The 57,671-nt window shown below is 54.8% G+C and carries 36 protein-coding genes (2 of these 36 only partly in view); 24 read left to right on the top strand and 12 right to left on the bottom strand.

Annotated elements, in window-relative coordinates; genetic code table 11:
• A protein-coding gene (locus IP582_RS18315; RefSeq protein WP_039079754.1) for an ion channel protein crosses the window boundary here: on the bottom strand, positions 1 to 257 show its 5' portion. It extends 976 nt beyond the left edge of the window; only the first 257 of its 1,233 coding nucleotides appear in the window; its start codon is at positions 255 to 257; the stop codon falls past the left edge of the window.
• A 205-nt stretch (positions 258 to 462) separates the two neighbouring features.
• On the opposite strand from IP582_RS18315, the gene glk reads away from it, so the two are divergent.
• On the top strand, positions 463 to 1,428 hold the full coding sequence (gene glk / locus IP582_RS18310; RefSeq protein ID WP_039079755.1) for a glucokinase: 966 nt from the start codon (positions 463 to 465) through the stop codon (positions 1,426 to 1,428).
• Here glk and IP582_RS18305 read toward each other — a convergent pair.
• Positions 1,425 to 2,153: a LytTR family DNA-binding domain-containing protein gene (locus IP582_RS18305; RefSeq protein ID WP_039079756.1), complete on the bottom strand. Its 729-nt coding sequence runs from the start codon at positions 2,151 to 2,153 to the stop codon at positions 1,425 to 1,427. The genes glk and IP582_RS18305 overlap by 4 nt on opposite strands.
• Before the next feature lie 12 nt (positions 2,154 to 2,165).
• Positions 2,166 to 3,863, bottom strand: coding sequence for a sensor histidine kinase (locus tag IP582_RS18300; protein WP_193794036.1), 1,698 nt, complete (start codon positions 3,861 to 3,863; stop codon positions 2,166 to 2,168).
• Between the two features lie 389 nt (positions 3,864 to 4,252).
• Here IP582_RS18300 and alaC point away from each other — a divergent pair, with 389 nt between their 5' ends.
• Entirely contained in the window at positions 4,253 to 5,494 is a 1,242-nt protein-coding gene (alaC, locus tag IP582_RS18295; protein ID WP_039079758.1) for an alanine transaminase, read from the top strand.
• 80 nt (positions 5,495 to 5,574) lie between these two features.
• On the opposite strand, the gene ypdK is transcribed toward alaC, so the two are convergent.
• On the bottom strand, positions 5,575 to 5,646 hold the full coding sequence (gene ypdK / locus IP582_RS18290; protein ID WP_099458783.1) for a membrane protein YpdK: 72 nt from the start codon (positions 5,644 to 5,646) through the stop codon (positions 5,575 to 5,577).
• A gap of 808 nt (positions 5,647 to 6,454) precedes the next feature.
• On the opposite strand from ypdK, the gene IP582_RS18285 reads away from it, so the two are divergent.
• The 4 genes from IP582_RS18285 (at position 6,455) to IP582_RS18270 (ending at position 9,941) form a co-directional block, all read left to right on the top strand.
• A complete protein-coding gene (locus IP582_RS18285) occupies positions 6,455 to 7,681 on the top strand; it encodes an EAL and HDOD domain-containing protein (protein ID WP_039079759.1) in 1,227 nt (408 codons plus the stop codon).
• 192 nt (positions 7,682 to 7,873) lie between these two features.
• A complete protein-coding gene (locus tag IP582_RS18280) occupies positions 7,874 to 8,620 on the top strand; it encodes a cyclopropane-fatty-acyl-phospholipid synthase family protein (RefSeq protein ID WP_193794035.1) in 747 nt (248 codons plus the stop codon).
• 169 nt (positions 8,621 to 8,789) lie between these two features.
• A complete protein-coding gene (locus IP582_RS18275) occupies positions 8,790 to 9,419 on the top strand; it encodes a DNA-binding protein (RefSeq protein ID WP_193794034.1) in 630 nt (209 codons plus the stop codon).
• Positions 9,420 to 9,692: 273 nt separating this feature from the next.
• Complete coding sequence (locus IP582_RS18270; protein WP_039079762.1) at positions 9,693 to 9,941, top strand: hypothetical protein; 249 nt, start codon at positions 9,693 to 9,695, stop codon at positions 9,939 to 9,941.
• Between the two features lie 111 nt (positions 9,942 to 10,052).
• Here the strand turns inward: IP582_RS18270 and IP582_RS18265 are convergent, their stop codons facing one another.
• Positions 10,053 to 13,397 (bottom strand): CapA family protein, encoded by a 3,345-nt coding sequence (locus IP582_RS18265; RefSeq protein WP_193794033.1) that lies wholly within the window; start codon positions 13,395 to 13,397, stop codon positions 10,053 to 10,055.
• A 10-nt stretch (positions 13,398 to 13,407) separates the two neighbouring features.
• Positions 13,408 to 14,301, bottom strand: coding sequence for a S9 family peptidase (locus tag IP582_RS18260; protein WP_228007909.1), 894 nt, complete (start codon positions 14,299 to 14,301; stop codon positions 13,408 to 13,410).
• A gap of 119 nt (positions 14,302 to 14,420) precedes the next feature.
• Between IP582_RS18260 and IP582_RS18255 the strand changes: the two genes are divergently transcribed.
• The 14 genes from IP582_RS18255 (at position 14,421) to IP582_RS18190 (ending at position 46,490) form a co-directional block, all read left to right on the top strand.
• Positions 14,421 to 16,124, top strand: coding sequence for a Mur ligase (locus IP582_RS18255; RefSeq protein ID WP_193794032.1), 1,704 nt, complete (start codon positions 14,421 to 14,423; stop codon positions 16,122 to 16,124).
• A gap of 3 nt (positions 16,125 to 16,127) precedes the next feature.
• Positions 16,128 to 16,826: a cysteine protease LapG gene (gene lapG, locus IP582_RS18250; RefSeq protein WP_193794031.1), complete on the top strand. Its 699-nt coding sequence runs from the start codon at positions 16,128 to 16,130 to the stop codon at positions 16,824 to 16,826.
• Between the two features lie 9 nt (positions 16,827 to 16,835).
• Positions 16,836 to 18,782, top strand: coding sequence for a cyclic di-GMP receptor LapD (gene lapD / locus IP582_RS18245; RefSeq protein ID WP_193794030.1), 1,947 nt, complete (start codon positions 16,836 to 16,838; stop codon positions 18,780 to 18,782).
• Between the two features lie 26 nt (positions 18,783 to 18,808).
• Positions 18,809 to 19,153, top strand: coding sequence for a tryptophan synthase subunit beta (locus IP582_RS18240; protein WP_193794029.1), 345 nt, complete (start codon positions 18,809 to 18,811; stop codon positions 19,151 to 19,153).
• Between the two features lie 280 nt (positions 19,154 to 19,433).
• On the top strand, positions 19,434 to 23,270 hold the full coding sequence (locus IP582_RS18235; protein WP_193794028.1) for a retention module-containing protein: 3,837 nt from the start codon (positions 19,434 to 19,436) through the stop codon (positions 23,268 to 23,270).
• A 180-nt stretch (positions 23,271 to 23,450) separates the two neighbouring features.
• Entirely contained in the window at positions 23,451 to 24,800 is a 1,350-nt protein-coding gene (locus tag IP582_RS18230) for a TolC family outer membrane protein (protein WP_039079767.1), read from the top strand.
• Positions 24,801 to 24,901: 101 nt separating this feature from the next.
• Positions 24,902 to 27,088 carry a type I secretion system permease/ATPase gene (locus IP582_RS18225; protein WP_193794027.1) on the top strand — a complete coding sequence of 729 codons (2,187 nt, stop codon included), beginning with the start codon at positions 24,902 to 24,904 and terminating at the stop codon, positions 27,086 to 27,088.
• On the top strand, positions 27,075 to 28,439 hold the full coding sequence (locus IP582_RS18220; RefSeq protein ID WP_039079769.1) for an HlyD family type I secretion periplasmic adaptor subunit: 1,365 nt from the start codon (positions 27,075 to 27,077) through the stop codon (positions 28,437 to 28,439). Before IP582_RS18225 ends, IP582_RS18220 begins: the two co-directional genes overlap by 14 nt.
• 497 nt (positions 28,440 to 28,936) lie before the next feature.
• On the top strand, positions 28,937 to 29,446 hold the full coding sequence (locus tag IP582_RS18215) for a hypothetical protein (protein ID WP_193794026.1): 510 nt from the start codon (positions 28,937 to 28,939) through the stop codon (positions 29,444 to 29,446).
• Between the two features lie 644 nt (positions 29,447 to 30,090).
• Positions 30,091 to 31,449 carry a TolC family protein gene (locus IP582_RS18210; protein ID WP_193794025.1) on the top strand — a complete coding sequence of 453 codons (1,359 nt, stop codon included), beginning with the start codon at positions 30,091 to 30,093 and terminating at the stop codon, positions 31,447 to 31,449.
• Complete coding sequence (locus IP582_RS18205) at positions 31,449 to 33,674, top strand: ATP-binding cassette domain-containing protein (protein ID WP_071196170.1); 2,226 nt, start codon at positions 31,449 to 31,451, stop codon at positions 33,672 to 33,674. The genes IP582_RS18210 and IP582_RS18205 overlap by 1 nt, the downstream gene beginning before the upstream one ends.
• A complete protein-coding gene (locus IP582_RS18200; protein ID WP_193794024.1) occupies positions 33,664 to 34,914 on the top strand; it encodes an HlyD family efflux transporter periplasmic adaptor subunit in 1,251 nt (416 codons plus the stop codon). Before IP582_RS18205 ends, IP582_RS18200 begins: the two co-directional genes overlap by 11 nt.
• A 78-nt stretch (positions 34,915 to 34,992) precedes the next feature.
• The gene (locus IP582_RS18195; protein ID WP_193794023.1) at positions 34,993 to 43,803 is read left to right on the top strand and encodes a cadherin domain-containing protein; all 8,811 of its coding nucleotides are present in this window, start codon (positions 34,993 to 34,995) and stop codon (positions 43,801 to 43,803) included.
• Entirely contained in the window at positions 43,800 to 46,490 is a 2,691-nt protein-coding gene (locus IP582_RS18190; protein ID WP_193794022.1) for a tetratricopeptide repeat-containing sulfotransferase family protein, read from the top strand. Before IP582_RS18195 ends, IP582_RS18190 begins: the two co-directional genes overlap by 4 nt.
• Before the next feature lie 193 nt (positions 46,491 to 46,683).
• Here IP582_RS18190 and IP582_RS18185 read toward each other — a convergent pair whose 3' ends face one another.
• The 6 genes from IP582_RS18185 to IP582_RS18160 all read right to left on the bottom strand — a co-directional run bounded on the left by IP582_RS18185 (position 46,684) and on the right by IP582_RS18160 (position 51,407).
• A complete protein-coding gene (locus tag IP582_RS18185; RefSeq protein ID WP_193794021.1) occupies positions 46,684 to 47,346 on the bottom strand; it encodes a hypothetical protein in 663 nt (220 codons plus the stop codon).
• 54 nt (positions 47,347 to 47,400) lie between these two features.
• The gene (locus IP582_RS18180) at positions 47,401 to 48,369 is read right to left on the bottom strand and encodes a LacI family DNA-binding transcriptional regulator (protein ID WP_193794020.1); all 969 of its coding nucleotides are present in this window, start codon (positions 48,367 to 48,369) and stop codon (positions 47,401 to 47,403) included.
• A gap of 62 nt (positions 48,370 to 48,431) precedes the next feature.
• Positions 48,432 to 49,370, bottom strand: a complete 939-nt coding sequence (locus IP582_RS18175) for an ROK family protein (protein ID WP_193794019.1) — start codon at positions 49,368 to 49,370, stop codon at positions 48,432 to 48,434.
• A gap of 53 nt (positions 49,371 to 49,423) precedes the next feature.
• Complete coding sequence (gene chbA / locus IP582_RS18170) at positions 49,424 to 49,729, bottom strand: PTS N,N'-diacetylchitobiose transporter subunit IIA (protein WP_039079804.1); 306 nt, start codon at positions 49,727 to 49,729, stop codon at positions 49,424 to 49,426.
• 27 nt (positions 49,730 to 49,756) lie between these two features.
• The gene (locus IP582_RS18165; protein WP_039079805.1) at positions 49,757 to 51,082 is read right to left on the bottom strand and encodes a PTS sugar transporter subunit IIC; all 1,326 of its coding nucleotides are present in this window, start codon (positions 51,080 to 51,082) and stop codon (positions 49,757 to 49,759) included.
• 10 nt (positions 51,083 to 51,092) lie between these two features.
• Positions 51,093 to 51,407 (bottom strand): PTS sugar transporter subunit IIB, encoded by a 315-nt coding sequence (locus tag IP582_RS18160; RefSeq protein ID WP_039079806.1) that lies wholly within the window; start codon positions 51,405 to 51,407, stop codon positions 51,093 to 51,095.
• Positions 51,408 to 51,586: 179 nt separating this feature from the next.
• Between IP582_RS18160 and IP582_RS18155 the strand changes: the two genes are divergently transcribed.
• From IP582_RS18155 to IP582_RS18140, 4 genes are all read left to right on the top strand, one after another.
• Positions 51,587 to 52,861, top strand: a complete 1,275-nt coding sequence (locus IP582_RS18155; protein WP_079496212.1) for a PTS sugar transporter subunit IIC — start codon at positions 51,587 to 51,589, stop codon at positions 52,859 to 52,861.
• Between the two features lie 233 nt (positions 52,862 to 53,094).
• Positions 53,095 to 54,438 carry a carbohydrate porin gene (locus IP582_RS18150; protein WP_079496213.1) on the top strand — a complete coding sequence of 448 codons (1,344 nt, stop codon included), beginning with the start codon at positions 53,095 to 53,097 and terminating at the stop codon, positions 54,436 to 54,438.
• A gap of 12 nt (positions 54,439 to 54,450) precedes the next feature.
• On the top strand, positions 54,451 to 56,646 hold the full coding sequence (locus IP582_RS18145) for a CBM35 domain-containing protein (RefSeq protein ID WP_193794018.1): 2,196 nt from the start codon (positions 54,451 to 54,453) through the stop codon (positions 56,644 to 56,646).
• Positions 56,647 to 56,698: 52 nt separating this feature from the next.
• Positions 56,699 to 57,671: the 5' portion of a glycoside hydrolase family 1 protein gene (locus IP582_RS18140; RefSeq protein ID WP_193794017.1), read on the top strand. 428 nt of this gene lie beyond the right edge of the window; only the first 973 of its 1,401 coding nucleotides appear in the window; the start codon lies at positions 56,699 to 56,701; its stop codon lies off the right edge, out of view.

Here is a 57,671-nt window from a genome sequence, read left to right as displayed (position 1 = left end):
GCCGGATCCGGGCCGCCGTGTCCGGCGCTGTAACGAATCACCAGACCGACCGCCAGCCCGGTCAGGGTCAGCATCATAATCACCCAGAAAGGGGAGTCAGGGGTAAAACCCAGACGATAAGGCAGCCCATTCCACAGTATCAATTGCAGAACGGCAGCCACTTTCATGACCAGCAATAACACCAGACTGGATGCGACACCGATAATCAGCGCGGGAAGCGCCAGTAGCAGCATCGTTCGGGCTCGCGGATGGAGCATGTTCATTTCCTTTTAACTGAGCACAGAGGTCACAGCACGCTCGTGGAAAATATCCGGCGAGTGCAGACATTGCTGAAACCGTTACGTTAATTTGTGACGAAGATCGATAATCCCGGGGCACTCATGCTATGTTCGTTGTCGTTACAGCGCCTTGAATTTACAGTGTGCCAAAGATTTATTCTGACTTTAGCGGAGCCGTAAAAGAATGACAAAGTATGCTTTAGTAGGGGACGTGGGCGGCACGAACGCACGATTAGCGCTCTGCGATCTTAGTAGCGGGGCCATCTCCCAGGCCAAAACCTATTCCGGCCTTGATTATCCCAGCCTTGAGGCGGTGGTACGCGTGTACCTTGATGAGCATAAGGCAGAGGTAAAAGATGGCTGTATCGCCATCGCTTGCCCTATTACCGGTGACTGGGTGGCGATGACCAACCACACCTGGGCTTTCTCTATCGCAGAGATGAAAAAAAACCTTGGCTTCGCACATCTGGAAATCATTAACGATTTCACCGCTGTCTCTATGGCGGTGCCGATGCTGAAACCAGAGCACCTGACTCAGTTCGGTGGCGGTGAGCCGGTTGAAGGCAAGCCAATCGCGGTCTATGGTGCGGGCACAGGCCTTGGCGTATCACATCTGGTGCATGTCGATAAGCGCTGGGTCAGCCTGCCGGGTGAAGGCGGACACGTGGATTTTGCGCCGAACAGCGAAGAAGAGGGCATTATTCTGGAGGAGCTGCGCGCGGAGATCGGCCATGTGTCTGCCGAGCGTGTTCTGTCCGGTCCGGGGCTGGTCAATTTGTACCGCGCGATCGTGAAATCGGACGGACGGTTGCCGGAAAACCTGCAACCGAAAGATGTCACCGAACGTGCCCTGGCGGATAGCTGTATCGATTGTCGCCGCGCGCTGTCGCTGTTTTGCGTCATTATGGGACGTTTCGGCGGCAACCTGGCGCTCAATCTCGGTACGTTTGGCGGCGTCTATATCGCAGGCGGTATTGTGCCGCGCTTCCTGGATTTCTTTACCGCCTCCGGTTTCCGCGGTGGTTTTGAAGATAAAGGTCGCTTCAAATCCTACGTACAAGACATCCCGGTCTTCCTGATCACGCACGATAATCCAGGCCTGCTCGGCGCCGGCGCGCACCTGCGCCAGTCGCTGGGGTATTATCTCTAAAGATGCATTAACTGCCTGAATTCTTTTACCTTACTGCGGCTGACGGGTACCTGGAAATCCAAGTCTCTCAGCCGCACGATATAGGTGTTATTGAACCAGGGCTCAATTTCGCGAATTTTATCCAGATTGACGCAGTAGGAGCGATGGCAGCGGAAAAAGTGCGCCGCCGGGAGCTTGCTGCAAAACTCCGTAATATTCATTGGCATGACATAGGATTCACGTTTGGTGTAGACAAACGTCATCTTTTCGTGCGCTTCTGCGTAATAGATATCGTGAATACTGGTGACGATGATGCGCTCATCTTTCACCAGGTTGATTGTCGCATTCTCGCGTGGGGCAGGGCTGGCACTGGTGCCGGTTTGTTGCTGCCAGGCTGTTTCCAGCTTTTGCAACATGCTAATAATGCGCGATTCCTGATACGGTTTGAGAATATAGTCAAACGCTTCCAGTTCGAATGCTTCTACCGCATGCTCTTTCCAGGCGGTAATGAACACGATAAATGGTTTATGGGCGAACTGACTGATATTCTGCGCCAGCAGGACGCCGTCCAGGGACGGGATGTTGATATCAAGGAAAATGGCGTCCACTTTGTTGTGCTGCAAATATTTCAGCACGTCGAGACCGTCCTCAAATGTACCCACTATATCCATCTGGCTGTGCGTTTTGATAAGCCAGCTCAGCTCCTGTTGCGCCAGGAACTCATCTTCAACAATGATGACCTTCATTCACTTCTCCCGTTAAGGCAACAGCGTGGCCGGCGTGGTCACAGGCGTGGTGTGCAGGGGCACATAAAACGCAATCTCGGTACCCGGCGTCAGGCGGCGGATATGCAGCCCCTCGCCATACAGTAACTTCACGCGCTGGTGGACATTGAGCAAACCGATTTTATTACCCGGCATTTCGTCGGCTTCCACACGGGCGATCATCTCGGGCGCAATGCCGTTCCCCGTATCGCGTACGGCAATACGCACGCGGTTGCCGCACTCCGCCACGCTGATGGTCACTACCCCTTTTCCTTTGCAGGGCTGAATACCGTGGACGATGGCATTTTCGACCAGCGGCTGAATCAGCAGGCTGGGAATAACACAGCTCACCTCTTCATCAATGTCATAAATGACCGTCAACTTGTCGCCAAAACGGGCCTGTTCAATGGCGATATAGTCTTTGATTTGGTAGAGCTCTTTTTTGATATCAATCTGCTCATCGTCTTTTAATTCAATGTTATAGCGCAGGTAGCGCGACAGATTGAAAATCAACTGCCGGGCGGTGTCCGGATTAAGGCGGATAGAGGATGAAATCGCATTGAGGGCGTTAAAAAGAAAGTGCGGGTTAATTTTGCTTTGTAATGCGCGCAGTTCCGCTTTATTGGCCATCTCACGTAGCTGCTCGGCACGGGACACTTCCAGTTGCGTAGAGATAATTTGCGACAGACCAACCGCCATCTCCTGCAGCGAAGAGGTGATTTGATGCGCATGGCAATAATAGATTTTAAGCGTGCCGGTGACGATCCCCTTTTCCCATAGCGGGATCACCAGCATTGAGTGGATCTGCGGCGTTCTGTGGGCTTCATCATTGTTTTTAATGATGATCTCCCCGGTCTCAATCGCCTGGCGTGTTGTCGGACTGATGATATCGTCACTGTCCCGGTAGTTGTCTTCGCCCACGCCGACATACACCAGCACATGGTCGGCGTTGGTGATGGCCACGGCGTCGGCATTAATATCGCGGCGAATGATGTCGCATACCTGGCGCAGGGATTCGCTATTGACGTTGCGAAACAGTGGCAGGGTTTTATTGGCGATATCCAGCGCCAGTTTGGCCTGGCGTCCGGCGATGGCTTCTTTTTCACCTTCCACGCTTTGTACCAGCAGGACGATAAAGCCCACACAGATGCTGCCCAGAATCATCGGCACGCCAATTTTCGATACGATATCCAGGCCCAGTGCGGTCGACGGCGCCCAAAGTACCACCAGCGTCATGGTCAGGGTTTCGCACAACATCCCGGCGATGATGCCCACGCTCCAGTGCTTTTGCTTAGGGATTTTGCGATTTATCCAGCCAGAGAGAACACCGGCAATGATACTGGTAATCAGGCAGGGTACGGCTGTTACGCCGCCGATATCAATCAGATAGCGGTGTATCCCGGCGATAACGCCGGTAATAATGCCCACCCAGGGGCCAAATAAAATGCCGCCGGACATCACCGCAATAATGCGCACATTCACCAGCGAGCCTTCGACCGGTACACCGGACCAGGTGCTGAACAGCGCAAACATTGAGAAGATAGCCGTGACGGCGAGCAACTCTTTTGGCGTGTGCGCCGTTTTATGCAGTAACTCGCGGAACAGGCGGATACGGATCAGAAAGAAAAGGCAGATCAGCATCAGCGCCGCGCGATCAAATACCGCCAGCAGCATGTTGAATATTTCGTGCACGGGAAGGCTCATGTAAAAGGCGTGAAAAAGCTATGATAAAAAACATCGCCGCCAATGACCAGTCAGGTACGCGTATTTGGCAATGAGGAAAACCCCCTTCTTTAAAAGGGGATTGATACCGGTCGGAAGATGTTTCGCCACATGTGAAAAAATGCCTTATTAGAACGTAACTTCATTGATATCAGCTTGTTAAATTTGAGGGTGTATATTTTCTCTTGTTGCCAGGATTTTGTTTTGCGCATTTTTTTTGGCTTCCCCTTTTTTAGACGTAAAATTTTTTCACATTTCCTCTCGACAGCAGGTTTTTTTTCAGGCTATGTTCAGGAAACGCCACAACCGTGGCGGCGTCGCTCGGACGGTCCGGGCGCTAACGTTAATCTGAGGAAGTTATGGCTGAATTCAGTCCTGAACGCCGTTTTACGCGTATCGATCGTCTCCCCCCTTATGTTTTCAATATCACGGCTGAACTGAAAATGGCTGCGCGTCGGCGCGGCGAAGATATTATCGATTTCAGCATGGGTAATCCTGACGGTCCGACACCGGCCCATATCGTTGAAAAACTCTGTACTGTTGCCCAGCGCCCGGACACGCACGGTTATTCCACGTCGCGCGGCATTCCGCGTTTGCGCCGTGCCATTTCTCGCTGGTATCAGGATCGCTATCAGGTCGATATCGATCCGGAAAGCGAAGCGATCGTCACCATCGGTTCAAAAGAGGGGCTGGCGCATCTGATGCTGGCAACCCTTGATCATGGCGACACGGTTCTGGTGCCCAATCCTAGCTACCCAATTCACATTTACGGTGCGGTGATTGCCGGTGCCCAGGTGCGTTCTGTGCCGCTGGTGGAAGGCGTTGATTTCTTCAATGAGCTGGAGCGCGCGATTCGCGAAAGCTACCCTAAACCGAAGATGATGATTCTGGGCTTCCCCTCCAACCCTACCGCGCAGTGCGTCGAACTGGAGTTCTTTGAAAAAGTGGTCGCTCTGGCAAAACGCTACGATGTGCTGGTCGTTCACGACCTGGCCTATGCGGATATCGTCTATGACGGTTGGAAAGCGCCGTCGATCATGCAGGTTCCCGGTGCTCGCGACGTGGCGGTTGAGTTCTTTACGCTCTCAAAAAGCTACAACATGGCGGGATGGCGTATCGGCTTTATGGTCGGCAATAAAACGCTGGTGAATGCGCTCGCGCGTATTAAAAGCTACCACGACTACGGCACCTTTACACCGCTGCAGGTGGCAGCCATCGCCGCGCTCGAAGGCGACCAGCAGTGCGTGCACGATATTGCCGCACAGTATAAGCGCCGCCGCGATGTGCTGGTAAAAGGCCTGCATGAAGCCGGATGGATGGTCGAAATGCCAAAGGCGTCAATGTACGTCTGGGCGAAAATCCCTGAACCTTATGCCGCCATGGGTTCGCTGGAGTTTGCTAAGAAGCTGCTACAGGATGCCAAAGTTTGCGTGTCGCCTGGCATCGGGTTTGGTGATTATGGCGATACGCATGTGCGTTTTGCCCTGATTGAAAACCGCGATCGTATTCGCCAGGCGGTAAGGGGCATCAAAGCGATGTTCCGCGCCGATGGTCTGCTTCCCGCTACCACAAAATCCACGGCGGAAGACACAGAGCAGTAAGCCTGGGCACACAGGCCTTTTCACAAATGAAAACAGGAGCCAAATGGCTCCTGTTCTTCTTTTCGTTCTACGAACGTTGCTCAGATCATCAGGGCAAATGTACCGGCCCAAACAATGACCATCACCGAAATGCCCATAAAGAAATATTTCACGCTTCATCGCTCCGCATACACAAGTATGCATTCATGACCAGATCAGGACTGAGTATAGAGAGGTGAAACTACGCCAAATTGAAAATGGGAATTTTCTCCCTTTCGGCCACAGCTCCATCTCAGAATTCTTGATGCGTATCGCATCAGACGGGGCTAATGTACGCCTAAATTTTGCGCCTTACAAGAGGCATTTTTTTAAATACTTTCCGCAACTTACAGAGTGTCGGGCTTTGGCGACAGATTAATTTCTTTGCGGAATAAATGCCCGTTGAGCGACGCGTTGTCACAGGATTGAAACCTGTAATTTGACCGTTGAATTACAAGGTTATTTTGTGATCGGTCGCACGTTTTGTGCTCGCCACTGCGGATGGGCAGGCGAGTCGATACAGCATTGTGAGTGGGAGTGTCTTTTCAAAAGGTATGCATCACCGGTCTGAAAACAGTGCTTTTTACCGAACAGCAAACCTGTATTTGTGAGTTATGCCTTCATTGTTATCACTTCAAAAATTGCGATGTCTCTCATTTTTGCCATAAAACTGCGTATAACATCATTTATAAGTTTAACTGGCAGTGAATGAGATGATAATAATTTGCTATTAAAATGGATTTGCATCATTTTCATGGAATTTGGTTTGCAGGCTAATTGTATTCTCTGAAACTGAACGCCTGGGGGAAATTTACTTAGCCTGATCATGACTACGCGAGAATAAGTATCTTTCAAATAACTCAATTAAATAAATGAACAATCGGATTAAAGTTAAATTTAATTTCTGGTTCACTTAATCTAATGGATACTTAGGGGGAAGCTATGGACTCTTTCGTTGCCAGACAGCCGATATTCGATCGTGACTTGCATACCGTAGCCTATGAGCTCCTTTTTCGTTCTGGAATGAATAATTATTTTCCAAACGTACCGGCCGATTATGCGACCAGCCAGATGATCTCCGACCAGTTCCTGGGTATCCCAACCTTTCGCTTTGTAGGGGAGAATATCTCTTATATTAATTTCCCCTATCAAATGATTGTTCAGGGGATGGCTGACATCTTACCTCGCGAACGCGTCGTCATTGAAATATTGGAAGATGCTGTCCCTGATGATGCGCTGTTCGAGGCCGTGCGCTATCTCTTCGCCTCAGGCTATACGCTGGCATTAGATGATTTTGCGATGGACGAGGCGTGGGATCGTTTTTTACCCTATATAACTATCCTGAAATTTGACGTTAAGGCGAACTCGTTTGAAGAAATCAATGGATTTCTGAAACGTCATGCGTTGCAGTTAAAAACAAAAAATCTGCTGGCGGAAAAAATCGAAACATATGACGAGTTTAAACAATATAAAGACCAGGGCTTCCATTTGTTTCAAGGTTATTTTTACAGTAAGCCGGAAATTATTCAGAGCAAACGCCTGCCACACAAAGCTGCACACCTCTTCCAGTTGATGAGCGAAGTTAACGCGCCAGAGTTAGATTTTGATAAAATCGGGCGTATACTCGAACATGATTTATCGTTGACTTACAAGATCTTAAAATATGCCAAAAATATTGTGCATCGCGTTAGTGGCATAAGCGCTGTCGACAACTTAACGCTCAAAAAAATTGCTATCTATTTGGGGCGAAGTGAATTAACTCGCTTTGTTTCGCTGGTTTGCCTGGCCAATCTCTCTAATAAAGACACTAACGAGCTTTATCATCTTTCCCTGTCCAGGGCTAAATTCTGCGAAATCATTGTTGCGCGTACACATTCAACGTGTTGTGCGCAGGAGGCATTCTTATGCGGATTGTTTTCATTACTGGATGCCATGCTGGAGATCCCGCTTGAGGAAATTTTCGAGCAAATAACACTTCCTTTATCCGTTCGCAATGCGCTGGTGCACAAACAGGGTACGCTTTATGACCTGCTTAGCCTTGTACAAAGTTATGAGCGCCGTGAATGGGAAGCGGTACAGCAACAGGCAAAAAAACTGAATATTCCAGGCTGGGAGGCTGTTGATGCAATGGGGGAAGCTCTCGCCTGGGCGGATGCGACAGTCTCATGACACCGCTCCAAAGAGGGCATTTTTCACACGGCAGATTAATCATTTTGGCGTATGAATGCGGTCATTATCACGAAACATGCAGGCGATATTTCGTACTGTTGAGATAACGTTTAGGTTAAGGTGTTATATTTTTAATCACCACAACCTTTAAGGTTATTGGTCGTTACATCAACAGTAAAAGGAATTTCTGCATTGGATATCCCCCGTATTTTTACGATCACCGAAAGCGAACACCGCATTCATAACCCCTTTACGCCAGAAAAACTCGCGACACTCGGTGCGGTACTACGCCTGAAACCGGGTATGCGCATACTTGATCTTGGCAGCGGCTCGGGTGAAATGCTCTGTACCTGGGCACGCGATTATGCCATCACCGGCGTCGGCGTTGATATGAGCCAGCTTTTCAGCGAACAGGCGAAACAGCGTAGCGAAGAACTCGGCGTCAGCGAAAACGTGACATTTATTCATGGCGATGCGACAGGTTTTGTCACGGATGAAAAATGTGACGTGGCCGCCTGTGTGGGCGCAACCTGGATTGGTGGCGGGGTAGCAGGGGCTATCGCGCTGTTACAAAAAAGCCTTCACCCTGAAGGGATTATCCTTATTGGCGAGCCTTACTGGCGGCAGCTACCGCCAACGGAAGAGGTAGCCCAGGCCTGTTTCGCCAACGCGATAGCAGACTTTCATACGCTACCTGAGCTTGTCGCATCATTTGATGAGCTGGGCTTTGACGTCGTCGAGATGGTACTGGCAGACCAGGAAGGGTGGGACCGGTATGAAGCGGCGAAGTGGCTGACGATGCGCCGCTGGCTTGAGGCCAACCCTGATGATGATTTCGCGCCAGAGATTCGTGCGACGCTTACGGCAGCGCCAAAACGCCATGTTAGCTGGACGCGTGAGTTCCTGGGCTGGGGTGTCTTTGCGTTAATGGCGCGCTGACCCGTCCCGTCCCCTCCCCTCCCTGAGTGGGGTATCTTCAGATACCCCGTTTTTCTGTTGGTAGGGCGTCGGGATATCTTAAAACAAGAGTGCTTTCGACCACGCCGCTTCGTTGCTAAAATAACCGCCCGGCAGACTTACACTTATCCGCAGGAATGAGGGAGACGCAGTGGTGGATCGGATTGATTATGAAATCGAAAAATATAGCTTCACCGAACTGAATGAATCTCCCCGTATCGCTCGCCAGTGGGCAGACACGCTTGACGAGTGCCGTCAGACGCAGGCGAACGCCGAAGAGCGATTACGCATTGCGCTGCTCAACGTCGATTACGTGACCAGCTTTGAGCTTCCTTTTCGCTTATTGTTAATTCGCGCGCCGCAGTTGATTGCCAGCCTGCGTGATGAGCTACAAATCGGTCAGAAAAACGTTATTTTCAACGGTAAACGTTTCGGCTGCGTCTATACCCTGAAAACCGATTTAAGCGATATACCAGATGCATTCCAGTATCGCCTTTCAACCCGTATCCGGCGGGTAGATGCCTCCGGGTCAGTGGCTACGCCTTATCAGCAAATCGCCAAAGAGGTAAAAGCTCCACGCGAACGACTAAAACTTGCGCTGGAAAGAGGGCTACCGGTTACAGCGCTTGATGGGCTTTTCTGGTTTGGGATCCAGCGTATTGCTGCCGATGTGCAACGGTTGCGAAAAACCGGTATGGCGATCGCCACGGCGGAAGTGGATATCTTTGACAACCTGACGGGTACTACCCGGCGAGTCCCGGTGTATCGCAGCGTGACGTAAATTCGCCTGCCGATGTTCACCGAACAGATGTGAAAACCCTCCTTTATGTTTGAGCAAACGTCGGCTGGCTGCGTTTGCTCTTTTACGCACGTCAGTGATATCTCTTTATCCTTTATTGATACTTATATTATTACGCCACATTAGCTGAAATTTTCAGGTTTAATGTATGAGAGTTTGAGTTAAGTTTTATTTTAATATTCTTTTTATAATCTCCTTAATTTATTCATCTTTCAGGCATTACTATTTCTATGGTTTTGCTTAAGGATGAATAAAATGAAAATAATTGGATTGGATGAGCATCGCAGTTTACGTGGGAACGGCGCGCTTAAATATTTCGAACTTGAAGGTGTACCGAGTGACGAATGGGCGCGTATTTTTCAAAGCCACTTTGTGAATCAGGATATAAAAGTATGGATTGAGGGATATTGCATAGTCCTCCAGTGCCAGACTGAAGAGATCCCGAAATACAGAGAGCTTTTACAAGCTAAGTGCGATGAAATCACAGCACAATTAATACCTTAGGGACTTATAGCCCGTTAAAAAGGCGATAAGTATCCGATCAAAATAAGTAAATGGCATCTGAAAAGTGGAATATCCACTGTGTAAGATGCCGTTTTTAATGCCAGAGCGGTGTTAACTTTCGCCAAAGTACTCACTAAGCGACATGACCAGCCTGCATTCATTATCGACAGTCAGCGCACGCCAGCCCGTGCCCGTTTCTCCTTCCCGAATAACAGGCATTCCCTGTTGCGTCAGATGCGTAATCAGCGTTGAAAACTCCGCCTCATTCACCGGACGGGGCTGCCAGAAGGTCTTTTTATTATCAGTAAAGATGGGCAGCAATTGAATTTGCGGCTGCCGGGTACCCACTAACAGACGAACGATAAAACCGTAAGACGGCATGCCGCGCTCCTGATATTCACCGTTACTGTTAAACACCGCATTACCGATACTGTAAATCACCAGGCTTTGATCCTGCTGTGCCGCTTCGCCTGCCATATGCGGCCCGGAGCCAATGATCAGATCGGCACCGGCATCACTCAGTTGCTTAGCCAGGGTGCGCTGGCGGGCGGTGGTCCAGCGGTAGTCCAGCCCCCAGTGAGCAAGAACAATCAGCGTGGCGGGGTGAGCGCTCGCTTTCTCTTTGCGAAGCTGTTCAATCAGCCCACCACTGATACAGGCGACGCCCGCGCGGCGAGGGCGGGCATAAAAGGCGCATTCCTCTTCCATATAACGTCGATACCAGTAGGCGCTGAAAATCTTGTACGTCCGCTTGCCCACGGTGACGACCAGCGGCGCTTGCGCCTGCTGCGCGTTTATCCCGGCGCCCACGCAGGCGATTCCCGCCTCGCGAAACGCTGTCAGCGTGCTATACAGACCGGGTAACCCGGCATCCATCGCGTGATTGTTGCCCAGCGCCACCGCATTGATACCCTGTTTGCGCAGGGCGGCGACAGAGGCGAGCGGATCGCCTGTCAGGCAGAACGGTTTACGGCCTGCAAGACTGGCGCTGAGATCGGTGGTCAGCGCCGCTTCAAAGTTGGCAAGCGTCATGTCGCTGTTGCGAAGAAGGGGGGCGATAGCCGCAAAACTATAGTCATAGCCGTAGCGCTGGAGTGCGTCATCAATGCCGCGGGCCTTACGCCGGGCGGTGTACCACTCACCGAAATAGGTATCACCCAGAAATGTCAGCGTCGCCGTCGGTGAGTCAATCTGGCGAACGCTGGGGGCACAGGTGACCGGTTGATGGGCGGTATCGGCCTGTGCGAGCAGTTCATCGAGAAGATAATCAAGGTGGAAAGCATCGTTTGCTCCCGCCGCGCAGGCCAGCCAAAGCTCGCCTGAAAACCATTGCAGCGCAAAACCCCAGTTTCCGGCACTGAATTGCCCCCACGCGCTGCCGTCACTGTGCAGATTGCCAGTTTTGCGATAGATGCGCTCGCCGATGACGGCTTCCTGTTCGCAAAACCACGGCAACAGGTGCGGATAACGCTGGTAGAAATGGCGCACAAGCCTGGCGATATCCAAAAGTGCCGTGCGCTGCCCTGGGCGCACGCGACCGGAGACGGTATTCATATGCGTGTGCGGCATGCCGATAGCGGCGCTCAGTTCCCGCAACCGGGCCAGCGCTTTTGCACTGCTGCCTGCCAGATGCTCTGCCAGGTTAATGGCCGCATCGCAGGCGTTATGTAGCAACATGCCCTGTAGCAGGGACTTCACGGTCAGTTTATCACCCTGCCTGAGTGCCAGCGCCGGGTTACCTTTCAGGATATCCGCCGCGATCTCCCGCACGGTGATGGCGGTCTCCAGAGTGGTTTTTTTATTTAACAGGCGAGCAGCGACACAACAGGTCAGCAGTAACTGGCTGAGGTAGTGCGACGCAAAGGGGCTATCGGCCCGTTCCGCGACGCGTTGCTCACCGCTAGAGAGGTTGATCAGCAGGCGCGCGGTGTGCCCTTTACGCAGCGCGGGCGGGGCGGCAAGTCGGGTTTTCAGTAGACTGACAACCTGCCTGAAATCCGAGTTTCGCACACTGCCTTTTACCAGCACGATATCGCCGGGGCGCAGCGACGGGGCGGCGGCGTCAACCAGCGCCTGCGCCGTCTGAAAATGACCACCCCGCGCGGCTTCCGGCAGTGTCTCATGTAATGCCGTCATCTCCTCGCCGTGCAGAAAGGCATGCTGGCAGCCAGCTTCCAGTAATGGCGTCGCCAGAGAACGGTGAATGGCCAGGCTCTGATCGCCGAGATTAACGATGCGTCCCAGCAGGGCAATGACACGTCCGCCATGAGCTCGGGCACGTTGCGCCGCCACCGCAAACGCATTGAGCATGGAAAGATATTCGGCGTTGTAACTGTCATCAATTAGCGTGGCTGTCCCGCCGCCGGGCAGGGATAACGGGGTAATGCACAGATGCTGACCATCGCTGCGATAACCCTCAAGGCCTGCGATAATTTGCGGCAGGTTCACGCCCAGCAGATCGGCGGCAATCAGCGATGCAACCGAATTGAGCGCGCCACCGTTACCGGGCACGGCCAGCCGGTAGCTGACGACCTGCTGATGAAAAGCGACCGTGACTCTGCTTCCGTTGTCGTCTGGTGTTATCCCGGTGATACGCACATCTGCGTCCGGGTTGAATCCGTAACTGATAATCCGCGCGCCGTCGCGTTCAACGCTTGCCGCGACAGTCGCATACTCGGCCATATCGCGGTGCAAAATGGCGTAACCACCGGGGATAAGACCATGACTGATGCGCGCCTTATAGCGTGCCACGTCATTCAGGGTGGTCACGTTCTTGCCCACCTGAGTCATCCCGATTTCGGTAATGATAACGATGTGCGGTTTAATGCGATGCCCGACACCCCCGTTACGCATCCAGAGCGCGGAGATGGCCACTTCCATCACGACGGCCTGTGGGTTCGATACTGCACGCGCCAGGGTGACGGAGGCACCGGTACGGGTGTTGTGGTTGCCGCGGCTGGCTATCACAGACAGGTTGCCGGTCAGGATCGCCTCCAGCATCTCTTTGGTCGAGGTTTTGCCGACGGTACCTGTGACGGCCACCAGTTTGCCGTTAAAACGCCGCCGTGCTTCTTCGGCCAGTAAGTGAAGCGCCTGATAACTGTCACCTACCACCAGTTGTGGAAAGTCAGGCGGCAGGCCTGCGAGTTTGCGCTGGACAATCGCGCCGCAGTAGCGGGAGGCCTGCTCTGGCAGCAGGGTGTGCGTATCCTTCCAGCCCGCGTAAATACCGGTATTACCTGAGCCTTGCAGCCAGGTATCGGTGTCAATCGCAACGAACAGACAAGGGCGGTCATATGACGTGTTGTCATGCAAAATGGCGATGTCGCCCGCAATCCAGGCGGCATCCGGGCGGTTGTGCCAGAGGCTACCGGGTAACAACTGCGTAAGATCTGCGGCGGTCCAGCCCGGCGTGTTGGTGCCAGTGTTGCGTGGGCGAGGGGGGTTCTGGCGCATGGTTGTATCCTTACTCATTCAGGGCAGTGCCGTGGCGCGGGCAAAGGGCTATCGCATTAACCCCCTGATTACCCTGTAAATCATGGTATCCCGGCGCGACGGCGGGGCGTTCGAGCTGCTTCACCTGATGGCCATGTTCACGCAAAGCCTGTACGAACCGGGTTTGCAGATCGAACGGCGTGTTGCGATCCTGCCGGTTGCCGATCACCAGGATTAAACGTGCGGGATCGTTCGCTATACCCGCTACGTGGTCGAGGGGATCCCACGGGTTAGCGAGCCCGGTGCCGTCCAGGTCCGGGGCCGAGGCCTCGCCACGTTCTTTCCGCATACGCCCGGCCCGTTCCAGTAGCCCCCATGCGCCTGAGGTGAGCACGGCACAGTCAATATCCCGGCGTCCAAACGTGAGCAGCGCCGATGCGGCCGTTGCGCCACCGCTGTGTCCGCTGAGGATAAAGCGCGCAATACCGTAGCGCGCTTTGATAGCATCTACGGCGGCATTCAGCGCGAGAAATTCTTCTGCCTGGCGGCGGCGATAGTGGTTGCCGCTGGAACCATAGGTTCCCGGACGGGCAACAATCAATGTTGGGAGCCCGCTCCGACGAAAAATGGCCTGCGCCTCGCGGCGTTGCGCGTCGGCTGTATTGGCCGGGATCTGGTCTGGCGGGCGCTTAATCAGCGATACCCGATCGCCTTTAAACATCACCAGCGCCAGAGGCGCATCGTGCAGGGAGCCCGCACTAAAGTAGCGAATACAGGCCGCGCCGCCCGCGTACTGCACCCACACGGCGTCATCGCCAACCGGACAGGTCTGCGGGTTAGCGGGCTGGTTCCACAGTAGCGGCGTGTCGGCATGGGCGACCACACCGACAAGCAGCAACAGAAAAAGTGCGTAAAAAGGCCTCACAGCACCGCCTCAACGGGCAAAGATATAGATGTACAGAATACACAACCAAGCATTCATAATGTTATTATGATACAAGGATTTTCAGCACTGGGGATGCCCGGGAGCAATTAAGGAGTCAAATGTCGCTCAGCCACTTACTTGCGCAAACCCGCCCGGTGATGGAAACGCTGGATGTCGCGGCAAAACCGTCTCTGTGCCCGTCCTGGGTCATCTTTTTTAGCGTGTCCGACAGTAAAAGCCGAGCCCACGTTGTGCGCGGCTGCGGCGAGACATTCGACAAAGCCTGGCAGCAGGGAACGCAGGCGCTGCAACAGTGGCGTAAAAAGAGTGGCCTTAAGGCCTGCTGGCTGCGAGTTGACATGGTCGACAAGGTCGACGCGCTACGTTGGGATACGTTGCAGGCTCGTCTGGCGAAGACCAAACGGAACTATTTTCGCTTCGGATTGAGTCTGGACCCGGCATTTTGCTATGCCATGCTGGAGCAAGAGATCGCCGCCAACGCGCTGCTCTATAACGGCGATCACGGCGTCGCCACCCCTAACGCCAGTAACCTTGCCCATTATTCCCGTCGTCGCTTTGGGGCGGTCTTGAACTGGCCTGAGCACCCTGACCAGACGCTGTGGCGTTTCACTACCCGCGCGCTGTTTTGCGACGGCGAGCAGGTCTTTCCCATCGAGTCGGACGGACGTAACAGCGGCTATCGCCAGTTGCCCGAGTGGCAGGAGACTGCCCTGGAGCCGATGATTGGCTCGGCGACGGATTACCTGGCACGCCAGGTGACACCTTCCGGACGTTATCATTACGGCTGGTTCCCCTGCTTTGATCGCGCCATTCCGACCTATAACGCCTTGCGCCATGCCAGCTCGACCTACGCCTTGCTCGAAGGGTGGGAAGTGACGCAACACCCCGCCCATTTTGCGGCTATTGAGCGGGCGCTGGATGCCCTGTCTACCACGTTTATTCGTACCTGCTCTTTGCCCGATGGCGGCGAAGCCGATTTCCTGGTGGACACGGGGGATGAGATCAAACTGGGCGGTAACGCGGTTTGTATCCTGGCGATGGCGAAATATACAGAACTGACCAATGACGACCGCTATCTGGGCGCGATGGCGCGGCTGGCGGCTGGCATCGGTTTTATGCAGAACGCGCAGAACGGGGGCTTCGTACATGTGCTCAATGCCGGGGATTTATCGCTCAAGGCGGAGCACCGCATTATCTATTACGACGGGGAAGCCGCCTTTGCCCTGATGCGGCTCTATGGGTTGACGAAGACACCGCGTTGGCTGGAGATGGTCGAGCGGGCAATGGACTATTTTATCGAACAGAAACACTGGCAGGCCCATGACCATTGGCTCAGTTACTGCGTTAATGAATTGACGCTCTACCGGCCGCTGGAACGCTATTATCAGTTCGGTCTGGATAATGTACGCGGTCATCTCGATTTTGTGCAGGAACGTATTACCACTTACCCCACGTTGCTGGAGTTGATGATGGCGGCGTCGCGGATGATAGAACGGCTTGCCGTTTCGCCATATCAGCACCTGTTAGCCGACTTCGATATGACCGTGTTCAACCAGGCGCTGGAAACCCGTGCCCGCTATCTGGCGAATGGTTTTTTCTGGCCGGAGCTGGCCATGTTTTTTAAAAATCCGCCGCGTATTGTCGGCAGCTTTTTTATTCGTCACCACAGCTATCGCGTCAGGATTGACGATGTCGAGCATTACCTTTCCGGCTATGTCGCGTATCGTAAACGCTGGCTGACGCGACCTGAGCGCGCCATGCAACTGACAATGCCCGTTAGCAACGTTGCCCGGACAGGCTGACGTATGCGGCGCCCCCACCGTCATTTGTTGTGTGCAACGCTGCGACGCGGGTTATCCTTCGCGCTGGTGGTGTTGCTTATTTTCTCTCCTGGACTGGGCGCCGGGTGGGATTTTAACGCCATCTCCACGCAAACTGAGCGGCTCTACGGCCCGGCGACGCCAGCCGCCAGGCAGCGGATTGATGAGTGGGCCGCCTTGCTTAAAAATCCGCCACAGGGCACGATTCAGGATAAGTTGAATCAGGTAAATCGGTTTTTTAATGCCCGAATGGCGTTCAAAGATGACATTGTTGTCTGGCATCAGCAGGATTATTGGGCAACGCCGATAGAATTTTTACGTAAAGGGGCAGGGGATTGCGAAGATTTTGCGCTGGCGAAATATTTTACGCTGCGTGAGATGGGAGTTCCCGCCAACCAGTTGCGTATTACTTACGTTAAAGCACTTCAGTTGAATCAGGCGCATATGGTGGTGACGTGGTATGCCACCCCTGATGCGATCCCATTAGTACTGGATAACCTGAAAACCGCCATCTTGCCTGCCACACAGCGTACAGATCTGCTCCCGGTTTATGCTTTTAATGGGGAAGGGCTGTGGTTGCCGCAATCCGGCGGGAATAAACGCGTGGGGGACAGTAAACGACTCTCCCGCTGGCAGGATCTTCTCACCAGAATGCGTGCAGAAGGATTTGAAATTAATGAATAGGATGTGGCTATGTCCCTTTATAAGCAGCTACTGATCGGCATCTGTTTATTTACGCTCGTCATTTTCTGCGGCAACTTTTTTGTTTCTCTGGAGGGGTCCAGGGAGCAATACCGGAATCAGCTCAGCGCCCATGCACAGGATGCGGCAACGGCGCTGGGGCTGTCATTAACGACCCATATTGATGATCCGGCAATGACGGAACTGATGGTGAACTCCATCTTTGACAGCGGTTATTTTTACCGTATTCGGGTGGTGGATATTAAAACCAACAAACCCATCATTGAGCGCACCGACAATCCGCAAAACGCCAGCGTGCCGGACTGGTTTGTCCGCATGGTAAATCTGAGTCCAGGGGAGGGCGACGCCATTGTCACGCATGGCTGGACGCAGGTTGCCAGGGTTGAGGTCGTTAGCCATCCGATGTTCGCCCTGGCGCGTCTTTGGGACAATATGGTCGCCAGCTTTTTGTGGCTTATCGGCTGTAGCTTGTTATTTATTCTCGGTGTAACTCTTCTGCTGCGCCGTCTCTTGCGACCGCTTAACTACATTGTGGAGCAGGCGATGGCTATCTGTCGCCGCGAGTTTCTCAATGTTTCCGCGCTGCCGAAAACGCCGGAACTGCGTCGGGTCGTTGAGGCGACCAACCTGATGGTGACGCAACTTGAGGCGTTGTTTGGCGAGCAGGCGCAGCGCACCGAATCCTTGCGCCGGGAGGCTTACCACGACAGCCTGACGGGCCTGAACAACCGTCGCGCTTTTGATATGCAATTGCAGTCGCGTCTGAGTGATGAAGAGAATGACGCGGGTCACCTGATCCTGTTGCGGGTTCAGGATCTTATCGGCCTTAATCAGCGTCTTGGCGGTGCGAAAACCGATAAGCTGCTGATCGCGGTGGCAGATATTCTCAATGGCCTGCAAAAGCATTACTTCCGTAATGAAGGTTTCCTGGCCCGTGTGCGCGGCGGGGAGTTCGCCATACTTGCCCCGCAGTTCCTGCATAATGAACTCGACAACCTGACTAACACCCTCAGTACCCAGCTTAAGGCGCTGTCAGAAACAGGAATGAGCGACGTGACACCAGTCGCCCATTTCGCGCTGGTGCCCTTCCATGTTGGCGACAAGCCACAGACGATACTGATGCAGGCAGACCAGGCGCTGGCAATGGCGGAAACCGAAATGCGCTTTTTTGCCAGCACGGATATGACGGTTACAGACGATAGCGAAGAGGATCATCATAGCTGGTATACCCGTCTGGATGCGGTACTGACAGACGGTGCTTTCGAGCTTTTCTCGCAGCCGGTTTATGAATGCAACAATGCGCATGTTGTTTTGCATCATAAAGTGCTTGCCCGTATCAGAACGCCGGAGGGCGAACTGATACCCGCAGGACGTTTTATGCCGTGGATCCACCGCCTCGATCTCAGTCGCCGCATGGACATTGTGATGTTGCAACAGACGCTGCGTGAGATGGAAAAATCAAACCGGCCACTTGCACTGAGTATTAGCGGTGCCAGTGTGGCTGATGACCAAAGCCTTCATGCATTGTTACAACCCTTGGTGAATGCGCCACAATTGGCATCGCGCCTGACGCTGGAACTGGATGAAAACGAGCTACCCGATGCCGAGCGGGTCACTATTCTGGTCAAACGGCTTAAAACGCTGGGCTGCCGTTTAGGGATCCAACATTTTGGCGGCCGGTTCCATCTCATCGGCAATTTGCCGCAGTGGGGGCTTGCCTGGCTCAAAGTTGACGGTAGCTACATTCGTAATATTGATAGTGAAGAAGATAAAAAACTGTTTATCGAGGCCATTTATTGGGCAACCCGACAAATTAATTTGCCACTGATTGCTGAACGTGTGGAAACAGCGGGCGAACTGGCGGTTCTCGAAAATATCGGCCTGTATGGCGCAATGGGGCGCTATTTTGCTGATGCCAGCACCCTGGGCGGAAATTAACCTGTCAGGCTAAAAAGAGGCTGAAAATGTACTACATAGAACGCGATGAAGCGGGGCGTATTATTCAGGTGGAGCTTGTCCCTTTTCATGCCATGACAGAACAAAGTGAAGTCAGCACAGCAGAAATTGACGAATGGATGCGGCAGAAAGAAATTCGCGAGGCATCGCTACTGCAATTGCGGCAGAGCGATCTCGAGATGGTTCGCGTCCTGGAGGACCTGATCGAAGTACTGATGAGTAAAGGCGTCATTAGCATTACCGATCTGCCACCGGTCGCTCAGGCAAAGCTCACCAGCCGTGCACAGGCGCGTCGTTCGTTGAGTGGTCTGGAAGGATTAATTTCCGATGATGACGATGAGGGATTTATATAATTCGTCATTTTTACTTACGCAATATATATCATGTACGACACAGGGACTATTGACAAAGTCCCTTTTTTTTAACCTAAATTCCTGCCTGCACTACTATTCATTCACTTCATCTATTAATATAAGGTCTTTAAGCGAAGCGGCATCAATAAATCCTCTGCCGGAACGTGCTTTCATTACCTTTGTTACATGTTGCATTACAAATACTAATTAAATTCTCTTTTAGCATTCTACGCCTGGTCAGTGGATGAATTGGGCGAGAACAGGATCGAGGGAACTACACATGAGCGGCGTCTCTGGGATCGTCAAAGCGGTAATAGGACAAGTGTTTGCAGTAGCACCTGATGGCAGCCAGCGTTTATTGGTTGAAGGTGACAGGGTCCTCGAAGGAGAGCAGGTCGAGACTGGGGCTTCTGGTGCAATTACCTTGTCTTTGGCGGATGGCAAGCAACTGGACCTTGGCCGTGACAGTCACTGGGACAGTACGGGCAGCGTGACCACTGAACCTACGGCTACTCAGCAACAAGATGTTGCCGCTATACAACAGGCGATCGCAGATGGGCAGGATCCGACGCAAACCCTTGAAGCGCCAGCCGCGGGTCCCCAGGCAGGTGGCACTGGCGGCAGTGATGCCGGCGGAAGCGGCGGCGGATCGCACACACATGTGGTCCTCGATTTAACCGGTCAGATCGTTGACCCTGGTGCCGGATACCCAACGGTTGGCATTGATTTCCCTGATGCCGAACGCCCCCAGGAATTAACGCGGCTTGATCCTGGCGTTGCCACTGCATCAACCCCTGCCGATCCCAATACGAATCCGAACCCGCCCGATGATTCCGACGCTGATGCCGATGCCGACGCCGATGCAGATGCAGATGCAGATGCCGACGCGGATGCTGACTCAGACGCCGACGCCGACGCTGATGCTGATTCTGACGCTGACGCCGATGCGGACGCTGATTCCGACGCTGATGCAGATGCTGACTCAGATACAGATTCTGATGCCGATGCCGATGCCGATGCCGATTCTGATGCCGATGCGGATTCTGATGCAGATGCAGATGCGGATGCCGATGCAGATGCGGATGCGGATGCAGATTCTGATGCCGACGCCGATGCTGATTCAGACGCCGACGCAGACGCGGATGCGGATGCCGACGCGGATGCTGACGCTGACTCAGACGCCGATGCGGACGCTGATGCAGATGCAGATTCTGATGCGGATTCTGACGCCGATGCGGACGCGGATGCCGACGCCGATGCCGATTCCGATGCCGACGCGGATGCCGATGCTGATTCCGATGCAGACTCTGATGCGGATGCCGACGCCGACGCGGATGCTGATTCAGACGCCGACGCCGATGCAGACTCTGATGCAGATGCAGATGCAGATGCAGATGCAGATGCAGATGCAGATTCTGATGCCGATGCAGACTCTGATGCGGATGCGGACGCTGATGCTGACTCAGACGCCGATGCGGATGCAGACTCTGATGCCGATGCCGATGCGGACGCTGATTCCGACGCCGATGCTGATTCAGACGCCGATGCTGATTCAGACGCCGACGCCGACGCGGATGCCGACGCGGATGCTGATGCTGACTCAGACGCCGATGCGGATGCAGACTCTGATGCAGATGCAGATGCAGATGCGGATGCCGATGCAGATGCAGATGCAGATGCAGATGCCGACGCTGATGCCGATGCGGACGCCGATGCCGACGCCGATGCCGACGCCGACGCCGACGCCGACGCCGACGCGGATGCGGATTCCGATGCAGACTCTGACGCCGATGCCGATGCCGACGCTGATGCTGACTCGGATGCGGATGCAGACGCCGATGCAGATTCTGATGCGGATGCGGATTCCGATGCAGACTCGGATGCGGATGCAGACGCCGATGCAGACTCGGATGCAGATGCAGATGCAGATGCAGATGCAGATGCAGATGCAGATTCTGATGCCGATGCAGACTCTGATGCGGACGCTGATGCTGATGCTGACTCAGACGCCGATGCGGATGCAGACTCTGATGCCGATGCCGATGCCGATGCCGATGCCGATGCCGATGCTGATGCCGATTCCGATTCCGATGCGGACGCTGATTCCGACGCCGATGCTGATTCAGACGCCGACGCCGACGCGGATGCCGACGCGGATGCTGATGCTGACTCAGACGCCGATGCGGATGCAGACTCTGATGCAGATGCAGATGCAGATGCAGATGCAGATGCGGATGCAGATGCAGATGCCGATGCAGATGCAGATGCAGATGCCGATGCGGACGCGGATGCGGATGCGGATGCGGATTCCGATGCCGACTCTGACGCAGATGCCGACTCTGACGCCGATGCAGATTCCGATGCGGACGCTGACTCTGATGCTGATGCTGATTCTGACGCTGACGCGGATTCCGATGCGGACGCCGATGCGGACGCTGATTCCGACGCCGATGCGGATGCCGACGCTGATGCGGATTCTGACGCCGATGCCGACGCGGATGCCGATGCCGATGCCGATGCAGACTCTGATGCAGATGCAGATGCAGATGCAGATGCGGATGCCGATGCCGATGCCGATGCCGATGTGAAGCTGACCGTGACGATCACGCCTGGCGGCAAAACAACGGATACGTCAGATAATACGATCACCCATATCAATGGCGGCAGCGGGAACCCGAACGGATACGATATCCAGAACGGCGTAATCGTGGCGATTGGCAGTAACGTACATGTCTGGCTGACGCCGGATAGCCCGGATGGCGCCATCAAGGGCGACTTTGTGCCGAAATCCGACAGCGCGTCGCAGATTCACTATTACACCAGCAGCGGTAATGCCAACACCGACGATAGTGCCAAAGGGCACACCGATATCTTCGTTGTCGGTGACCATGCGGGTGGTTATTACCAGCAGAGTGACTGGCCGAACAGCAAATATAATTTCGTCTCCCTCAAAGGGATCACTGGCAACGGCAACGTAACGGAAGGCGATGTCGGCAAAGACTATATTTTTGTTCAGGGTCACAGTGAGGACTACAAGGTAACAGGCGTTCCTCATCCGCAGAACCATCAGAACAACGATATTGATAATCTGCAGATTACCGACGAGAACGGTAAGCATCCTTTTGAAAACGCGAACCATATCGAGGGCGTGGTCTTTGGTGACGGGCCATCGTCATCTCACGGCGGCAGCACCACCACAAGCTACACGGTCACGTTGAATCTTGACGTTAACCTCGAAAGCTCCGACAGCAATGACCATCTGAACGCCATCACGGTTGGCGGGATCCCTGAACACGCGACCTTTAGCGGCAATTACACGGATGTCACTTATGATGCGGTCAACAAGGTCTATGTTCTGACCTTTGCCAGCGACACGACACACTATTCCGGACAGGTCAGCGTTGAATTACCGGATGGCAAGAGCACACTTGGCGATATTACTCTGGATGTCGACTCCACCGCGTCCGATCAACTCGAACACCATTTCACCTTTGATGGTGAAGAGGGCGGGCAGCACATCAGCGACAGCCATGGTGATGGCGCAGATGTAAACCATCTTGCAGATGCGTCTGACGAGACACATATGACGTTGAGTCATATCGCCGATGAGAGCCATTCAGACAGTGACTCGCTGTCGGATACCGACAGTCAGGCGCGGATGAGCAGCAGCGCCGCAAATGACACGCAAACGACAGAAGCTGATCATAGTTTGCTCACTGACAGTAGCCACAGCGCATCGTTAATTGATGACACAAGCTTAATGCTCACTCCGTTGGCTGCCGATAACACATCCGGTCACGCAGAGACACCGACGGCATCGGTGGATAACGCGATGACGCCTCTCTCTGCCCATGCCCAGGAGGAGGCGGCAAACACCCCGACCACCGCCGTGGACAATGACCAGCAGTTGAACTTTAGCGACATCATCCATGATGAAGAACATCACGACCTCAGCAGTTTGATCCAGGCGGGGCCGCAGAGTGAAACGGCGAATAACCCGACGGAAGCCGAGCATGTCCCGGCCGAAGGCGGTATGACTGCGAATACTGATAGTTACGATGCTGGCCACGAAGCGATGGTTGATAACCTGATCTCTAAACCGGAAGAAACAACCTGATAAGCCGCCGCTTAGCGCCACTGGGTGGCTAAGCGGCCTGTCACCGCAATGTGAATTCAGGGCTGGCGAGAGATTACGAGCGATTAAAACAGCCAGGACGCACTTTCTCCCCCGGTTCCGTGGCATTTTCCCTGGTGGGTCATCCCCACAATCAGGGGCATAACGAAAAGGAAGACAAGAATGAAATATGGTAGCCAGTTATTCATGGGGGCAGCGTTGACTGTGTGCGCGACACAGAGCCAGGCTACTACCCTTGAGCAGGCGGTAAAAGACAGCCTGTTATGGCACCCACAAGTTAACGCCTCGGCAAACAGTCGATACTCCGCTGAACAGGATCTTCGCGCCGCCAAAGGCGGCTATCTACCTTCGCTGGATCTCACCGCCGGTAGCGGCTGGGAACAAACCGACAATTCCACGACCCGCGCGGCGGGCGAGCATTTGCGTAACCTGAACCGCAGCGAATCGGCTATTAACCTTACGCAAAACGTCTTTAATGGCTTTGCGACTACCAGCGAAGTCGCGCGCCAGAAAGCAACGGTAAACTCGCGCGCCTGGACCGTGTTGAATACCAGCGAAAGCACCGCCCTGCAGGCTATTCAAAGTTATCTTGATGTGCTAATGCGTGAGCAGATGGTAAAACTGGCGGAAGACAACCTGCACAATCACGAGCGCGTGTTTGATCAAATTCGTCTGCGCACCGCCCAGGGGGTAGGCCGCCAGGCCGATTACGATCAGGCGGAAGCCCGCCTGGCGCAGGCGCGGAACAATCTCCTGACCGAACAAACCAACCTTGAAGACTCCAGAGCTAACTATCAAAGCGTTACCGGCAAAGATGCCGACACGCTGGTGATGCCTGGCAAGATTACGGTTCCCGCCTCACTGGAGGCCGCCCGCAAAGTGATGCTGGAAAACAACGCGCTGCTCAAACAGGCTGATGCCGATGTGGAAGCGACCCGCCAGCAGTATGAAGCGCAGAAATCGCGTTTTTACCCGAATGTTAATGTTGAAGTCGGTCGCACGATGGACAACAACCTTGACGGTACGCGCGGACATAACCAGGAATGGCAGGCAATGGTGCGTATGCGCTACAACCTGTACAACGGTGGCAGCGACCAGGCGACACTCACCTCTTACGCCTACAAAATGAAAGAGGCTCAGGATGTGAAAAATAATGCCCTGCGCCAGTTAAACGAGGAGTTGCGTCTTGCCTGGAATGCGAAGAACAACGCTGAACAACAGGTGCCGATCGCCAAAGAATATGCTGAGCGTAGCGTGACGGTGCGCAGCGCCTATCAGGAACAGTTCAGCCTGGGCGACCGTACGCTGCTCGATATGCTCGACAGTGAAAATGAAGTCTTCACGGCACAACGCCGTTACGTTGAACTGCAATTTGTCGACATGTTTACGACCTATCGCATCAGTGCCCGTACGGGGGAACTGCTTAAGAGTCTGAACATTCAGCCGCCATCGGCCTCACAGCCGCTTGATCAGGCTCAGCGTACGCAGGCGGAACTGCCGGAACTGAATTAATACGGCTCTAAAGAGTTGTGGGGTGACGGGCGGCATAAAACCGGCGATCACCTCGCTGTTTATGACCTGCGACCTGAGTCTGCAGAACACTGAGGCAAAGAATGACGCCTGCTACTGACACGCCTGAGAGCGTCGACATTTCCCCCGAAGCCCCGGTCAGGCACGATCCCCGGCAAACCCATGATGATCCGTTGCTGGACGCGCTGATGATCATCTGCAAGATGCATAACATCGCGACGAGTCGTACTGTTCTGACGACCGGGCTGCCGCTGGAGACCCATTCGCTGACGCTGGAGGCGTTTCCACGTGCCGCGGGGCGTGCGGGACTGAAAGCGCGAGTGGTACAGCGCCCCCTTGATAACATTACCGCGCTGTCGTTGCCTGCCATTCTGTTGCTGAAAAACGATCAGGCGGCCGTATTAATCGGCTGGGATGACAACCAGCAGGCCCGACTGCTGCCGAGCGAAACGGAAGGCGGGGAAATTACGCTATCACGGGAAACGTTGGCGGAAAATTACAGCGGCAGGGCGATTTTTATCTCCCCGGAACATGGGTTTGACGCCCAGCCGACGGCCACGTTACCGCGAACGACCACCTGGTTTCAGGACACCCTTAAACTCTCAAAATTCCTCTATTTCGATGCGGTGATCGCCAGCTTTCTGGTCAATCTTGTGGCACTGTGCGCCCCATTGTTTGTGATGAACGTTTATGACCGGGTTGTGCCTAATCAGGCAACGGCCACCTTATGGGTACTGGCCATTGGGGTGAGTATTGCGTTTGTTTTCGATTTTGTACTGAAAATCTTGCGGGGGATTTGCCTCGATCTGGCGGGTAAAAAGACCGACCTGGTGGTCTCCTCGGCGCTGTTCGAGCGGCTTTTAGGGATGAAGATGAAGCTGCGTCCAAAGCGGGTGGGCAGCTTTGCGCAGAACTTCCAGGAGTTCCAGTCGATTCGTGATTTCCTGTCGTCGCTGACGCTGACGGCCTTTATTGATTTCCCCTTCACCTTATTAATTTTATTGGTGATTGGAGTTATTGGTGGCCCACTGGTGCTGATCCCGCTGCTTTCCTATCCGCTGGCGTTGCTGGTGAGCTGGCTTATTCAGCGCCCGCTGATGTCGCGGGTACAAAAAACCTATCAACTGGCCAATGAGCGTCAGGCGATGCTGGTAGAGACACTGACCGGCCTTGACGCTATCAAAATCAATAACGCGCAGAGTGAGCGCCAGTACCAATGGGAGCATCTCACCGGCCAGTTGAGCAAACTGGAGCTGCGGGTGAAATCACTCTCCTACGTGGCGGTGAATTTTACCTCCTGGCTGCAACAGGCCAGCGGCGTGGCAATTATTGTCGCCGGGGTATATGTCATCATCGGCGGCAATCTCAGCATGGGGGGGCTGATTGCCTGCTACCTGTTGCATCGCCGTGCGATGATGCCCATCGGCCAGCTTTGCAGCCTGATTACCCGTTACCAGCGTGCGCGAATGACGAAATCGACCATCGACAGAATGATGGGGCTGGAGCAGGAAGTGCAGGAGGGTGAGGTACCGCTTAAGCGTGAAACCCTTTCGGGGGCAATTGAACTGCGTGATGTGACCTTTTGCTATCCGGGCAACCAGTATGCCTCGCTAAGTAACGTTTCACTGGTCATTAAGCCCGGTGAAAAGGTGGGCATAATCGGTCGTAGCGGTTCAGGAAAAAGCTCGCTGGCGAAATTGCTGGTCGGTTTTTACCAGCCGGACAGCGGCAGCGTGTTGATTGACGGTATCGACCTTCGCCAGATCGATGTGCACGATTTGCGGCATAACATTGGCTACGCGCCGCAGGACATCCACCTGTTCAATGGCACGCTGCGGGAAAACCTGCTCTACGGCGCAAGCTATGTTGACGACGAGACCATGCTGCGGGTCGCGAACCTGACCGGCGTGCATGAGTTTGCCCGCCGTCATCCCTCTGGCTACAACATGCAGGTTGGCGAACGCGGTATGAGCCTTTCCGGCGGGCAGCGTCAGGCGGTTACGCTGGCGCGGGCGTTGTTGCTCGACCCGCCGGTCCTGCTGATGGACGAGCCCACCAGTTCAATGGACAACACCAGTGAAGATCTGATTAAAAAAGCGCTGGCACCGGTTATCAGCAACAAGACGCTATTGCTGGTGACGCACCGTGCGTCGCTGCTGTCGCTGGTTGATCGGCTGATTATCGTCGACAACGGTAAGATCATTGCCGACGGCCCGAAAGAGAGCGTCATGAACGCGCTGAAAAAGGGACAAATTCATGCGAATCGTTGATGCGCTTAGCCGCCTGATGAACTGGCTCTCAGGAGAGAAACCTTCAGCAACCTTTACCACCAATGAGGTTAACAAGGCGCTGCTTGATGATGCGCCCCGGGTGGTGCGGGTAACCTTATGGGCCATTTTCGCCTTCTTTATTGCTATGATCGTCTGGGCGTCGCTGGCCGAGATTGATGAAGTGACACGCGGGGAAGGGCGGGCCATTCCCTCATCCCGTCTGCAGAAAGTCCAGAACCTTGAAGGGGGGATCGTTGCCGAAGTTTTTGCCCATGAAGGCGAAGTGGTACAAGCCGGTGCGCCGCTGCTGCGTCTGGATGACACCCGTTTTCGCTCTAACGCCGGAGAAAGCGAGGCCGATAAGCTGGCGCTTGAAGCACGGATCCAGCGCCTGACCGCTCAGCTTGATGAGGCCAGTGAACTGACGCTGTCGCCGGAAATAGTCAGTCAGGCGCCGGAAATCGCCAGCGGGGAAATGGCGCTGTTCACCAGCGTCAATAAACGTATTCAGAGTGAACTTGCCGGACTGAACGAACAGTTGATTCAGAAGAAACAGGAACTGCTCGATTTCCAGGGCAAACTGACGCAGTACCGCCGTAGCCTTGAGTTACAGCAGCAAGAGATCACCATGTCTGAACCGCTGGTGGCAAAAGGCGCTATCTCAAAAGTGGAAATGCTGCGTCTGCGTCGCGCCGGGGTTGAGACGCAGGGGCAACTGGACTCCGTCATCCTTGCTATTCCGCGCGCGCAGGCGGCAATCAAGGAGATTGAAAACAAGGTCAGTGAAACGCGAGGGCGCTATCGCAGCGAAGCGCTGGAACAACTGAACCAGGCCCGTACCGATCTGAGTAAAATTGAAGCATCAGGTAAAGCAATTACCGACCGGGTGAACCGCACACTGGTGACTTCACCGGTTCGCGGCATCGTCCAGCAATTGCTGGTGAACACCATTGGTGGGGTGATCCAGCCGGGCAATGACATTGTGGAAATTGTTCCGCTTGATGACACGTTGCTGGTTGAGGCCAAAATTCGTCCCCAGGACATCGCCTTTTTGCGACCGGGGCAGGAAGCAACGGTAAAATTCACCGCCTATGACTATACCATTTACGGTGGGCTTAAGGGCAAACTAGAACAAATAAGCCCCGACACGGTGACCGACAAAGACGGGAAGAGTTTTTATATTATTCGCCTGCGTACCGATAAAAACCACCTCGGCACGGATGAAAAACCGCTGTTGATTATTCCTGGCATGGTGGCTTCGGTGGATATCATTACCGGCAAGAAAACCATTCTGGCGTATTTGCTTAAGCCTATTCTGCGCGCTAAAGCAGAAGCGTTCCGCGAGCGCTAAGCGTTGAAGTCAAAAAGCCTGCGATGAGCAGGCTTTTTATTTGTTAAAGAACCCAGGCCTTCACCTGTCATATATCCTTAAACTTGCCTCAATAACCCCCTATTTTTTATGGTTTTGAATCTTCAAGGTGCGTAACGAACGCCGTCTTCTCCACCTGCCTTTTGTACGCTGATTTTCACTTCCATTTTGAGTTTAACTCACAATGAGTTGCAGTTTTTATCGTTTTGCAAACGAGAATCTTTCAACAATACTGAGACAGTAAACCAGACCCAGAGGTTTTTTCATTAACGAACACACTATTTATCTGGTGGAGAGTTATTTGTATTTATCGGCCTTTTTAAGGCTCTCAAAATAAACTCTTTTTCACGTTGCGATACGTTATTTCAGTGTCTTTGGGATGCGGGTATTTATTTTGGTGAGTCACGAGATTAAAGCAACAGATAAAAAATCCTCACTACAAGTTGAATTAAGACCGTCAGTTTTAAAAGGTGCATAAGATGACATTAGAGATGTTGAATTATTTAATCGAATTAGCATTAAACAATACCTCGACCTCACCAGATATGAAAAAAAACGCTGATGATCATCAACAGCCAGCAGATGATGAATTGTCAGCTTTTATTGCATCCCTTTCACAACAAAAAGAGAGTGGTGATACGCTGTCAAAAATGAAATATCGCTTAGCACTGCTCTCTGCTGCACAACAAGACTCGAAAAAAGCAGAACAATTATTAGTTGCTAATACCCCGACGGAAGAAGAAGCCTGGCCGATAATGGATTTCACACACTGGCCTGCGGTGCGTTATGCCGGCTCAGGTGAGGCACAGACGCCTGAATCCGAAGCCTATTATCAGCGTATCTCAGCCGCGGCGGCGACGATACGCTCCGCCATTACCGATGCAGAACGCGCCAAAGGCACCTCTTCATTCCATATTCTTGAAAAGATTCTGGCCCTGAATAGCGCTTTGCCTGAACGGTATAAAGCGATGGCAAATATTCAGTATTAGTCGCCAGGTATATATTCGGGATAATAAGGCGGGTATGACGATGTGTTGTTATTTGCCGTAAATAGGAGGTAAATAACAAGCAAGTATTACCCGAGGTTTACCCATGCTGGTGCCATACCTGCACAGACCGGGTGAGAGATGTCAACGACAGCTTTCCCCGCGAGCTTACCTGCGGCTGCAAGAAGCCACGATATATTTTTAAACCAACACTCTTCCGGTCGTTATCTTCACTTTTAACCAGTACAGAAGTCTGACCAGCGTGAAAATCCTGTATAAGGTTTCGCCGCGCTGGATTCGGGCTCGCTCTGGCCTGTCTATGCCTTCCACATCCCGCCACCCGTCGGTTCCCTATAGCCTCATCAGATAGCCTACTGATAATAATTTTTCTGCCAATGCGAATATTTGCGTTAGGTAAACTTAACTTAATAATTAACTATGTTTTACAGGTTTTATTACACGATTACATACCTTGACATAGATGTTATCAATAGGTAATTATGACGTGAAGCAATAGTCTTTTTCTTATTTATGACTCGTTATACCGGCCACGCCATTTATCCACTAACGGTGACGTCGGGATAACATGAGCAACATCAGGATCGACGAGTCTTTTTATCTTTCTTTAATAAAGGGCTCATCAGACAATGGGGATTCGTTCAGATCGTCACTGTTATTACATACTTACTGTAATCAGTCTTTTTTTACCCTTTGTCATTTCAGTCACCCAGGCTGAGGCCGCCACCCTTTCGTCGTCATCACACCGTATTTCTGAGGATACCTCGCCGGGTGGTCTGTTTGCCGCGTTGCGTAGCACGATGCTCCATCACCCCAGTCTGGCCAGTCAGCAGGCGCTTGTCCGTTCCAAAGAGGCCAGCGCCGACAGCGCCCGCGCGGCACGTTTGCCAACGCTTGGTGCCAGTGCCGGGACTGGGCAAATTTCGGGTTACAGTGATTCCCGTACGACCACGCTGAGTGTTTCACAACCGTTATGGGCTTTTGGGCGTATCGACAGTGCTATTGACTACGCCGACAATGACACCCTTGCTCAGCAAGCCACGGCCTGGGCTACCCGTCGTGAATTGCTGGAAGATACCGCGGTGGCTTACGCGAATATACAGGGTATTCGCGAGCGTCTTGCCGTTGCTGAATCAAACGTTAACAATCATCAGGCGTTGCAGGAACAAATCCAGCGCCGCGCGCAGGGAGGGCTGGCTTCTCCAGCCGATGTCAGCCTTGCGAAGGCCCGGTTGTTACAGGCACGCTCATCGCTCGAACAGGCCAAATCGGACCTGCGTACCGCCGAATCCACGCTGTTATCCCTGACTCAGGTGCCGATCGCAAGCGAACTGCCGATCCCTGGCAGCATCCTCAAGTTGCCTGCTGATACTTCTATACAGGAACAAATCCTTGCGCAGAGTGCGACGGTGCGAGCACGTGAAGCGGCGGTTACGCTTGCCGAAGCTGATGTGGAACGTCAGCGCACCTCATCGCGACCGACCGTCTCCCTGCAAGCCGCGCGCAACGAATATTCAGGTATGCCCAACCAGAGAAATAATAATACGGTCAATGTGGTTGTGACCGGCACGATGGAGGGGCTGGGGCTGGTCTCCCGTGGCCTCCAGAACGCGGCGCTGGAGCGCGTGGAATCCGCACGACAGGATCTGGCCGAACAACGCCACAGCGAAGACATTCAAACGCGCCAGTTGCTTGATCAGCGTGATGCTAACCAGACGCTGATTGCCGGTTATGAACAGTCTGTCGTCGAACTTAGCGGCACGCTGGCCTCGTTCCGTCGCCAGTACGAATCGGGTTACAAGAGCTGGCTGGATGTCCTCAACGCCGTGCGCGAATTAACCGAACAACAACAAGCGCTGGTATCGGTGCGATCGGCATGGCGGGTCGATTGCCTGCGCCTGGCCGCACGCACGGGCCGTATGGACGATACCACTGGCGCCCTGACCACGGGCACTCAATTTGCTAACACGTCTGCGAGCCATCACTGATGATACCTGTTCCTCTTCCTGAATTACTGGCCTTGCTGGACAAGCTACATGCCCCGGTGAATAAAGCGGCATTAACGCAGGCGTATGCCCGCGCGCAGGCCGTTCCACCGTTAACCGATCGTCCACAGGATTATGTGCGCGGTTTGCTGTCAGACGCGGGAATGAAAGATATCCGGCTGGCGTTGTTCCCCTGGCGGCGTTTTGATCCCCGTCACCTCCCGGCACTGATGTGGCACGAACAGACATGGTGGCTGGCTGAACGGCACAACGAGGAGGGGAGAGCCGATACCCTTACGCTGACCCGTGAAGGTGTCGAACCCCGAACACTGGCGATAGACGACATTGTGACCGGCGCGCCGGGGACGACGGCGGGTGACGAAACGGCTGTACTCTGGTTCAGCCTGGCTTCACACGTACAGTCAGAGAACCTCTCTGACAGCGAAAATCCGGCTATGCGCCTGGTCTGGCGAGAACTGTTGCGCGATCGCCGCTGGGTGTTCCGGGTAGCTGCCGCCACGCTGCTGGTGAACATTCTGGCCATTCCCACATCCCTCTTCGCCATGCAGGTCTACGATCGTGTCGTGCCCACCCTGGCCTGGGCGACACTGACTACGCTTGTGGCGGGGATGGGGCTGGTTGTAGGACTGGACTGGCTGCTCAAAACATTGCGTGCCCACATCATGGACAGCGTTGCCAGTAGTGTGGATAAACGCCTTTCCCAGCATGTTTATGAACATCTGTTGCACCTGCAACTCGACCAACAACCCGGTAGCCTGGGCACGCTGGCCGCGCAGGTAGGGGCGCTGGATTCGGTTCGACAAGTTTTCTCTGCCGGTCTTGTCTTCGGAATCGTGGATCTGCCGTTCGCATTACTGTTTATCGGGATTATTGGTCTGATCGGGGGGCCGGTCGGCTGGGTTTACCTGGGAATGCTCCCCATCGCGCTGGCGCTGGGTCTGTATACCCGTCTGCGCTTACGCCGTCTCACGCGCCAACAAATGCTGCGCAGCAATGAGCGTCTGGGGCTGTTAGTCGACAGTATTCGCGGTGCCGAAACCCTGCGCGCCAGTCATGCTGGCTGGCGTTTTGCGCAAGACTGGCAGACGCTCAGTCATTCCATCGCAGGCTACAGTATCCAACAAAAATCCCTCAGCCAGTTCTGTACGAACACCACCGCCAGCCTGTCGACGCTGGCCTATATCATGGGCATTGTTGTCGGGGTATGGGGCGTTGAAGCCGGCTATTTGACCACCGGGGGAATGGTCGCGTGCAGTATTCTGGGCGGCCGTGTTATCGGGCCGGTGAGCCAGGGCGTTCAGTATCTGATGCAGTGGCAGCAGGTCCGGGAGGCGCTGGATATGGTGAACAACCTGCTGCGCAAACCTACAGAGCGCCGCGCCGGACAGACCCTGCTGCTGCCCGATCGCCTGCCAGAACATATTAGTGTCGAAAAGCTGCGCTTTGCCTTTCCGCAGTCTCCGGTACAACAACTCAATATTCCCGCGCTCCACTTTCACGCCGGTGAACGTGTTCTGCTGTTGGGCCCTGTTGGCGGCGGTAAATCAACGTTGCTCAAGATCCTGGCCGGACTCTATCGCCCCGGTGAGGGCCGTGTCCGCCTGGGCGATGTGGATCTGTGGGAGATCGATCCCCAGGTGGTCAGCGCACAGGTTGGCTATCTGCCACAAGCGGTGCAGCTCTTCAAAGGGACGCTGCGAAGCAATCTGATGCTCGCAGGCGCAGTCAGCGACACCACGCTGACAGACATCACCCGCGATCTGGCGCTGGATCAGGTGGCGGCCAGTAATCCGCTGGGTATGGATATGCCTATCAGTGAGGGGGGCTCAGGTCTCTCTGGCGGTCAGCGCCAGCTTGTTGGCCTGGCGCGTGTGCTGATGTCCCGTCCTCGTATCTGGCTTCTGGATGAACCGACGGCCTCGCTGGATGGCGAAGCGGAGACGCGTGTCTGGAAAGCATTACAAGCCAGGCTGCAGCCGGAAGATATCCTTATCGTCGCCACTCACCGTCCGATGGCGGCCGTTAATTTTGCTACCCGCGTGCTTGTCGTACAGGAAGGTACTGTCGTACGTGATGGTACTCCTGACAAGGTGTTACCAGGACTGATGGCCCGCGCCACTGGCTCGCGTCCCGCCGCTGAGGTAACGAACGTGAAAACACACATGCCCGCAGCATCACATTCAGCAGGAGTTCTTCATGGCCGTTGAACTGTTTGACGACGAGGTCGCTGACGCCGCTCGCGTGAATCGTCTGGAAAATTACTACCGTAGCCGAGTCCCGGCAGGACTTATCTGGAGCATCGTCGTACTGGTGCTGGGTTTTGTCATATGGGCTATGTATTTTCGCATTGATGAAGTGGCACGGGCACACGGTGAGGTTATCGCCAGCAGCCGTGTGCAGATCATCCAGACCGTGGACGGTGGCGTACTTTCCGAACTGCGTGTCAAAGAGGGTGATCATGTGAAGGCGGGGCAGATTCTGGCTCGCCTCGATCCAACCCGCGTGGAGGCGGCGGCAGGTGAAGTGGACGCGCGCATCGCCGGTCTCAGGGCGCGCATTGCCCGACTTCGCGCAGAATCAACGGGACAATCCGCTCCCCAGTTCCCCGCCGATCCCGGTCCGGCGTTACGCGAGCAGGCCGATATTGAACGCGCACTGTTTCTGCAACGCCGTCAGAGCCTGCAGGAAGATATAACAGCGCTGCAAACTGCCGTGAATTTAGCCAACCAGAAGCTCAGCCTGGTGAACGGGCTGGAACGCTCTGGCGATGTTAGCGCCAGTGAGCGGCTTAATGCACAGCGCGAGCTTAATGAGGCTCGTGCCCGCCTGCTTGGTCGGCGCAATAAGTTTTTGGATGATGCGCGGGCCGATCTCACCAAGGCAGAAGATGATCTGGGCCAGACCTTGCAACAGATGGCCGGTCGTCGCCAGCAGGTACACGATACGGTGTTTACGGCCATGGGGCCTGGGATTGTTAAAAATGTCCGCGTCACCACGCTGGGCGGGGTATTACGTGCCGGTGATGAGATTATGCAGATCGTCCCGTCAGATGATGCCCTCATCATAGAGGCCAAGGTTCTGCCTGCTGATATTGCCCGCGTTCAGGTTGGATTACCGGCCACTGTGCGCCTTGATCCCTTCGATTACACCATTTATGGGGCATTGCAGGGTGAAGTGATTTACGTATCGGCCGATACCCTTAAAGAAAACACCTCGCGTGGCGAGGAGATCTACTACCGCGTCCATGTTCGTTTGAAAAGCCATGCAGAAGGTCTGTCAGACCGTCAGGAAGATGGGCAGCTTGTGCGCAGTACGACAGGTCGTCAGCTTGACATCCTGCCGGGCATGACATCCCAGCTCGACATCCGTACCGGTGATCGCACGCTGATGGACTTCTTACTTAAACCTTTGCGTAAAACACTCAGTGAATCATTCCAGGAGCGATGACACCTCCGGTGACCGTTGCAACCCGATTTTCCTGTCCGCCCCAGAGAGAGATAACACATTATGAAACCCGAGACCCAGATGAAGCCACGCCAATATACGCTCAGTACCGGTAAAACCCGCATCTCCCTGCAGGCCGGGCAGACCAATATTCACAAGGCTGCGCCGGGTGAATCTTACCGGGTGCTTAAACGCCAGGGTGAAAATGATCAGGAAAAGCTGGCTGATGACGTAGTGGCTTCACGTCACGGACAGGATCTGCAACTGGACTATGCCGATGGCACCACGGTGACCCTACAGGGCTGGTATACCGAAAGCGATACCAGTGTAACCCTGCCTGCCGATGGCACCTCTACCCAGGTGATTACGCCGGGGAGCACCGAAGGGGCAGCCCTGTCTGACGGCAGCCATGTTCTTTATGCGCACGGTTCTCCTGACGCGCTGGCCAGCATGACCTCAGGCCACCCCGGGCTGGAAGGTATCTTAGCTGGCCTGCATGATGGCTCGGTAGTGACTGGTCATCCTGTCACATACCTTCCTCAGTCGCACTCTTATGCGGGCTATATCGCCGGTGCCCTCGGGCTGGGGGGCGTGGTCGGGGTTGCAGCGGCAAGCGGTGGCCATGGCGGGCATGATAAGGGTGGCGATAACAACAATAACGGTGGGGGAGAAACCCCGGTCCAGAACGCTGTTCAGCTTAATTTTGTCGGCGGCCCGGCGCTTAGCAGTAACGATTTGAAAGTAGAGATTTATCAGGCCGATGGCAAAACGCTGATTGGCACGGGGACTTTGGGGGCCGATGGCTCGGTCACCGTGTCTGCGGGCAGTTATACCGGCGTCGTTATTGTGAAACTCATCAACAGCGGCAGTGCCGCTGACTACCTGGACGAAGCCACTGGCGCAGGTAAAGACCTCTCTGCTCAGCTTTGGAGTATGGGGGTTATCTCCGGAAACAACAGTACTCTTGTGCTCAATGTTAACGTGTTGACCACGCTCGCCTATACCAAGGCCCAGGAAGCCCTCGGTGGCACGCCTGACAATCCTGCCACCCTGAGCGCAACCCAGGTGACCGACACGGCGACGGCCATCAGTAACCTGTTTGGCGTGGATAATATTCTGAACACCACGGTTACCGCTACCAACGGCGGCAGTTTTGATGCTGCCGATGGGCTGAGTGCCGGTGAAAAATATGGCCTCCTGCTGGCGGCCTTCTCCGGTGCTGAAGCCAATGCGGGTGCGACCACCCAGTCCATCCTGGACACCGTCGCTGCCGGAATTACACTCGGCAGCACTAACAATCTGTCCGATGGCGCGCAGTCGTTACTGATTAAAGGCGCGGCGACCGCCAGTGATGCCTCCGGCGGCGTCAGCCTCATTATTGATACCCATGCGCCTGTCTTTAGCAGCGCCACGACGGCCAGTGTGGATGAGAACATCGGGGCAGGTAAGGTGGTCTGGACTGCCGTTGCTACCGACCCCAGTCAATTCAGCTATAGTCTGGGTACCACCGGTGATAGCGCGCTGTTCAGCATCAATGCCTCTACCGGCGCGGTCACACTGACCGGCAATCCGGATTATGAAAGCAAAGCCAGCTACAGTTTCACCGTCGTCGCCACCGATGCCGCCGGCAATGCCAGCAGTCAGACGGTCACCCTGGCGGTTAATAACCTCGACGAAGTGGCGCCGACGATCACCAGCGGCACGACGGCCACGGCGATCAACGAAAACAGCGGCGCGGGCCAGGTGATTTACACCGCCACGGCCACCGACAGCGGCGATATCAGCGGTGGTGGGGTGACCTTCTCGCTCAAAGCGGGCAGCGACGCGGGTCTGACCATCAACCCGACCACTGGTGCTGTCACGCTGACCGGCAACCCGGATTATGAAAGCAAATCCAGCTACAGCTTCACTGTCGTCGCCACCGATGCGGCAGGCAATGCCAGCGACCGCACGGTCACCCTGGCGGTCAACAACCTCGACGAAGTGGCGCCGACCATCACCAGCGGCACGACGGCCACGGCGATCAACGAAAACAGCGGCGCGGGCCAGGTGATTTACACGGCCACGGCCACCGACAGCGGCGATATCAGCGGCGGGGTGAACTTCTCGCTCAAAGCTGGCAGCGACGCGGGGCTGACGATCAACCCGACCACCGGCGAGGTCACACTGACCGGTAACCCGGATTATGAAAGCAAATCCAGCTACAGCTTCACTGTCGTGGCCATCGATGCGGCAGGCAATGCCAGCAACCGCACGGTCACCCTGGCGGTTAACAACCTCGACGAAGTGGCACCGACCATCACCAGCGGCACGACGGCCACGGCGATCAACGAAAACAGCGGCGCGGGCCAGGTGATTTACACCGCCACGGCCACCGACAGCGGCGATATCAGCGGCGGGGTGACCTTCTCGCTCAAAGCGGGCAGCGACGCGGGTCTGACCATCAACCCGACCACCGGTGCGGTCACACTGACCGGCAACCCGGATTATGAAAGCAAAGCCAGCTACAGCTTCACCGTCGTGGCCACCGATGCGGCAGGCAATGCCAGCGACCGCACGGTCACCCTGGCGGTTAACAACCTCGACGAAGTGGCACCGACCATCACCAGCGGCACGACGGCCACGGCGATCAACGAAAACAGCGGCGCGGGTCAGATTATTTATACCGCCACGGCCACCGACAGCGGCGATATCAGCGGCGGGGTGACCTTCTCGCTCAAAGCGGGCAGCGACGTGGGGCTGACGATCAACCCGACCACCGGTGCGGTCACGCTGACCGGTAACCCGGATTTTGAAAGCAAATCCAGCTACAGCTTCACCGTTGTTGCCACTGATGCGGCAGGTAATGCCAGCGACCGCACGGTCACGCTGGGCATCAATAACCTCGATGAGGTCGCCCCCAGCTTCACCACGGGCAACAGCAGCGACAGCTTCGCCACCGCCACGGTGAGCGTTGCCGAGAATACCGCCACCAGCACCGCCATCTATACCGCGCAGGCCTTTGACAATGACGCCGCCGATGGTGGCGAGCACGTCACCTACAGCTTGATCGATGCGGATAATGGCGCAGACGCCCAGTATTTCACTATCGATGCGGCAACGGGTGCGGTCACTTTCAAAGCCAGCCCTGACTTTGAAGGCACCCACGCGCCTGCATACACCTTTATCGTCGCCGCCACTGATGCGGCAGGCCATGTGACCACGCAGACCGTCACCGTTAATGTCACCGATGTGGACGAAATCGCACCGGCTGTCACACTCGACGGCAGCTCTACGGGGCCCGTGATGCTGAGCCCGGCGACCGGCTACATTTACCCCAACGGTTTTGACACAACCGTGCTGGGCGACGGTAGCTTCCTGGTGACATGGGCAGGCAACAATAATGGCAGCTACGGGATCTATGCGCAGCGCCTGAGCGCTCAGGGTGTGGCGATGGGCGATCCCGTACAGCTCGCATCAGGCGCGACCAACACTTACTCCAACGCGTTGGACAGTGTCATCAGTGTGACGGCCATTAATGATGCAGGGGCGTATGCCGTGGCCTGGACCGGCAAGAATAGCGCCAGCACTGACAGCAGCATCTATACGCAGTTGTTCAACGCTGACGGTAGCCCAATATCCGCAGCCGTGAAACTTGATGGGGCCGCTTCTGCGCAGGATATCGCCCCGCAGATCGCGACGCTTACCGATGGCAGCTATATCGTGACCTGGTACATCAACGGCGGCGGTGTCTACGTGCAGCGCTTTGATGACGCGGGTGTTGCCGTTGGCAACACCGTGCCACTGATTGCGCAAGGCTCCTCTAACAACGCCAGCCCGCAGGTGACCGTGCTGGACAGCGGTAGCTACGTGGTGACCTGGCAGGGCCAAACCTCCGGCGACTACCACATCTACGTGCAGCAGTTCGACGCTACCGGCACCCTATCCAACCAGGTGGTGCTGGACGCCTCGACGGGAAACAGTACTAACTACGAAACCCTGCCGCAGATCACGGCGCTGGCTAACGGCGGCTATGTCGTTACCTGGTCCGGCTACAACTACAGCAACTCGAACTACAACAGCAGCACCTATGTGCAGCAATTCGATGCCAACGGCGCCAGGGTTGGCAGCATCGTCGAACTGAACGGCGCGAGTAACGCTAATTTCGGTAGCGAATATACCTACCCGTACGTTGCAGCGCTGACCGGCGGTGGCTACGCCATCACATGGATGGAATATACCGATACAAACGGCTCCGACGATTACACTGTCTTTGTTCAACAGTTCTCTGCTGGCGGCAGCAAAGTGGGCGCTACCGTGCAACTGGACGCGTCACACAACAATACGAGCAATAACTACGACGAATTACCGCGCATCACCGCGCTGGGCGATGGCGGCTATGTCGTTACCTGGATGAGTTTGGGCAGCTCGAATTGGGACGTCAATGTGCAGAAATTCGATGCCAGCGGCGGCCTGGTGGGCGGTGTCGTACAACTGCAAGCTTCCAGCGGCGCGACCGACCTCTATCCACAAGTCACCGCCGTTGGTACAAACGGCGAATACATGGTGACCTGGTACGGTTATGCCAGCGGCATTTCAGGCTATCACCTCTTTGTGCAGAAATTTAACGCCGACGGCAGCACCCACGAAAACCTCGTCGTGCTCAACCATGATGGCCATGCCACCGTGCAAAGTACCGAAAGCGGCACCATCTATCTCGTCAACGACAATGTCGTGGTCAGTCAGCTTAGCGACATTACGGGCGCCGCCAGCAACCAGTGGGCCAGCACGACTGTCACAGCCAATACCAGCGCAACTATCTCTGCCGCAAATCTCGCAGAAGGCACCTACCATGCTTATGCCGTCGATGCGGCAGGCAATCTTTCTGTTATTTCCGGCCGCAGTGTGTTGGTGGACAACACCATACCCGTCTTCACCAGCGCTACAACCGCCGCCGATATTACCGATAGCACTGCCGTCGGCGATACCGTCTACATCGCTGCCGCCACCGATGCGCACGGCGTGACCTACAGCCTGAGCGACACCCAGCACTTCCGCATCAACACCAGTACCGGCGTCGTGACGCTGCTCTCCAGCCCGGCCAGCGCCACTGGCGCGCAATTCACCGTTACCGCCACCGACGCCGCTGGCAACCAGACCACGCATACCGTCACCTACAACGTCGTCGACACCACGCCGCCTGCCGTCACGCTCACCCGCGACGTGGATGGTGTGGAGAACAGCAGCCAGACGGTCACCGTGCAGAGCACCGAGGCTGGTACGGTATACCTGGTCAGCGACAGTGTGACAGTGACGAATCTGGGCAGCCTCACCGCCGCCGCAGACAACCTGGTGAACAGCGTTGCCGTTGCGGCGAACGCTGGCACCACGCTGGCGCTGACCGGCCTTGCCGAAGGCACCTACCACGCTTATGCTGTGGACGCGTCCGGCAATGTCTCCGCCATCTCGGGTAGCAGCGTGATTGTGGACAACACCGCGCCTGTCTTCACCAGCGCTGCCACCGCCGCCGATATTACCGATAGCACTGCCGTCGGCGATACTGTCTACACCGCTGCCGCCACCGATGCGCACGGCGTCACTTACAGCCTGAGCGACACCGGGCACTTCCATATTAACGCCAGCACTGGCGTCGTGACGCTGCTCTCCAGCCCGGCTAAGGCCACCGGCGCGCAATTCACCGTCACCGCCACCGACGCCGCTGGCAACCAGACCACGCATACCGTCACCTACAACGTCGTCGACACCACGCCGCCTGCCGTCACGCTCACCCGCGACGTGGATGGTGTGGAGAACAGCAGCCAGACGGTCACCGTGCAGAGCACCGAGGCCGGCACGGTATATCTGGTCAGCGACAGCGTGACGGTGACGAATCTGAGCAGCCTCACCGCCGCCGCCGACAACCTGGTGAACAGCGTCGCCGTTGCGGCGAACGCTGGCACCACGCTGGCGCTGACTGGCCTTGCCGAAGGCACTTACCACGCTTATGCCCTTGATGCGGCAGGCAATCTTTCCATCATTTCCGGCAGCAGCATGATTGTGGACAACACCGCGCCCGTTATCGCAGGCGGCGCCACCGCTACCGGCGCCACCATTGTTGGCGGCACGGCGGCTGGCACCCAGGTGTACGATGCCAACGCCACGGACGCCCATGCCATCACCTATAGCCTGGACACGGACAGCCTCGCCAATTTCTCCATCAACCCCACCACCGGCGTCGTCACACTGAACAACGCCGCTATCGAGGGCAGCTATAACTTCATCGTTACCGCGACCGATGCCGCTGGCAACCACAGTAGCCAGACTGTCACCCTTAACGTCAGTGCTGGCCTTAATGGCAGCGCGTTGGTCTCGGGCAGTACCACCGACACATCCACCGAGATGAACATCAACGTCGGTCTGGAGAAACTGAGTAACGGCTACACGGTCCTGGAGTACATGAAGCAGACCGGCGGCGACAATATTTCCTGGGATCCGACCGGCCCGCTTTACGCTGGCGTCATTAAGGTGCTGGACGCGGGCAATAACGTCATCAAGACCGTCGACATCAGTATCCCCAATGGCTACACCATGATGGATACACAGATCAAGGCGCTGGCCAACGGCGGTTTCGTCGTGGCCTGGTCGCAGGTGGATACCGCTAATTACTCAGATTACAGCGTCCACTATGCGATCTATGACAACAGCGGCAATCTGCAATCCAGCAACACCCTGGCAGCACCTGGTACCGGGGTCACCATCGCGGCGCAGAGCAGCGCGAATGGCGGTGATTTCGCGATCGCTTACCAGACGATGGGGACCGGGACCGATCAGCAGGAAGCTATCTCTGTCTTCCACTACAACGGCAGCGGACTAAACTTCACCCAGGGCGCGCAGACCCTGATTGGCGGCAACAGCTCGAGCGCCAATTTTGGCGGCGTCGCCAGCCCGGCAGTCCAGTTGATGAAATTCCAGTTGACGCCGGGTGTGCTGACGGCACTGAGCGATGGCAGCTATGTGCTGGCGTCCGAGGTCTACGACTGGATAGGCACGCCCGGTCAGTCGGCGACAAGCACGCCTATCGGCGCCTTCATCTTCAAGCTCGACGCCTCCGGTTCGCTGGCCAACTTCGACAGCGGCAAGACCTGGCAGCGCGTTAACTGGAATGACGAGCAGGGTTCGCCGACTAACGCCATTGCTTTCGATGGGGGTTTTGCTGTCTTTAGTCAGGAATATCGCACTGCGACCTGGCAGGTCACGCTCTATAACAACAACGGCACGCTCATCACCACCAACGTCCAGAGCAACACCGTTTATAACATGGGGACCCAGAGCTATCACGCCGTGGACGTAGGTGCGATGGACAAGGTGACCCATGATGAGTTGCAGTACAGCACCACCGGCTACCTGGCGGCATCAGCCACGGTGTACGACAACGGTACGGATCTGGTGTTCGTGTTCCCTGACGGTAAAGGCGGCCTGAGCCAGGTCAGTATATCCAAAACCACCGGCGAGCTGACCAGTGCGGTGACGGATACCGGTATCACGGTGCCCCAGGGTGGGCAGTTGTACAACGTGCGGATCGTCTCCGATGGCGCCGGCGGCCATGACATCACCTACTCTGTGCTGTTTGATACCGACACAAGCGATGGCGGTAAGGCTGGTTATGCTGTCGGCGATATTTATCAGATTGGCCTGAACGCAGGTCCTGCTCCAGCGTTGCCGATAGTGACCGATGCCCATATCGCCATCACCTCCACGCCAGGTGGCGCAGACGGCACTACCTACAAGATTGGCGACACCGTCACCGCAGTATGGGATAACTCTGCCAGTGGCGACGCCAATACCAGCACAGTGACCGGCGTGACCATGGATTTCAGCCAGTTTGGCTCCAGCACGCCGGTGACGGCCTGGGACGATGGTACCCACGGCGATGTCACCGCTGGCGATGGTAAGTATACGGCCCAATACACTATCGCCGCTGGCTCCATTAACAACGTTCATGGTCTCAACGTCTCTGTTACAGCCACCACGGCGAGCCACACCTCGGCCACTGCGGCGGACAGCACCGGTCTTACGGTAGACAGCACAGCGCCTGTGCTCTCCAGCAGCACGCCGCAGGATAACGGCGGCAGCGTTGCCACGGGCTCTAACCTGACACTGACCTTCAGCGAGAACGTGCAGGCCGGCAGCGGCCATATCACCCTCGTTAACGACGGCAACAGCAGTCTGAACAAGGTCATCGACATCACCGACAGTTCGCAGGTCTCTATCAGCGGTCACACGGTGACGGTCAACCCGACAACGGATCTGGCGGCTGGCGCAAACTACCACGTCCAAATCGACAGTACCGCGCTGCACGACGCGGCGGGGAATAACTATGCAGGTATCAGCACGTCAACGGGGTTGAATTTCACGACCGCTTCCGCCTCGGTCGGGGATCCTTCCATCGTAGTGTTCGACCTGACGACGGGACAAAGCTCCGAGCATAACGGGCGTGTCTTTGACGCCAATACCGCGTACACCATCTATATCAAGGTCAACAGCACTTACAGCCCGCTGGTTGGTCTGGATAGCAACGAAATGTGGTCGGGCGCGCAGAATCTGGGCACGGACGACAAGATTGTACTGGTGGGCACGGGGAGTGATGTTAAGGGAAGCCATGGCGACGCAGTGATGGCGATGAATCACGGCGGCAATTCCGTTAACTGGGTGGCGGGGTTCTCTTCTACGCTTTCTTCTTATAATGTCGCCGGCGTCGCCGCAAATGGCCAATTCGCTCGTGGTGGGAATAACGCGGATCTTTGGAACGGCACCTGGGCCGCAAACCCGAATGCGGATAATTCGTTTGCTCAGGCGTATCTGCACGCGATGCCTGCCGGCGTCCTCACCTCGCAAGGGCTGGCGATACCATGACAGGTTCACTGATTTTGCTACGCCGTCTGGTCGAAATGCGGCAATTCGAGGCGCTGCAGGAGGCTGTCTTTAGCCTGCCGGCGCTCTCATCAGCAGAACAGGTGCTTTTGGCCCTGGCTCAGGCCCATTTGGGCCAGCCAGAGGCGGCCCGCCAGACGCTGGGGGTGCTGATCCCGGCTGAACTGGAGGTCGATGCCCGTGTCGACCTGGCTGCCGTGCACCTGCTTCTTGGGGAATCTGCCACGGCGCAGGCGCTGCTGGAAGCCACCCGCACCGAGGCACCAGACCACTCGCTTCTGCTGGCGCGTCTGGCTGCCTGTTATGTGCAGCATCAACGGGAGGAGGAGGCTATCCCCCTGTATGAGTGCAGTCTGCGCCTGCAACCACGTATCGACGTCTATCAGCAACTGCTGCGTCTCTACCTGCAAAGTGAGGCGTTGCATCAGGCCGATGAGACGCTGGTCGACGCAGACCGCTTCTGGGCAGGCGAGCGGGAGCACTGGCCAGCACAGCAGGTGGCGCTGCACGATCAGCAACTGCGCGGCCTGCGTCTGGAGCTGTGGCTGGCCCGTGGCGACTTCGCCCGCGCTGATGCCTGGCTGGATGCACGCCATGCTGAACTGGCTGAGGACGATTACTGCGGCCTGCTGACCGGTTATGTTCAGCGTCTGGCCGAGCGTGGACGCCATGCCCAGGCCGGGGATGCGCTGCGCCATGGTCTGCGTCATTACCCGGAACATCCGGACCTGTACCTACAGCACGCTGAACTGGCTGAGTTGCAGGGGCGCATACCGCATGCCATTGCCTTGTTGCACCGTGCCATTAATCTGGCCGGGCAGCAGCAAAAAATAACGCTTCCTCTGCGCCTGAAGCTTGCCAGCGTCGCTACCCAGGGGCATCCGGCGTTGGCGCGTACAATGGCTGAACAGGCTCTTGAGGAGGCCGGGGCGCTGACGCCTTCACCCGATATGGACGCCGCGCAAATCGGTCACTGGCTGGCGCAGGCGCAAGTAGCACTGGCCGGTGCAGACGCGCAGGAACAGCGGTACGCCGGGGCGGAGGCGCGATACATCGACGTGCTGCAGGCACATCCGCAACTGCTCCCGGCACTGCAAGGGCTGGGACAGTTGTATATGCAATTGGGGCGTATCGACGAGGCTGTTGTGCTGTTCGAGCAGATTTTGGCGATCGACCCGGCACGCGGTCATGCGGCACTGATCAATGCCCGTCGTTTTCCGCAAGATGAAGAGACGTTGATTCGCCTGGAAAATCTGGCGCGTCGGCCTGGCTTGTCCGGCCCGGTGCAGCCTGGATTGCTGCTGCAACTGGCTGCCGCCTGGGAAAAACGCAAAGAGTACGCCAGAGCCTTCACGCTGGCCAACGAAGCTAATGCCGCCCATCGCGCACTTCTACGTTACGATCCGGTTGCACACCGACAAAGCTGCGCGCGTATCCGCCACGCATTCAGCCGTTCGCTCTACGATCACCGGCGCCACATCGGCAACGATTCAACGCTGCCGGTATTCGTACTGGGTATGCCGCGTTCCGGTACGACGCTGATTGAACAGATTCTGGCGGGGCACAGCCAAATCCACGGCGCGGGCGAACTGGGGGTGATTCCCAGCACTATCGCCAGGCTGGAGCGCTGGGAGCGTCATACGGGGTCAGGACACCATTACCCGGACTGTGTGGACGATCTGTCGGCCGATGTCGTGGCGGGTATCACCGCCAGCATACTCAAGGAACTGCGGGAAACCGTGCCAGAAAACGCTTCTGAGGTTCGGCATGTGGTGGACAAGCTGCCGCACAATTTCGAGAACATTGGTCTTATCAAGCTGCTGTTCCCGAACGCGCGGATAATCTCAGTGCGACGCGACCCGCGTGATATCGCTATCTCCAACTACTTCACCGATTACGCAGCCAAACATGGCGGTATGGGCTTCGCCTATGATTTGCAATGGATTGGTGAACAACTGGCCGACCACAATCTGCTGATGCACCACTGGAACCAGCTATTCCCCGGCGAAATTCTTGAGGTGCGCTACGAGGATGTCGTCTCTGACCCGGAGCGTGAGGCGCGCCGCATGCTCGCTTATCTGGGCGTGCAGTGGGAGCCACAGGTGCTCGACACATCTGAACTGGACAGGCCGGTCAAGACCGCCAGTGTGTGGCAGGTGCGTCAGCCTATCTATCAGACCGCGCGCGAACGCTGGCGGCGTTACGCGGACTTTCTGGCGCCGCTTACCGCGGGCACCAATGCGAAGATCGTGCATGAGCCTGTTGAGATGGTAAGCCTGCCGGTGCCGGGAATGCAGACCGAGGGTATCGTCTACTATCGTCAGGGAAAACTTGATGAAGCTGAGATGCTTTTCAGACGCCTGTTGCACCATCTGCCCGAACACGCTACCGCGCATTTCATGGTAGGCCTGATTTATGTTCGCAAAGGGCACCTGGCCGATGGCATCGGGCACATGGAAAAGGGACTCCAGGCCTGCCCATGGAATGCCAACTGGCGACGCGATCTGGCGCAGGCTTACGAATTAGCGGGGCAACCGGAAAAAGCACAGGCGTTGAGGTCGCGCCACGTCAGCACGGATGACCGTGTGATGAGCGTAATAGACGTTGACCAGGATGACGCTGTTTCTCTGGATTTCTCCATTCGCACCTCCGCGACGCGGCCGTTTTAGTGAGCCGCGGCAGTAGCGCGAATATCTTATGGCGGGATGTCGCGCGCTAACGGCGTAAATGGGCCAGTAAGCCTACCAATGCGGAAGGGTTCTTTCTCGCTACGGTGGCTATGAGGGAGAAGTGAACTGGCTAAGCATTGGCATGGTCGGAAACAGGGATCGATTGAAAAGAGATGAGCAACGGCAGATCACATCAGCCGCTTTTTTCAACCTCTTCCCGGCAAGCCGTCACTTGCGGGTAAGACTGACAAACCAGCATCCGTTGTTTTTTCGGCTCAAAGCCGTGATTAATCATGCAGCGTTGCGCTTTCGCTGTCTGACCAATATTCGCAACAGCCAAATTTGAACCAAGGGGTTTTGGATAGCCGCAGGCGTACATGACGGGCAACGCTTGCTGGTCATTGGCAACCTGCACAGAGAAATGTTGGGATGCGCCCGCTTTACGCCAGCTCACTTGCATGGCTTCATTTCGACCGGAGCCTGGTTTTATCGGGAAAAAACCTTCATCTTCAACAAACGGCAACGCTTCGAGTTGGGACACGCTAAGCTGATGGCCCTGTTTTTCTGCCACGCACGCCGGTTGGTCTTTCATTAATGCACACAGTGCTAACCCATCCGAACGCGTAAAACCGAGATGTTGCATGCACAGGAACTGTAGCGCCTGGGCGTTCAGTGGCAAGTCGCTCACGGAACCTGTCGCGGGTTCGCCACAGCCTTTCATCGCGGCCATGACACCCTGTTCGCTGGTTGACGCGCGCTTCCAGTTCGTATGCTCGGGCGGGGGAGGGCAGCCGGTAAGTAAAAATAGCGATGCAATAAGGGCTGGCCAGGCAACGAGATGAGATTTACGCAACATTGTGTTCCTTATGTCGAGGTTTTCCCGCTGCGCCCATTTACGCGAAAGGGAATTTCACATCGCGTTAATATCGGTTACCGATGCGCGAGCCACCAGGCGTCCGGTTATCGATTTGCCCTCTTCCACAAAGACAGGGTGCCCATCAATTAGCGACTGAATACGTTGTATGCAGTGTTCCAGCAATTGATCGACAGGGTAAGCGATGCAGGTCAGCGGAGGATAAAGCAACGCGGCAAGCGGGGAATCCTCAAGACTGACGATAGAGACTTCTTGCGGTACGGCGATATTAAATTCACGCAATAAACGCATGGCCTCGGCGGCGTAGCTGTCGCGTTTGGCAATGATTGCCGTGTATTTTGTAAAACTGTTTATGAGCTTTAACAATGCCTGTTCGATATTGTTGTTGGCCATAACCAGCAACTGGCGGTTAAACGGTAGCGAGTAATTCTGCAAAACGCTGCGATACCCTTCCAGCATCTGCTTACTGGCAACGTCGTCTTCATTATCAACGAGCAAGGCAATATTGCGGTGCCCTTTCCCGAGCACATAACGACAGGCGCTTTCTGCCGCGAAAGCATAGTTATAGCCCTGGTTGGCGCTTCCTTTAGTGGAAAAGGCGTCAAAGGCGATGACATTGGCTGGCATATCGCTACTGGCATGACTTAAGGTCACGACCGCCGCGCATTGATGATGCAGACTGTGTATGGCGGCTTTTTGCTCATTTTCATCATTAACGTACTGAATCAGTAATGATTTATTGAGCGCTTTCACCGCAAGCGACAGGCGAGGCAAAAGCGTCGCGCTGAAACTGGCTTCATGAGCGGGCAACACCATACCGATATAACCTGATGTATTACTGGCCAGCGTCTGCGCCGCAAAACTGGGACGATAGTCGAGCACTTCAACGGCTTTTAACACCGCTTCACGGCTATCGTCGCGCACGCCACGTGTGCCGGTCAGCACGCGTGAAACCGTGGCGCGGGAAACATTGGCTAATTTTGCAACATCATCAATAGTAGGCATGGTGTTTTCTGTATGGCGATTTTCTCCCAATAATACCATAAATGCAGACCAGTTTTAGTCACTTACGCCGTACGGCGCGCCGTATCAGTCTGGTGCGAATGAAGCGTGGGTAGCCATGCAGCGCCGCGAACCCCGCTGGCATCGCCGAACCTGGCTTTCACAATAGCAGTGTGACAAGAGGACGAAAAAATGTACCTCTTGATAGCCGGGGGAAGGTCGCGATAGATCGATGCAACGTTAGAAAGCCCGCCGCCAATGACAATGACATGCGGATCGAGCGTATTGATAACCCCGGCGATGCTGCGCGCAAAAGCGTCGATAAAGTGCTGATAATGGGCGAACGCCAGCGGATCGCCTGCTTCGGCTGCGGCAATGATCGACTCCGTGCTTAGCTGGCTTGCCTGTTTCTCATTGAAACGACGGCTAAATCCGGTGCCGGAAATATAGCTTTCAATACAGTTCTCATGCAGACAATAGCAGTGCTGAACCGGGCCATCTTTTTCTGATGTCCAGCCTGGCAGTGGATTGTGTCCCCATTCGCCTGCAATGGCGTTGGGGCCGCTGAGTAACTGTCCATTCACCACCACGCCGCCGCCGCATCCGGTGCCGATAATAACGCCAAACACTGTCCCATAACCCTGGCCCGCACCGTCGATGGCCTCGGAAAGGGTAAAACAGTCGGCATCGTTGGCCAGAAAAACCGGTTGTTCCAGGCGACAGGCCAGATCTTTTGCTAAATTTTCGCCATTCAGTACCAGACAATTACAATTCTTGATAAGACCTGTTTCCGGGTCTATCGCCCCCGGCAGCCCAATCCCGATGGTAAATTCCTGCTTCTGTTCGGTTTTGATGTATTCCACCATCCCGACGAGATGATGAAGAAATCCGGCGTAGTCGGCTTTATACGTTGGACGCCGCTCACGAAAACGAACCGTGCCGTTTTGGTCCAGCAGTACCGCTTCCATTTTTGTACCGCCAATATCAAGGCCAAGGTGAAGCATTGTCATCCTCCAGTAAAAGAAGAGAGGCTGCGCCTCTCTTCGATGTCGTGCAATTAATGGCGCGTGCGGTAAATTTCGATAAGTTCCGTCACTAACTCTTTCGCAAGGATGGAGGTCATCAGGTGGTCCTGGGCATGCACCATCACCAGCGTCATTTTGGTTTTTCCTTCGCCTTCATCGGCTTCAATAAGCTGGGTCTGGACTAAATGCGCTTCACGGGCAAAGTGTTGCGCCTGCTGCATTTTTTCATCAGCATCGGCAAAATTGCCTTCTTTGGCGCTCTGCAGCGCTTCATAGCACAGGCTGCGTGATTGTCCGGCATTGATGATAATGCCCATGACTTGCTCTTCTAATTCCATAACATCCTCTGAGTTCGGTTATTGCAGTTATGCGGTTTCTGACTGGCCTGTAGCACCGGATGGCTGATTTTCAGCGGCATCTTGTGCAAGTAGCTGTTTTTCGTAGGCTTTAAAGAACGGAAAATACATGGCAGTGGCGGTGACCATACAAATCAGACACATAATGACCGGGCTAAAGGCCCAGTTCGCCGCCCATGAGGCGCCGATCGGCGCTGGCGTGGTCCACGGGGTCATTGAGACCACACGGGCGACCAGGCCGAAGTCGAGTGCCAGGTAGGCCAGGGTCGCATTGACCATCGGCACAAGCACAAACGGAAGGAAGAACAGCGGGTTCATAATGATCGGTGCGCCAAACAGAATGGGTTCATTGATGTTGAACATACCAGGAACGATACCCATACGGCCGATAGTGCGCAGGTGCACGGCTTTGCTGCGAATCAACAGTAGCGCCAGCGGTAAGGTTGAACCCACGCCGCCAATCAGCAGATAGTGATCCCAAAAGCCTTGCACATAAATGTGGGGAATGGCGGTGCCTGCGGCAATGGCCGCCTGGTTGACGGACAGGTTCGCCATCCAGAAAGGGTTCATAATGCCGGTGACGATCAGCGCGCCATGGATCCCGGCAAACCACAGGATCTGGCACACCAGCACAGAGAGCAGAATGGCCGGTAAGGTGTCCGACGCGGCGACCAGCGGTTTAACCAGCGACATGATCGCTTCCGGGATGATCATGCCAAATTGGGCTTCAATAACCAGATTCAGCGGATGCAGCGTCAGCACCACGGCAAGAACCGGGATGAGGATTTCGAACGAACGTGCCACCCCGGTCGGGACTTCAGGCGGCAGGCGGATGGTGATGTTGTTACGACGCAGGAAGGCGTACAGCTCCGTGGTATAGATGGCGACCAGCAGGGCGGTGAAAATCCCCTGGCCGGAGAAATACGCCGTCGAAATTTGCCCATCTTTAAGCGGCGCGGCGATAAGCAAAAAGCCCATCAGCGAAAGCATGCCTGACGTCAGCGGATCCAGTTCATGATGGCGGGCGAGACTGGCGGCAACCCCGACAGAAATAAATATCGTCATGATGCCCATGCTGAAATAGTACGGCAGCATCAGGTTGGCGCGATGATCGAGCGAGAATTGCAGCCAGGCGCGCGCGAATCCCCAGGTGGTGTCGGGGGAAAAGGGCGGAAAAATAAACACCAGCATAAAAGAGCCGACAATCATAAACGGCAGCGCAAGGATAAAACCGTCACGAATAGAGGTAACGTATTTTTGCTGGCCGACGGCGCCGGCCAGCGGCGTGATTTTTTGCTCAATCACCGCGATTAATTTCGAGTACAGAGAACTCATGGCGTGTCCCTTATTTTTTATTGTCGATTAATGAAAGGGCAAAATCTAAAACTGCTGCACCCTTCTGCATCCCGTAATCCATCATGTTGATGGGCTCAACGCGAATACCGTAGGCATTCGCTTTGTGTTGCAGATCCTTCTGCATGTACTTCACCTGGGGGCCAAGAAGAACGACCTCGTAATGCCCCACTTGTTGTTCAAATTCCGCGACACCAAAGGCTTTGATATCAACGTCCAGACCGCGCTTTTCCGCCTCTTCCACCATTTTTTTCACCAGCAAGCTGGTCGACATGCCAGCGGAACAACAAAGCATGATTTTTTTCATGAAAAGACTCCTGACTGTGTGACGAGAATGGGCGCACTATAGACTTTGTGGATTCAAAACGGAAAGCGCTTTCCATAGATGGATGCATTAAATGTGAGCACGATCACCAGTTTGAGACTTTCACTTTGGATCGATGTAAGCGATGATCCCGCGACTTCGTGGATTAAATAGGTTCCATCATGAACATTCAGTTTATGAATGTTGTTGTTGTGCTGATCGAGCAACGGATTACCCCTTTTGCCAATATGCTCACCCGCAGCCAGCACATCACCGCCATGCGCGACAGTTTTGCGCTGGCAATGCCTTTCGTTATCGTCGGTAGCCTGATGGTGCCGTTGATCTTTCCTCCTGTTTCCATTAACCCTTTCTCGTGGTTTGGCGGTTACTACCAGTTTGTTCGCCCGATGCTTTTACCCACCTTTGAACTGACGATTGGTCTGGTGGCGTTAATCATTGCCTTTGGGGCCAGCGCCAGTCTTGCCAAGCAATACCAGTTGCCGGAAAGGTTATCGGGCCTGACAGGGTGCATAAGTTTTCTGCTCTTTATTGGCTTTAAAACCACGGATGGGAGCAATGTTTATTTAGGAGGTTTAGGGATATTTAGCGCGTTGATATCAAGCTTTTATAGTATTGAAGTTATTAGATTTTTTTACAATAAAGGCTGGTGTATACGCCTGCCGGATGAGGTGCCGGTGATGACGCGCAATGGTTTCCAGCTCCTGGTGCCGTTGCTGGTGGTGATGCTGTCTGTCACGGCGGTAAATATGACGTTAAAGCTGACCACCGGCATGATCCTGCCTGGTCTGATAAGCGAAGCCTTTCGCCCGTTAATTATCGCCTCTGATACGCTGACAGCTATTCTTATCTCTTTGATTATTTGTAATTTATTGTGGTTTGTCGGCATCCACGGCGCCTTAATTGTGACCGGCATCATGAACCCTTTCTGGATGACTTATCTGTTTGAAAACCAGCAGGCGCTGGCTAGCGGCCAGGCACAGCTTCCCCATATTTATCTGCAGGGTTTCTGGGATTTCTATCTACTGATTGGCGGAATAGGCTCTACCTTACCACTGATCTTTATGGCGCTACGCAGCCGTTCCCGGCAACTGAAAAGCGTCGGGAAACTTGGCTTTATTCCCTCGCTGTTTAATATCAACGAACCTATTCTGTTTGGCTTTCCGGTTATCCTTAACCCCATATTTTTAATCCCTTTTATTTTCGTTCCTGTCATCAATGCCTGTATTGCCTGGTATCTCACACACCTTGGCGTACTTGACCGCGCCGTGGCGATGTTGCCCTGGTCAATGCCATCGCCGCTCGGCGCTGCCTGGTCAGCAAACGGCAGTTGGAAAAACATGTTTATGTGCCTGTTTGCGTTGTTCAACTCCTGGATGATCTACCGGCCATTTTTTAGGGTGTATGAACGCCAGTTGTTGGATGCAGAGAGTAAGTAAACCTGCCGCCGTTTCCCGGCCAGCGCGATGACCGCGCTGGCTTTTTTATGACTCACACCCATTTATGTGATTTTCATCACGTTATCACTGCCATTATTCTCGATTTTGTGATTTGATCCGGCAATTATGGAAAGCGCTTTCCATATCTGGATGTACTTTTCCTTTTTTGATCCGTAAATTTCCCTTCGCGCCAATAAGACGCTCTTTCACTCAGAAAAAGAAAAAGGAAAATCATGAACAGGTTGAACCGATTAATACCTCTGGCCTTACTCATTAACGCTGCACTCTGCGCGAACGCCCAGGCTGAGGAGGTCAAGGCATATGACTTCACGCTTCATGGCTATATTCGTTCCGGCATTCTGGCGAATTCCGATGGCAACCGCGTCGACTCCGTAGGATTGATGCCCGATGGGAAATGGCGTCTGGGGAACGAAGAAGACACTAAAATCGAATTAATTCCACAGGTTACGCTGAAATCAACATCAGGCGCGGTGGCAAAAATTCAGGCCAATATTACCCATCAGAGCAAATGTACCGCTGACTGGAACTGCCGGGACGACGATGGCCATGACGCGCAATTCCGCGAAGGGTTTGTTGAATTAAGCAATCTCGACTTTGCCCCGGACATCACCTTCTGGGGCGGCAAGCGCTACAGCAGTTCCAATACCTCAAGTCATCAGTACGACTGGGAATACATTCAGTACAACGGTACCGGTGGCGGTTTCGATCATATGGATCTCGGTTTTGCCAGTCTGGATGCCGGTGTCTATGCCTTCTCTCCGACCGATGAAACCAAAGCCTATCCTGTTGATAAGGGCGATCAGGGGTATCCGGATGACTATTCCCTCAATGTGTGGTTGAAGAAAATCGGCGGCACCGGCCTGGATCTTGAATTCGTCGGTCATCACATGAACCGCAATGAAAACCATCCAACGTCTGCTGAAAAAGGCTATGGCATCACCGGGGTTTACAATTTTGATGGTTTCTGGGGGCTGACCGGCGGCTATTCAAAACTGGTTATGCAGTATGGACGCGGCCTGGGGGCGGGGGATTCGCTGGGTAAAAATGGCTGGGGTTGGGCCAACCTGGACGATACCCAGTCGTGGCGCGTCATACTGGATAGCATGGCATCAGTGAATAACGTTGATATCTCGACCTTCGCTTATTACCAGAAGGATAAAAATTACCGCTGGTGGAGCAGCGATGCCGACGGCTGGGGCCGCACGCGCTGGGTTGCCGGGGTTCGTCCGTATCACCAGATAACTAAGAATTTCGCCATGCAGTATGAAGTGGGCTACGAGTATCTGGATGATGAAAACTACAAAGGTGTGAATGGCAAAGGTAAAGGGGGGCTGACGAAAGTGACCGTCGCGCCAACCCTGACTTTCGACTCGGGTTACTGGAGTCGCCCGCAGTTGCGCTTCTTTGTAACGTACGCCAAATGGGATAAAGGCGTATCTGATGCCCTGGACGGCAACTATGACTGGAGCACCAACACCATCTCCGCCGGGGGGTACAGCCGCAGCGGCAGTACGGACACCGTAAACTTTGGCGTTCAGGCTGAAGTGTGGTTCTAAGGAGAGATGAACATGTCTAAACCTTTACGCAAATGGCTGCTGGTGTCGATGCTTTCGGTGTTGGGAAGCGCAGGGGCCATGGCCGCAGAACAGTCGCATTTCGAAAACTTTATCACCCGTGATGGCGCGCAGTTGAAAGACGGCAACAACGTCTTTCGCTTTGCCGGTATCCACGCGCCGGAGTTGCATCGCATTGAGGATGACGCGCGTGGAGTTTGCAAAGCCGATCCACGCGGTTGGGGACAGTACTTCAAATGGCCAACCGCAGAAGAACAGGAAAACTGGATCCGCGCGATGGTGCAAACCGGCGCCAAAGCGCAGCGTGTCTATGTGCTCTCTGTTCAACAGGAAAACGATGTAGCCTGCGGGCGCGCAACGCATATCCTCGCGCCTGAAACGCCGGATGGCATGCCGCGTCTGAATGAAGAGGCGATGAAAGTTTACGACAACATGATTGCGCAAGCCGATAAACAAGGACTGCGTTTAATCCTGCCCTTTATCGATCACTGGTGGTGGTGGGGCGGCCGTGAACAACTGGCCGCGTTCTATGATGAAAAACCCGAGGATTTTTACCGTACTGACAGTAAAACCTTTAAAGCCTATCTGGACGTTATTCGTCAGGTGATTACTCGTACCAATACGGTAACCGGGCGAGCCTACTTCGATGAAAAAGCAATCATGGCCTGGGAAACGGGCAATGAGCTGGAAGATACCAATGCCGATTTCCTGAAACAAACGGCAGCATGGATCCGCAAGTGGGCACCGCATCAGCTCATCGTCGACGGCACCTATAAAAAGATAAATGCGTTTGCCCTGACCGATCCGAATATCGATATCGTCAGCAACCACTACTACACCAATGCCGGGAATAACCACCCCGATCAGGTCAGCAAAGATCTGCAGGCCATTGGCGGTAAAAAAGCCTATCTGGTCGGCGAATTTGGTCTGCTTGACCACGCGCAGCTCAATGACATTATGCAGTCGATTGTGCACAGCGAGGTCAACGGCGCGCAGGCCGTCGGCGGCTTTATCTGGGGCTTTCGCGGTCATCGCCATGACGGCGGTTTTTACTGGCACAAAGAGTACACCGGCCACTACAGCTACCACCTGCCAGGATTCCCGCTAGAAGGGAAAGCGAATCAGGAAATGGAGGTGGTGAATCTGGTGCGCACGGCCTCAGCGCAGCTTGCTGGTTTAGATAAAGCACCTGCGCTCCCCGTACCGGATGCGCCGCGTTTGCGTGAAACCAATTCGCCTTTTGCCATTAACTGGATGGGGGCCGCCGTTGGGCGCAATTACGATGTTGAGCGTTCCGCCTCGGCAACCGGCCCCTGGCAGGTGGTCGGCAAAGATATCTCTGATGGAGTGAACGAGTGGAACCCGACCACGATGGCCTTGTTCCGCGACGACTACCGCAACTTACAGTTGGGAAAAACCTATTACTACCGCGTGATAGCCAAAAATGAGAGCGGTGCATCCGCACCATCGAACGTGATCAGCGTGAAACATACTCAGGAGAATAAAGCCCCGACCGTTGCGCTGACCGCTTCCCTGACGACAACACAGGATAAAGGCGTGGCGCTGAAAGCCACCGCGACAGACGACAATCTACCTGACCGCAAACTGGCGCTGAGCTGGAGCAATAACGGCAATGACAAGGCGCATCTGTGCGACAGCAGTAAAGCTGAAACCCGTGCCTGGTTCTCCGCGCCGGGTACTTATGCACTGACGTTTACGGCTGACGATGGTCTATTGCGCACCCGCAAAACCGTCAACGTCACGGTGAAAGAGGCCGTCGGTAAATCACCCGCTGATTACTGTACTTTTGGCGGCGGCGTGCTGGATGTCAGTAAAGGCAAACTGAATGTGGTTAAAGCCAGTGAAAACCAGCTTGCCATTGGCGATGACGGTTTTCTCGGCCCGTTCGCCAGTGAAGGCGACAAGGTTACCTGGCAGGTGGAGGTTCCCTGGGAGGGGCGCTTCGCGTTACACGTGACCTTCAACGGCAAATGGGGCGGTAAAAAGAATTCGTTTGTTGTGAACGAGGGGGCGCCCATCGCGGTTGAATTCCCGCAGACCGATGAAAAAGGTCAGCAAATGGTTGTGCCTGTGACGCTAAACGCGGGCACAAACACCATTAGCTTTGGCAAGTTCCCGGGCGACTGGGGCTACATGTTTATTAAATCCATTGAAGTGACTGCAGAGTAGTGACATTGGCTGCGTCCGTTGGGCGCAGCCTTTTTTTATCTGAGGAGGCGTTATGACCCGGTATCAATTCCCGGACGGATTTTTCTGGGGTGCAGCAGCATCTGGCCCGCAAACCGAAGGTGTAGAAGGGAAAGCCCATCGTTCCATTTGGGACAGTTGGTTTGCTGAACACCCTGAGCGGTTTTATCAGCAAATGGGGCCGCAAAAGGTATGTGAAACCTACACCAAATACAAAGACGATGTGGCGTTAATGAAAGGGTTGAACTTCAACTCTTTTCGCACTTCGATTCAGTGGTCGCGGCTGATTGCCGACTTTGAAACGGGGGAGCCCGATGCCGACGCGGTGCGTTTTTACCATGCATATCTGGACGAGATGATCGCCAACGGCATTGAGCCGATGATCAACCTTTACCACTTTGATATGCCCGAAGCGCTGCAGAAAAAATATGGCGGTTTTGAATCAGCGAAAGTCACCGACCTCTTCGCCCGTTTTGCACAGACCGCGTTCACCCTGTACGGCCATAAAGTGAAATACTGGATAACCTTCAACGAGCCGATTGTGCCGGTTGAAGGGGGCTATCTGTATGACTTCCACTATCCATGCAAAAAAGATGGCAAGCTGGCGGCGCAGGTGGCATTCAATATTATGCTGGCGCATGCAAAGGCGGTTCAGGTCTATCGACAACTGGCACTGGACGGCGAGATTGGTGTGGTGTTGAACCTGACGCCGTCCTACACCCGCAATGATTCTGTTGAAGATAAAAAAGCCGCCGCGTATGCCGATTTACTGTTCAACCGCAGTTTTCTCGATCCGCTGGTGAAACATCAGTTCCCGAAAGAGTTATGCGAAATCCTCGTGGCGAATAAGTGCCTGCCGGAGGTGGCGAAAGCCGACGTTGACCTGATTACTTCGTCGCATATCGATTTTCTTGGCGTCAATTATTATGTCCCCCGGCGTGTAAAAGCACGGGAGTCCGACTACACCCTCGATTATTTCACCCCAGAATTTTATTTCGAAAATTATG

Source organism: Citrobacter sp. BDA59-3 (genome assembly GCF_015167655.1).
In the GTDB taxonomy this organism is placed as follows: domain Bacteria; phylum Pseudomonadota; class Gammaproteobacteria; order Enterobacterales; family Enterobacteriaceae; genus Phytobacter; species Phytobacter diazotrophicus.
This window is presented reverse-complemented; position numbering and strand designations above follow the sequence as displayed.

What these genes read in the sequence shown, in the direction of transcription:
- glk (WP_039079755.1), top strand. Translation starts at nt 463, where the DNA reads ATGACAAAGTATGCTTTAGTAGGGGACGTGGGCGGCACGAACGCACGA.
- IP582_RS18305 (WP_039079756.1), bottom strand. Translation starts at nt 2,153, where the DNA reads ATGAAGGTCATCATTGTTGAAGATGAGTTCCTGGCGCAACAGGAGCTG.
- alaC (WP_039079758.1), top strand. Translation starts at nt 4,253, where the DNA reads ATGGCTGAATTCAGTCCTGAACGCCGTTTTACGCGTATCGATCGTCTC.
- IP582_RS18285 (WP_039079759.1), top strand. Translation starts at nt 6,455, where the DNA reads ATGGACTCTTTCGTTGCCAGACAGCCGATATTCGATCGTGACTTGCAT.
- IP582_RS18270 (WP_039079762.1), top strand. Translation starts at nt 9,693, where the DNA reads ATGAAAATAATTGGATTGGATGAGCATCGCAGTTTACGTGGGAACGGC.
- IP582_RS18265 (WP_193794033.1), bottom strand. Translation starts at nt 13,397, where the DNA reads ATGCGCCAGAACCCCCCTCGCCCACGCAACACTGGCACCAACACGCCG.
- IP582_RS18255 (WP_193794032.1), top strand. Translation starts at nt 14,421, where the DNA reads ATGTCGCTCAGCCACTTACTTGCGCAAACCCGCCCGGTGATGGAAACG.
- lapG (WP_193794031.1), top strand. Translation starts at nt 16,128, where the DNA reads ATGCGGCGCCCCCACCGTCATTTGTTGTGTGCAACGCTGCGACGCGGG.
- lapD (WP_193794030.1), top strand. Translation starts at nt 16,836, where the DNA reads ATGTCCCTTTATAAGCAGCTACTGATCGGCATCTGTTTATTTACGCTC.
- IP582_RS18240 (WP_193794029.1), top strand. Translation starts at nt 18,809, where the DNA reads ATGTACTACATAGAACGCGATGAAGCGGGGCGTATTATTCAGGTGGAG.
- IP582_RS18235 (WP_193794028.1), top strand. Translation starts at nt 19,434, where the DNA reads ATGAGCGGCGTCTCTGGGATCGTCAAAGCGGTAATAGGACAAGTGTTT.
- IP582_RS18230 (WP_039079767.1), top strand. Translation starts at nt 23,451, where the DNA reads ATGAAATATGGTAGCCAGTTATTCATGGGGGCAGCGTTGACTGTGTGC.
- IP582_RS18225 (WP_193794027.1), top strand. Translation starts at nt 24,902, where the DNA reads ATGACGCCTGCTACTGACACGCCTGAGAGCGTCGACATTTCCCCCGAA.
- IP582_RS18220 (WP_039079769.1), top strand. Translation starts at nt 27,075, where the DNA reads ATGCGAATCGTTGATGCGCTTAGCCGCCTGATGAACTGGCTCTCAGGA.
- IP582_RS18215 (WP_193794026.1), top strand. Translation starts at nt 28,937, where the DNA reads ATGACATTAGAGATGTTGAATTATTTAATCGAATTAGCATTAAACAAT.
- IP582_RS18210 (WP_193794025.1), top strand. Translation starts at nt 30,091, where the DNA reads ATGGGGATTCGTTCAGATCGTCACTGTTATTACATACTTACTGTAATC.
- IP582_RS18205 (WP_071196170.1), top strand. Translation starts at nt 31,449, where the DNA reads ATGATACCTGTTCCTCTTCCTGAATTACTGGCCTTGCTGGACAAGCTA.
- IP582_RS18200 (WP_193794024.1), top strand. Translation starts at nt 33,664, where the DNA reads ATGGCCGTTGAACTGTTTGACGACGAGGTCGCTGACGCCGCTCGCGTG.
- IP582_RS18195 (WP_193794023.1), top strand. Translation starts at nt 34,993, where the DNA reads ATGAAGCCACGCCAATATACGCTCAGTACCGGTAAAACCCGCATCTCC.
- IP582_RS18190 (WP_193794022.1), top strand. Translation starts at nt 43,800, where the DNA reads ATGACAGGTTCACTGATTTTGCTACGCCGTCTGGTCGAAATGCGGCAA.
- IP582_RS18185 (WP_193794021.1), bottom strand. Translation starts at nt 47,346, where the DNA reads ATGTTGCGTAAATCTCATCTCGTTGCCTGGCCAGCCCTTATTGCATCG.
- IP582_RS18180 (WP_193794020.1), bottom strand. Translation starts at nt 48,369, where the DNA reads ATGCCTACTATTGATGATGTTGCAAAATTAGCCAATGTTTCCCGCGCC.
- IP582_RS18175 (WP_193794019.1), bottom strand. Translation starts at nt 49,370, where the DNA reads ATGCTTCACCTTGGCCTTGATATTGGCGGTACAAAAATGGAAGCGGTA.
- chbA (WP_039079804.1), bottom strand. Translation starts at nt 49,729, where the DNA reads ATGGAATTAGAAGAGCAAGTCATGGGCATTATCATCAATGCCGGACAA.
- IP582_RS18165 (WP_039079805.1), bottom strand. Translation starts at nt 51,082, where the DNA reads ATGAGTTCTCTGTACTCGAAATTAATCGCGGTGATTGAGCAAAAAATC.
- IP582_RS18160 (WP_039079806.1), bottom strand. Translation starts at nt 51,407, where the DNA reads ATGAAAAAAATCATGCTTTGTTGTTCCGCTGGCATGTCGACCAGCTTG.
- IP582_RS18155 (WP_079496212.1), top strand. Translation starts at nt 51,587, where the DNA reads ATGAACATTCAGTTTATGAATGTTGTTGTTGTGCTGATCGAGCAACGG.
- IP582_RS18150 (WP_079496213.1), top strand. Translation starts at nt 53,095, where the DNA reads ATGAACAGGTTGAACCGATTAATACCTCTGGCCTTACTCATTAACGCT.
- IP582_RS18145 (WP_193794018.1), top strand. Translation starts at nt 54,451, where the DNA reads ATGTCTAAACCTTTACGCAAATGGCTGCTGGTGTCGATGCTTTCGGTG.